The sequence below is a fragment of the Streptomyces sp. NPDC111516 genome, from assembly GCF_055635345.1.
Map to the genome: position 1 here is coordinate 515,803 of NZ_JBVKBV010000001.1, position 54,625 is coordinate 570,427.

Sequence of the window (54,625 nt, forward strand, 5' to 3'; positions counted from 1 at the left end):
CGAGTGGTACGGGAAGCGGTCGGCGAGCGCCGCCTTGTACGTCGGCACCTGATCGCTCGGCAGCTCCTCCAGGGCGATGATGTCGGCGCCCGAGTCCGCGACCTGCCGGGCGGTGCGCGTGGGGTCGGGGTTGTCCGCGTTCACATTGTGGGTGGCCACGGTCAGGTCCCCGCCGCTGCCCGACTTGTCGGAGAGCATCAGCCCGCCGAAGAGATTGAGCCAGACCGCGACCGGCAGCAGCAGGGCGATCAGTGCGGTCGCCGAGCGGCGTACCAGGCCCAGGATCAGCAGCAGCGGGACGAATACGCCGATCCACGGCAGGAACGTCTCGGTGAGGCTGCCCAGGTTGCCGATGGTGTTCGGGATCTCCGCGTGGAAGACCATCACGAGGGTGAGAAGCACCGCACAGACGGCGAGGACGATTCCGCGCCGCCAGATGCCCTTGTCACGGATCCGTCTGTCGAGCAGGCCCCGGAAGCGGGATCCGGACCCGGCGCTCTGCGACTCCGCACGGTCGTTCCCGGTTTCCGGTCCGTACGCCTGCACCATCGCGCTGTCCTCACTGCCTTGCCTTGCGTGTCGCCGCGCCCTCGACCCTAGGCGATGGGCGGCGCGATTCCCGCCGTCCACGACGGCTGTACTGCCACGAGGACGACGCGTGGGGTCCGGCGAGTTCCGGCCGAGAGGGGTCTGCGGGGACTTGTGACAGAACGATCACACTCGGGCGGGTCCGGGCGGGTCAGCCGTCGGCGGTGAGCCGGGCAGGTCAGCCGTCCGCGGCGGGCCTGGGGGCGAGGCCCTCCGTCAGGGCCCGGATGATGCGGTCCGCGAGGTCCTCGGGCAGCGGCGCGTCGGGCCGGTGGATGGTGCGTACGAGCATGGGCCCCAGGAACAGGTCGTCCATCAGTTCCACGTCCAGGTCCCCGCGGAGCTCGCCCGCGTCGACCGCCCGCCGCACGGCGGCCAGCATGGCGACGCGGCGGGGGGCGATGACGGTGCAGTGATACTCGGTCCACAGCTTGGGATGGCTCTTCATCTGCGCGAAGACATTGTGGAGCAGGACGGAGGAGCGCTGGGCGAGGCCGCGTCGGCGCAACGACTCCAGCAGCAGCCGCAGGTCGTCGAGCCCGGCGGTGCCGGAGACGGTGGGTTCCGGGGGTTCGATGTCGCGCAGGACGTCGACGAAGAGCTCCTCCTTGCCGCTCCACCGCCGATAGATGGTCGCCTTGCCGACCCCGGCGGTCCGGGCTATCCGCTCGATGGACAGACCGGCGAGGGGCTCACCGGCCTCCAGCAGTTCGACGACGGCGTCCAGGATCGCCCGCTCGGCCGCCGCACTGCGCGGCCGGCCCCTCCGCGGTTCCGCATCCTGCTGGACCGGGCGCCTCCGGTTCTGCGACTGTGCCTCTACCTGCGCCTCTGCCTGCACGTGAATCCACCTCTCGCCGCACCGCCCGCCATTCGATTCTCGCCGACGGCGGCGATGCCTCTCCGGGCCGACCCCGGGTTCCGGGGATCTCGTCCGGAACCCGGGGCGGCGCGTCTCAGCTCGCCGGGGCCGTCACCGGTCCGCCCTGGCACGCACCGGCCGTTCGCCCTTGCCGGACCCCTCGGCCCCCTGTCCGGCAGGCGCCTTCCCCGGCAGGAACAGCCAGACCACGAGCATGCCCACCAGAGCGATGGCCGCCGAACCGATGGCAGTGACATGCATCGCCTTCAGGAACGCGTCGTTCGCGGCGGCGACCAGCGGGGCGCCCTCGGGACCCAGCTTGTCCGCGATGCCGAGCGTCGCCTCGATCGACTCTCCCGCCGCCTCCCTGGCACCGGCCGGAAGGGCGCCGAGGTGCCCGTCGATGCTGCCACGGTAGACGGTGGACAGAACCGAGCCGAGCACCGCGATCCCGAGCGCCCCGCCGACCTGCCGGAACGTGTTGTTGACCGCCGATCCGGAACCGGCCTTCTCCCTGGGCAGCGCCTGCATCACGGAGACCGTGACCGGCGTCATCACATGGGCCATGCCCGTGCCCTGGACGAAGAAGAGCACGCACAGCACCCAGACCGGCGTGGTGGCGTCGAACAACGCGAACGCGGCCAGGCCGACCGCGACCAGCAGCATCCCGACGGTGCAGACCGCACGGGCGCCGAACCGGTCGACGACCAGCCGGGCACGCGGCGCGAAGATCATCTGGGCGGCGGCCAGCGGCAGGATCAGCAGACCGGACTGCAGCGCGCTCCAGCCGCGCACGCTCTGCATGTAGAAGGCGGAGAAGAAGGTCACGCCCATCAGCGCGAAGAAGACCAGCGCTATGGCGGCGACGGCCGCGGAGAACGACGGCTCCTTGAAGTACAAGATGTCGAGGGCCGGGTGGCTGCTGCGCTTCTCGTACCGGACGAACCCGGCCAGGACGACCAGGCCGCCGATGATCGAGGCCAGCACGGCCGGGTCGGCGAAGTCGGCGAGCTGGCCACCGCGGATGATGCCGTACACCAGCAGGACCAGACCGACGATGGACAGCAGGACACCGAGCGGGTCGATCCGGCCGGGGTTCGGATCCTTGGAGTCCGGCACCAGCGCCACCATCGCGATCAGCGCGACGATCACCACGGGCACATTGACCAGGAAGATCGAGCCCCACCAGAAGTGTTCGAGCAGCAGTCCACCGGTGATCGGGCCGATCGCGATGGCGAGGCCGACACTGCCGGCCCAAATCCCGATGGCCTTGGGCTGCTCGTCGCGTTCGAAGACGTTCATCAGGACAGCGAGCGTGGCCGGCATGACGAACGCGGCACCGAAGCCCATCACGGCACGCCAGGTGATCAGTTCCCCGGGCGAGTCTGACATGGCCGCCAGGGCGGAGCCGACGCCGAAGAGCAGGATGCCGAAGAGCAGCACCTTCTTCCGGCCTACGCGGTCGCCGAGCAGGCCCGCGGTGAAGAGGAGACCCGCGAAGACGAGGGTGTAGGCGTTGATCGCCCATTCCAGCTCGCTCTGGGTGGCACCCAGGCCGGTGGGTGCGGGGCCGGCGATGGTCTTGACCGCGACGTTCAGGATCGAGTTGTCCAGTACCACGATGAGCAGGCTGAACATCAGAACGACGAGGATCGCCCAACGGCGGCGGTGGACCGCCTCAGGCACCTGGGGCAGGGCGGCGCGACCGCCCGACGGTATTGGCATGTCAGGAGACTATATGATTTCGATACGGTACCGTCTCGTATTGTAAAGTCTTTACGGGCGCCGCCGGCCTGCGTGCGCGGGCCCACTTCCCGCGGACGGACGCGGGATGCCACCATGGAACCGGTCCGGGGACGCCGACAGGGCGCCTCGAGATGACGAAGGAGCCGTTGGCAATGTCGCTGCAGGCTGCGCAGAACAAGTCCGCCGCATCCCCCACGGGTGCCCCCACCGACAGCAGCAAGGCGCTGTACGGGGGCAAGAGCACCCGCCGTATCTCCATCCATGACATCGCCGCCGCCACCGAGCGCGGTGAGAAGTGGCCGATGCTCACCGCCTATGACGCGATGACCGCGTCCGTCTTCGACGAGGCCGGCATCCCGGTGATGCTCGTCGGCGACTCCATGGGCAACTGCCACCTCGGTTACGAAACCACCGTGCCCGTCACGATGGACGAGATCGCCATCCTCTCCGCCGCTGTCGTACGGGGCACCAAGCGCGCCCTGATCGTCGGCGACCTGCCCTTCGGGGCGTACCAGGAGGGGCCCGTCCAGGCCCTGCGCAACGCGACCCGACTGGTCAAGGAGTCCGGTGTCGGTGCGGTCAAGCTGGAGGGCGGTGAGCGCAGCCACGAGCAGATCCGGCTGCTGGTCGAAGCCGGTATTCCGGTCATGGCCCACATCGGTCTGACCCCGCAGTCCGTCAACGCGATGGGCTACCGGGTGCAGGGTCGCGGCGAGGAGGCCGCCCAGCAGCTGCTGCGCGACGCCAAGGCCGTGCAGGACGCGGGCGCGTTCGCCGTCGTCCTGGAACTCGTACCGGCCGAGCTGGCGGCCGAGGTCACCCGCACCCTGCACATCCCGACCGTCGGCATCGGCGCCGGTCCCGACACGGACGCCCAGGTGCTGGTCTACACCGACATGGTCGGGCTGACCGGCGGCAAGGTGCCGCGCTTCACCAAGCAGTACGCGAACCTGCGCCAGGTACTGGGTGACGCGGCGAAGGAGTTCGCGGAGGAGGTCGTGGGCGGCAGCTTCCCGGCCCCCGAGCACACCTTCCACTGATCCCCTCGGGGCCTGATCAACGGAACAGGCCCCGGGCACGGGCCACTGCCCGCACCACCGACAGCCCGCCGACATCCCCCATCGGCGGGCCGTCGGCCTGTTGTCGGCCTGTTGTCGGCCTGTTGTCGGCGGCCTGTCGGTGGCGCCTGGTCCCATGGTGGGCATGACACGAATCGACAAGAACCCCAGGAGCGGCCCGAACGCCGTCGAGGTCCGGGGGCTGGTCAAGCACTACGGCTCGACCAAGGCGCTGGACGGCGTGGACCTCGATGTGCGCGAGGGCACCGTCCTCGGTGTGCTCGGCCCCAACGGCGCCGGCAAGACCACGCTCGTACGCTGCCTGTCCACCCTGATCCTCCCCGACGCCGGACACGCCACCGTGGCGGGCTACGACGTGGTGAAGCAGCCCCGGCAGCTGCGCCGCACCATCGGTCTGACCGGGCAGTACGCCTCGGTCGACGAGAAGCTCTCCGGCTGGGAGAACCTCTACATGATCGGGCGGCTGCTCGACCTGCCGCGCAGGACCGCCCGGGCCCGGGCCGACGAGCTCCTGGAGCGGTTCTCGCTCACCGACGCCGCCAAGCGCGCCGCGATGGACTACTCCGGCGGCATGCGGCGCCGCCTCGACCTCGCCGCGTCGATGATCGGCAGCCCGGCCGTCCTCTACCTGGACGAGCCGACGACGGGGCTCGACCCCCGGACCCGCAACGAGGTCTGGGACGAGGTGCAGCGGATGGTCGCGGAGGGGGTGACCGTGCTGCTCACCACTCAGTACATGGAAGAAGCCGAGCAGCTCGCCAACGAGCTGACCGTCATCGACAAGGGCAGGATCATCGCCCGCGGCGGGGTGAACGAGCTGAAGGCCAAGGTCGGCGGCCGCACCCTGCAGATCCGGCCGTCGGACCCGGTGCAGCTGCCCGCGATGGCGCAGGCGATCCGAGAGGCCGGTCTGGACGGGGTCGCGGGCGCGCAGGCCGTCCCGGACGAGGGCCTGCTGTACGTGCCGATCCTCAGCGACGAACAGCTGACCGCCGTCATCGGGCTGCTCGGCACCCGGGGCTTCTCGCTGGCGCACGTGGCCACCGCGCTGCCCAGCCTGGACGAGGTGTTCCTGGCCATCACCGGCGAGAAGAGCACTTCCGCCACCGACACGATCCCCGCGGAGGTCGCGGCATGAGCACGACGATCCAGAAGCCCGCGACGACCGGTGCCGCCGCTGCCGCGCTGCCGGGGGCGCCCGCCGGCGAGGGCCGGATCGGGCTGCGCGGCAATCTGCGGCACATCGGAGCGCTGATGCGGCGCAATCTGCTCCAGATCAAGAAGGATCCGGAGTCGATGTTCGATGTGCTCCTGATGCCGATCATCTTCACCCTGCTGTTCGTGTACGTCTTCGGCGGGTCCATCGGGGCGAGCCTGGGCGGCGACCGGCAGACGTACATCAACTACGTGGTCCCCGGTCTGATGGCGATGATGGGCATGAACATCGCCACCGCGGTCGGCACCGGTGTCAACGACGACTTCCGCAAGGGGGTCATGGACCGGTTCCGGACGATGCCGATCGCCCGCTCCTCGGTCCTCATCGCGAAGATCGTGGTCGAACTGGGCCGGATGATGGTCGCCACGGCGATCCTGCTGGGCATGGGCTTCCTGCTCGGCATGGAGCTGAAGACCTCGGTGTTCGGCCTGCTCGCGGCGGTCGGTCTGTCGGCGGCGTTCGGCGCCGCCATCATGTGGATCTTCATCCTGCTGGGGCTGTCCCTGAAGACGGCCCAGGCAGTTCAGGCATTGGGGATGCTGGTGCTCATCCCGCTGCAGTTCGGCTCTTCGATCTTCGCCCCGACCGCGACGATGCCCGGCTGGCTCCAGGCGTTCACCGACTACAACCCGCTGTCCAATCTGGCGGACGCGGCCCGCGGGCTGATGATCGGCGGACCGGTCGCCCACTCCGTGTGGCTGACGCTCGGCTGGGCGGTGGCGATCACCGCGGTGACGGCGCCGCTCGCGGTCGCCCGGTTCCGCAAGCGGAGCTGACGCGCACCGGTGACGGTTGAGCTCCTCTCAGTCCCGCTACGCCTCGGCGAGGGCGGTGGCCTCCTCCAGCGAGAGGCCCCCGCCCTCGGCGTACGCGGTCTCGTAGGCGGCCCTCCCGAGGACGGCGACGGCCAGTTTCTCCGCCTCGGCCCAGTCGTGCCGCTCCATCGACGACGGTACGTGGCCCCGGGGCAGCAGCCCGCGGCCGGCGCCCAGCAGCCGGGCGGCGAGTGCGGCCCGGCGCTCGCCGCCGACACCGGCCAACGAACGTGCGAGGCCGACGAGATGGATGACTGACATGTGGGGCGCCACCATCTGGGACAGCCGGTCGTGGGACCGGATCAGCGCCTTCAGTCCCTTGGGCAGGGCGTCGGTGTACCGGCCGTCCTGGTTGTCCAGCCAGGCCAGTCCGCCGAGCATGAAGCCCTCGAAGATCGCCAGCGTCTCGGAGCGGAACTCCTCGTGCAACGCGTCCAGTTGCTCCCGAGCCTCGCCGGTGCGTCCGGTCCGCCCCAGCCACATGGCGAGGTAGAGGCGGGCGGCGGGCATCGCCTCGTGACTCGCCCCGCGTCCCTCCGCGAGCACCTCCCGCAGGATCGCCTCGCCCTCGTCGCCGCGGCCGAGTTCGGTGAGCACGGACGCGTACCGGGATCGCAGGACCGACACCTGGGACTCGGCGCCGAGCCTCCGCGCGTAGCCGATGGCGGCCCGGAAGTCCTCGGCCGCGCGCGCGTACTCGCCCCGTTTCTCGTTCGCCTCGCCCCGGGAGGAGAGCGCCTCGGCGGCGCCCCAGTCGTCGCCGAGCCGGACGAAGATCTCCAGGCTCTCGTCCGCGTCACGGCGCGCGTCTCCCGCCCATTCGGACCGGTTGGCCAGCACATTTGCGCGCATCTGGAGCGCGCCGGCCAGTTCCCACGCGTAGCCGAACTCCCGGCTGGCGCGGACCGTTTCGTCCAGCAGCTCGCGCAGGTCGTCGACCCCGCCGGTCAGCATGACCGCGAAGAACCAGAGAGAGGCCGGGGTGCGGCAGGTCTGCGGCTGTCCCGGCCGGTAGGTGTCCGCGATGATGCGCAGCCGGGCCATGCCCCTTTCGTTGGCCCACACGTTCTGGGAGTGGTCCATGCTGACCAGTTGGACCAGGGCCACCTGGCGCCGCGCCTCCTGGAGCAGTTCGGGCGACATGGGCGGCGGCGCGTCGATGCAGCGTTCGTGGAGGGACGGCGCGGGCTCGGCGGGCGGCGCGAAGGGGTCGGGACCCAGCGCGGCGGTCGCGTCGGCCCACTGCAGGGCGTCGGTGCGCAGATCGCGCATCTGCCAGTACCAGCACAGCGACAGCACCATGCAGAGCGCCTCCTGCTCGTCGCGGGCAGCGACGGCACGGCGCAGGGCGGTGCGGATGTTCTCGTACTCGCGCTGGAGCAGGTCGATGGCGGACCGCTGTCCGGCGCCGCGGAGTTCTGGGTCCGTGGTACGGACCAGCTCCCGGAAGTACACCAGGTGGCGGCGCTCCACGGTGTCCCGCTCCCCGGCCCCGTCAAGGCCCTGTCCTGCCGATCTTCGCGGGCCCGGAACGCCTGGCGCGGCACCTCGCCGCGTTGTCGGAGTCGCCCGAGTACGTCCAGTACGAGGACGATCCTCCGCCTTGCGATGCACCGCACCAGACGCCCCGGGCTGATCCACGAAGATCGACAGGACAGGACCTAGCCGTTCGGCGGCGTATTCACCGACGGTCTCCAGCAGCCGGTAGCGCATCTCGCCGTCGTCGGCGGGAGCGGCGACGACGAGGGACTTGTCGACGAGTGAGCCGAGCAGCCCGGCGACCTCGCGCGCGTCCTGCGGCCCGTCGGCGCAGACGGCCTCGGCGGCGGCCAGGGTGCAGCCGCCCGCGAAGACCGAGAGGCGGCGCAGGACGGCGCGTTCTTCGGCGTCGAGAAGGTCCCAGGACCAGTCGACGACGGCGCGCAGCGTCTGCTGTCGGGGCAGTACGGTACGGGCCCCGCTGGTCAGCAGGCGGAACCGGTCGTCGAGCCGGTCGGCGATCTGGCGCGGGGTGAGCATCCGCAGCCGGGCGGCGGCGAGTTCGATGGCGAGCGGCAGTCCGTCGAGGCGGCGGCAGATCTCGGTGGTGGCGGCCGCGGTCTCCTCGTCGGCGTCGATCCGGAAGCCGGGCCGCGCGGCGGCGCCGCGGTCGGCGAGCAGCCGGAGCGCCATCGGGTCGGGCAGCGGGTCGACGGGGCGGAGGAACTCGCCCGGCACCCCGAGGGGTTCACGGCTGGTCGCGAGCACGGTGAGTTCCGGACAGTGGGCGAGCAGATGGTCCGCGAGGGCGGCGGCGGCCCCGACGAGGTGTTCGCAGTTGTCCAGGAGCAGCAGCATGCGGCGCCGGGAGCAGTGCTCGGTGAGGCGTACGAGGGGGTCGCCCGCGTTCCCTTCGGCGACCCGGAGCTCCTCGGCGCCCGCTCCGCGCAGCACGGTCTCGCGGGCGCCGACGGCGGTCAGAACGGCCTCCGGTACGGCCTCGGGGTCGTCGACGGGGGCGAGTTCGGCCAGCCAGACGCCGTCCGGCCAGGCGGGGGCGACGGATTCGGCGGCCTCCTGGGAGAGCCGGGTCTTGCCCGCGCCGCCGGGGCCCAGGAGGGTGACCAGCCGGGCGTGCGCGAGGTCCTCGCGCAGGGCGTCGATGTCCCCCTCGCGCCCGACGAAGCTGGTGAGCCTGGCCCGGAGGTTTCCCTGCGGCAGGGCGGTGCGGGGCCGGTGCGGGTGGGCGGTTGTGGCGGGTGCTGTCGTGGCGGCCCGGGTGGCCGGCTCGGTCTCCGTGGCCACGACCACCGCGGCCACCCCAGCCGCCGCACCTGCCGGTTCCTGGCTGAGCAACTCGGCGTGCAGGGAGCGCAGTTCGGGTCCGGGGTCGGTGCCGAGCCGATCGGCGAGCACGGTGCGCACCTCGTCGTAAGCGGCCAGCGCCTGCGCCGTACGCCCGGCGTCGCGCAGCGCCCGCAGCCGCAGCGCCTGGAGCGGTTCGTCGATCGGGTGCTCGGCGCAGAGGGCGGCCAGTTCGGGCAGGGCCTCGTCCGCGCGGCCGAGCGCGAGGGCCGCGGCGAGCCTGCCGCGGCGGGCGTCCAGGCGCCGGGTCGCCCAGCGGGCCGCGAGGGCGCCGCGGTCTGGGAGATCGGCCAGGGCCGGTCCGCGCCACAGCGCGAGCGCGCCGTCGAACACGGCCACGGCCTTCCCCGCGTCGCCCTCCTCCAGCGCCCGCGCCCCCTCCCCCGCGAGCCGCTCGAAGCGGTACAGGTCGACCGCGTCCGGCTCGGCGGCGAGCTTGTAGCCGCTCTCCGCCGAGGCGACCGCCGCATGACCGAGGGCCCGCCGCAGCCGTCCGACGAGCGCCTGCAGGGCGCCCACCGCGTCGGCCGGCGGGTCGCCGTCCCACACCTCGTCGACGAGCACGGCGGCCGGGACGGTGCGGCCGGGGCGCAGGGCGAGGACGGTGAGCAGGGCGCGCAGCCGCGCCCCGCCGAGCGTGACGGCCGTGCCGTCGTCGCGGAGTACCTGGGTGGTGCCGAGGATGCAGTAGCGCACGCGCCTATTCTCCCTACCGCGCATCACAGGTCCAGACGCAGCAGATTGCGCAACTCTCGACCACCAGCCCAGAGCGCCAACTCAAGGAATGTGTGACCTATTGCGCGCGCCGCGAATGGCGCGTCGTCGGCACGGCCGAAGATTACGAATCCGCCTCACGCTCCACACCGTGGCAGCGGCCCCAGCTCTCGTCATGGCTGGACGACCGGGCGCCCGAGTTCGACGTCATCGTCGTTTGGCGGCTGGACCGCCTCGTACGCAAAGTCAGTGACCTTCATGACCTGATCGACTGGGCACGGGACCACGGCGGCAAGGCAATTGCCTCTGTCACCGAGCCCTTCGATCTCACCGACTCGTCCGGAGAGGCCATGGCCTCCTTGATCGCATCATTCGCACAGATGGAATCTCTCGCAGCTTCTGATCGAGTCACGTCGATGCGCCAGCATCTGCTCGCCACTCCGCGCTGGGGCGGCGGCTCACCGCCTTATGGCTATAGGACCTACGGGAAGGAGGGAGGGCGCTACCTGGAGATCAATCCCGCTACGGCTCCAGTTGTGCGGGAGGCCGCTCGCCGGGTCGTCGCCGGAGAGCCGATCAATGCCATCTGCAGGGACTTCGAGAACCGGAACGTGCCGTCCCCGGCTGACTCTTACGGCAGGCGGAAGATCGATCGGGACTTTGTATGGCACCCGGTCACCCTGAAAAAGATCCTGACCTCCCCTGCTCTTCGCGGCCTCAAGACCCGGAACGAGCCAGTACCAGGAAGGAAGTACCAGAAGAAGGTGCTGGTCCATGACGAACGGGGGCAGGTTGTTCGCATGGCCGACCCCATCCTGACCGAGGAAGACTGGCACAGGTTACAGAGCGCGCTGGTCGCTGCCTCCGTCTCCGCGAGCAAGCCGACGTCTCCGAGGACACCCTTCCTCGGCGTAATCAAGTGCGGCAGCTGCGGCAAGAACCTTCAGCTTCACGTCACAAAGAAGAAGCGCCGAGACGGTTCCGAACGCGTCACGAGCAAGATCCGCTGCCTGTCACGCGTGGGCTCCCCTGCATGCAGGGGATATGTATTCGCACCGAACGATGAAATCATCGGTCCGGTTACCCGAATGATCCTCTCGGAGATCGGCCACGAGCCGGTCACCAGGCGGATCTACGTCCAGGGCGATGGGTCGGCCGAGCGGCTGGCGGCAGTTGAGGCTGCAATCAACTACCACGTGGCACAACTACTGCCGGGCGGCATCTACAGTTCAGAGACCCTCCGGACGAAAGGGGAGCAGGCGCTCACCGGGCTACGACAAGAGTTCGAGCGACTGCACCTTTCGGAAGAAGACGGACAGGATCGCTGGGAGTATGCCGAAATCGGAATGACCTTCGCCGAACGATGGCGGGACAAGGACACAACTACCCTCGCGAATGACCTTGTTCAGGCAGGTATCACCGTCGAGTGTCACCCTCAGGACAGAGGTGGACATTTCCTGCGTCTGCCCAAGGACCTGAAGCAGCGCTTCGCCCGATCGCAGGGCCGACCGTAACCCCGGCCGCTTCAGCCTCAGGCCGTGGACGCTCAACAGCCGCCGCTACCCTCGGTCCATGAACACTGGTACCGCCGCAGCAGGGCGTCGCGTCAGCCCGGTCTTCCTCGGAATCGTCGCGGTGATGGCCGTTTCGGGCTGGGCTGTCTGGATCGGCTTTGCGTCAATCCCGGGCATCGCAGTCTTTCTCTTCGTCACCACGGCGTGGATCGTCTCACTCTGTCTCCACGAGTACGCTCACGCCCGCGCCGCGCTACACAGCGGCGACATCACCGTCACCGCCAAGGGCTATTTGACGCTCAATCCGTTCGCTTATACGCATGCGCTGCTGAGCATCGTGCTGCCGGTGCTGTTCGTGATCATGGGCGGTATCGGTCTGCCCGGTGGTGCGGTCTTCATCGAGCGGAGCCGGATCAGCGGGCGCTGGAAGCACAGCCTGATCTCTGCGGCGGGCCCGCTGATGAATGTGCTGTTCGCGTTCGTCTGCACGGCGCCGTTCTGGCTGCACGCGCTGGACGGCGTCCCGGCCGTCTTCCAGTACGCGCTGGGTTTCCTGGCACTGCTCCAGGTCACCGCGGCGATCCTCAACTTCGTCCCGGTGCCGGGGCTGGACGGCTACGGCGTGATCGAGCCCTGGCTCTCGTACCGGATCCGCCGGCAGGTCGAGCCGTTCGCGCCGTTCGGGCTGATCGCGGTCTTCGGCATCCTGTGGATTCCCGAGGTCAACCACGTGTTCTTCGACGCGATCCATTCCCTGTTGCGGGCACTGGGCGTCAGCGACTTCACCACGTACTGCGGTTTCGACACCTACCGCTTCTGGCGGTCGGCCGACCCGGTCTGCACGGCCGGCCGCTGATCCACCGCTCAGCCGGCGGTCTGTGCGCGCTGCCGGCGCAGGTAGAACCACGCCATGTTGGACGAGAGCCCGGCCAGCAGCACCCAGACGATCCCGAGCAAGCTGCCCTGGACGAACGAGATCACGGCCGCGACGACGGCCAGGACGCAGACGGCGATGGCGTAGAGAGCGAGGCGGGGCATGAGGAGCGGCTCCTGTCCGGGGTGATGCATGGTCCCGTCCAGTGTCCCTCATGCCCCTTTCCGCTCGCCGCAGGGTGCGCCGGAACACGCTCGGGCGCCGGAGAGCCGCTCCGAGGTCACCCGACAGGGCCTCAGACGTCGGTGGTACGCAGACCGGCGTGCGCCTTGTAGCGGCGGTTGACGGAGATCAGGTTGGCGACCAGGGACTCGACCTGGTGGGCATTGCGCAGCCGCCCGGCGAAGATGCCGCGCATGCCGGGAATCCGGCCCGCCAGTGCCTGTACGAGGTCGGTGTCGGCGCGGGCCTCGCCGAGCACCAGCACATCGGTGTCGATCTCCTCGATGGCCTCGTCCTGCAGCAGCACCGCCGAGAGGTGGTGGAAGGCCGCGGTGACCCGGGACTCCGGCAGCAGGGCGGCGGCCTGCTCGGCGGCGCTGCCCTCCTCGGGCTTCAGGGCGTAGGCGCCCTTCTTGTCGAAGCCGAGCGGGTTGACGCAGTCGATGACGAGCTTGCCCGCCAGTTCGTCGCGCAGCGACTCCAGGGTCTTGGCGTGGCCGTCCCACGGCACGGCGACGATCACGACGTCGCTGCGCCGCGCGCACTCCGCGTTGTCGGCGCCCTCGATGCCGTGGCCCAGCTCGTCGGCTGCGGTCTGTGCGCGGTCGGCGGCACGGGAGCCGATGATCACCTTCTGCCCGGCGCGGGCGAGCCGGTAGGCGAGCCCGCGGCCCTGCGGCCCGGTGCCGCCGAGCACGCCGACGGTCAGCCCGGAGACGTCGGGGAGGTCCCACGGGTCCTTGGCCGGGGGCTTGGCTGCGCTGCCACTGTCATTCGTAGTCATGGCTGTGACATTACTGCCCGCCACGGACGGGGAGCCGGCCCAGTCCCCATGCGGTCTCCGTCGCTCCGCGGCGGCCCCGTTCGGCTGGTTCGGAGCCGTTCTCCGGTGCCGGGCCGTGCTCCTGCGGCATGATGCCGGGCCATGGATGCCGTACGCGTCGCCCTGCTGCGTGAAGTACTCGCCGGGACCGGGTGGCCCGACGCGGCCCGGCGGTTCGCCGGGGCGCTCAGGTCGTCCGTCGTCCCGCACGGTGGCGGGCTGCTGCTGGTGGGGACGGCCGCGTACGAGCCGTGGCATCTGGCGGCCCATCTGGTCGACGAGTCCACCTGGTCCGGGCTGCCGGAGCTGACGCCCACCCTGGTACGCCACCGGGTCGAGCCGGGCGATCCGGCGCATCTGGCCGTCGGTCTGGGCCGGATCGAGGCGGCCGGGCGGGGCGAGACGCTGCTGCTGGTGGCCCCGGAGCGGCCCGGCGCCGGGCTGCTGGAGCGGGTGCACGACGCCCGCCGGGCCGGAGCGACGGTCCTCTCGCTGGACGGCGGCGATCCGGAGGTGCTGGGGCTCGCCCACGAAACGCTCGCGGTGACCGGCACCGACGACGTCGACCTGGACACCGTGCAGCATCTGGTGAGCGCGGCGGCCGGCGAGAACAGCGCCCCGTCGCCACGCGGGAACCGCCGTTTCCGGGACCGGCTGTCCCGGCTCGCCGACCAGCTGACGGCCCCGCCACCGGCCCGCTGGTGAGCGTCCCGGGTGCCACGACGGGAGCCGCCGCGCTCCCCGGCCACCGGATTCTCCGGGGCTCCCCGCCACCAGGAAACTCTGTTGCACGGAGCACCTACGGCGCCGGACCATGACCCCTCGTGACCTCAGCTCCCTCCTCGGCGGCGGGCCGGCTCTCCGCTCTGCTTCCCGACCTCTCGCCCCTGCGTTCGTCGGCCGACTTCCGGCTGCTGTGGATCCAGGGGCTGGTGACGTACTTCGGCAGCTTCATGGCGTTGATCGCGCTGCCGCTCCAGATCAAGGAGCTGACGGGTTCGCCGTTGGCCGTCGGCGCGATGGGCGCGGTCGAGCTGGTGCCGCTGGTGGTCTTCGGTCTGTACGGCGGGGCCCTCGCGGACTCCGCGGACCGCCGCAAGGTGATCCTGGGCACCGAGGCGGGGCTGGGGCTGCTGGCCCTCGTACTCCTGGTGAACGCCGCGCTGCCCGACCCGATGCTCTGGCCGCTCTATCTGGTGGCGGGCGGGGTCTCCGCGCTCGCCGGGCTCCAGCGGCCCGCGCTGGACTCCCTGATGGCCCGCATCGTGCCGCACGACCAGCTGACCGCCGCCGCCGCGCTGAACTCGCTGCGCTGGCAGTTCGGCGCGATCACCGGCCCGGCGGTGGCCGGAGTCGTGGTGGCCTACGCCGGGCACGCCACGGCGTACACGGTCACGGTGGTCACGTTCACCGTGTCCGTGCTGCTGTGCCTGCGGCTGACACCCGCGCCGCCCGCCCGGGACAGCCCAAAGCCTTCGCTGAGCGGCATCGTCGAGGGGGCGAGGTACGCCTGGAGCCGGCCGGTGCTGCTGGGGACGTACGCGGTCGACCTGGCGGCGATGTTCTTCGCCTTCCCGAACACGATCTTCCCGTTCCTCGCGGACGAGCTGGATGCCCGGTGGTCGCTGGGGCTGATGTACGCGGCGGGGTCGGTCGGCTCGCTGGTCCTCGGCCTGACCAGCGGCTGGACGTCACGGGTACGGCGGCACGGGCTGTTCGTGGTGTTCGGGGCGGCGGCCTGGGGGCTGGCGATCGCGGCTGCCGGATGGTTCGGCAATGTGTGGCTGGTGCTGGCCTGCCTGGCGGTGGCGGGCGCGGGCGACATGATCAGCGGTCTCGGCCGCTCCACGATCTGGAACCAGACCATCCCGGAGGAGCTGCGAGGCCGGCTCGCGGGCATCGAGGTGCTCTCGTACAGCGTCGGCCCGCAGCTGGGTCAGGTGCGGGCCGGCGCGATGGCGGGCTGGACGGGGACCCGCTCCGCGATCTGGAGCGGGGGTGTGGCGTGCGTGGCCTCGGTCGCGCTGCTCACCGCGGCGCTGCCGAAGCTGCTGACGTACGACTCCGGGACGGACGAGGACGCGGTACGCAGGCGCGCACAGCGCACCGCGGAGAAGGCTGCGGAAGCCAGCCCCTCCGGCGCCTGAGGAGCCGGGCGCCCAACTTGTGAGCTCCTCTTACGCCTCCGGGTCCGGCGGCGTGTCCCGGTCCTGCCATTTGGGGTCCGTCTCCCACTCGAGATTCCGCTCCTGCGCCGTCTCCATCGCGTGCCGTGCCTCCTCGGGGGAGGCATACGGTCCGAAGCGGTCCTTGGCCGGGCACTCGGGGCCCTCCTCGACCTTCTGGTGCTGCAGGCAGTAGTACCACTCGCCCGGCTTGCCGACCGTGCGCTTCTTGAACAGGGCCATCTCCGGCTCCTTCCCTCGGGGCCATGCTGCCCCACACGCGCTGGTTAGACTCGCTGACATGTCTGGCCAGTCGCTGCTCGCACCCGGGGAGATCACTCCCATCCGTTCCGTGCCCGGAAACATCCGGCGCCCCGAATACGTGGGCAAGCCGGCCCCCACCCCGTACACCGGTCCGGAGATCCAGGACGCCGATACCGTCGAGCGCATGCGCATCGCGGGACGAATCGCCGCGCAGGCGATGGCGGAGGCCGCCAAGCACATCGCCCCGGGCGTCACGACGGACGAACTCGACCGGGTCGCCCACGAGTTCATGTGCGATCACGGCGCCTACCCGTCGACGCTCGGCTACCGGGGATTCCCCAAGTCGCTCTGCTCCTCGCTCAACGAAGTGATCTGCCACGGCATCCCGGACTCCACGGTGCTGCGCGACGGCGACATCGTGAACCTCGACGTCACGGCGTACATCAACGGTGTGCACGGCGACAACAACGCCACATATCTCTGCGGCGACGTGGACGAGGAGTCCCGGCTGCTCGTGGAGCGCACCGAGGAGTCGCTGAACCGGGCCATCAAGGCGGTCCGGCCCGGGCGGCAGGTCAATGTGATCGGGCGGGTCATCGAGTCGTATGCGAAGCGCTTCGGGTACGGGGTGGTGCGGGACTTCACCGGGCACGGGATCAGTTCCTCGTTCCACTCCGGACTGATCATTCCGCACTACGACAGCCCGCACGCGACCACCGTGATGCAGCCCGGCATGACGTTCACCATCGAGCCGATGCTGACGCTGGGCACCCATGAGTACGACATGTGGGACGACGGCTGGACCGTGGTGACGAAGGACCGCAAGCGCACCGCCCAGTTCGAGCACACGCTGGTGGTGACGGAGACGGGCGCCGAGATCCTGACGCTCCCGTGACCACTGACCACACGGAGCCTTCAGTCGCGGAGTGACCGGGGTACATCGGTCGGCCCGGCCGATCGCGCCGTTTTTGTCCTCACGCGCCGGACGGGCTCGAGTTTCCGCCGGACGGGCTTGATCGAACAGCCGGCAGGACGCGCCCCCCGATCTCCACCGTGCCGTCCGGTGCCGGGGCGGTGAGGATCTGGGAGCCGCGTCCCTGCCTGATGTTGAGGGCGCGGCCCAGCTCCGCGCTGAGCAGCAGCGCCGCCGCCCCCGTCGCCTCGTCCTCCACGATTTTGTCGTCGCGCCTCGGGAACGCCCGCGCCCTGACCCGCCCCGCCGCCTCGTCCTCCCAGGCCCATACGTACAGCCAGCCCTCGCCCGGCGGCGGCCCGGTCAGCGCCTCGACCTCGGCGACTGATGCGTACCGCTCCAGCCTGCGCGGCGGCGCCCACTCGGGGCGGGCGGTGATCCAGGTGAACTCCCCGTCCTGACGCGCGAAGACCTCCCCGACCGGCAGCTCCAGGATCTCCAGGTCGAGCAGCCAGGCGGTGCCGACGAGCGGGTGTCCGGCGAAGGGGAGGCGGAGTCCCGGCGCGTGGATGTCGACGTGTCCGCGTTCGGGGTCGTCGACGAACACGGTCTCACTGAAGCCGAGTCGACAGGCCAGGGCCTGCCGGGATGCCTCGTCGGGGTACGTACGCCCGTCGCGCACGACCCCGAGGGCATTGCCGTGCCGGCCGTCGGGGCCGCAGAACACCCGCAGTACGTCGATGCCTACGGGTACGTCCAAGTCGCTGTCGCTCACCTGGGCATTCAAGCACCGCCCGGGCGACGGCCCCGCGACCGGGCCGTCACCCGGGCGGTGTTGCCCGGCACGAGGGGCTTGACCTCTGCTTGACCTTTCCATGAGTCCTTCATGAGGCATTCATGATCGCCCCGTCCCCGCGCCGCCGGGATGAGAGGTGAATCACTGCACGAGTGGGTCCAGGTCAGGCAAGCCTCGGTTAAGTTAGGCCTGCCTCACCTTCCTTTGTCCGACCGTCATTCCAGTTCTCCTGCTTCTCCTTCATCTTCTGTGGAGCCCGTATGCGAGCCGTTCGTTTCTCCGTCGTCACCGCTGCCGCCGCGGTGGCAGCCCTGACCGCCGTCACGGGCTGCGCAGAGAAGAGCGACGGCAAGGGCGAAGGGGCCCTGCAGATCGTCGCGAAGGACGACTCCTGCGAGGTCTCGAAGAAGAAGCTGCCTGCCGGTCATGTCGAAATGGCCGTGCAGAACAAGGGCTCGAAGGTCACCGAGGTCTACGTCCTGTTCCCGGACGACCGCATCGTCGCCGAGCGCGAGAACATCGGGCCCGGCACCAAGGCCACCATCACGGCCGAGATCAAGGCCGGTTCGTACGAGATCGCCTGCAAGCCCGGCATGAAGGGCCACGGCATCCGGCAGAAGATCGAGGTCACCGGCGGCAACGCGGCCACGCGCAGCCCCGAGATGGACAAGGCCGTCGCCGAGTACCGCACCTACGTCCAGGCCCAGGCCGACGAGACGCTGCCGAAGGCCAAGAAGTTCACGGACGCCGTGGCAGCCGGGGACATCGAGGCCGCCAAGAAGTTCTACGCGGACTCCCGGCTCGGCTGGGAGCGCACCGAGCCGGTCGCCGAGTCCTTCGGTGACATCGACCCGAAGGTCGACATCCGCGAGGACGGGCTGGAGGACGGTCAGAAGTGGACCGGCTGGCACCGCCTCGAGAAGGCGCTGTGGCACGACAAGAAGCTCGGCGCCGAGGAGAAGGCCCTCGCGCCGGTCCTCTACAAGGACCTGCTCGACTGGCAGAAGCGGGTCGGCACGGCGGACATCACCCCGACGTCGATGGCCAACGGTGCCAAGGAACTTCTCGACGAGGTCGCGACCGGCAAGGTCACCGGCGAGGAGGAGCGCTACAGCCACACCGACCTGATCGACTTCAAGGGCAACGTCGAGGGCGCGGAGAAGTCCTACGAGCTGCTGAAGCCGGTCGCCTCGAAGAACGACCCGGCGCTGACGGCGTCCCTGGACAAGCAGTTCGCGGCGCTGAACACGCTGCTGGACAAGTACCGCAAGGACAAGACCTCGTACGAGTTCACCTCGTACGAGAAGGTCGGCAAGGCCGACCGCAAGGAACTGTCGGACGCGGTCAACGCGCTGGCCGAGCCGCTGTCCCGGCTCGCCGCCGCGGTGACGAAGTAACGGGCGGGGAGGGACCGGTCATGTCCGATCAGAAGCAGGGCACCACCGAAACCGCGGCGGCCTCCGGCGGCCCCGCCCCGTCTCGCCGGGCTCTGCTCGGCTGGGGCGGCGCCGGGCTGGCGCTCGGCGCCGTCGCGGCCGGAGGCGCGGTCGCCGCGGTGCGTCCGGGGAGCGACCCGGTGCCGGCCGCGGACAGCGGGGCGGCCGTGCCGTTCCACGGTGCGCACCAGGCCGGTATCGCCACCGCCGTACCGGACAGGCTGCACTTCGCCGCGTTCGACGTGACGACGAAGGACCGCGCCGAACTGGTCGCGCTGCTCAAGGAATGGACCCGGGCGGCCGAGCGGATGACGGCCGGTCACACGGTCGGCGAGGGCGCGTACGGCGGTCTCGCCGAGGCCCCGCCGGACGACACGGGCGAGGCGCTGGGGCTCAAGCCGTCCCGGCTCACGCTCACCGTCGGCTTCGGCCCCTCGCTCTTCGCCAAGGGCCGCTTCGGCCTGGAGGACAAGCGTCCCGAGGCGCTCGTCGATCTGCCGAAGTTCCCCGGCGACAACCTCGACGCGGCCCGCAGCGGCGGCGACCTCTGCGTCCAGGCCTGCGCGGACGACCCGCAGGTCGCGGTGCACGCCATCCGCAACCTGGCCAGGATCGGCATGGGCCGCACCGCGATCCGCTGGTCCCAGCTGGGCTTCGGCAAGACGTCCTCGACGACGCCCGACGCCCAGACCCCGCGCAACATGTTCGGCTTCAAGGACGGCACCCGGAACATCTCCGGCACCGACACCGCCGCCCTGGACAAGCACGTGTGGGTGGGTGAGAAGGACAACGCGGGCTGGATGGCCGGGGGTTCGTACCTGGTGGCCCGGCGCATCCGGATGCACATCGAGACCTGGGACCGTACCGCGCTCCAGGAGCAGGAGGACGTCTTCGGCCGCGACAAGGGCGAGGGAGCTGCGGTCGGCAAGTCCAAGGAGCACGACGAGCCGTTCCTGAAGGCGATGCTGCCGACCGCGCATGTGCGGCTCGCCCACCCGGACAGCAACGGCGGCGCGACGATCCTGCGCCGCGGCTACTCCTTCACCGACGGCACGGACGGCCTCGGCCGGCTCGACGCCGGGCTCTTCTTCCTCGCCTACCAGCGCGATTCGCGCAAGGCCTTCATCCCGCTGCAGCGGCGCCTCGCTGCGCACGACGCACTCAACGAGTACATCCAGCACGTGGGTTCGGCGCACTTCGCCGTCCCGCCGGGCGTCCGCGACAAGGACGACTGGTGGGGCCGGGCGCTGTTCTCGTAACGGGCCGAAGCAGAAAAGGAGAACCGAAACGTGTTCAGCAACTTCCTCATCGGCCTGCGCGAGGGCCTCGAGGCCAGCCTGGTCGTCTGCATCCTCATCGCCTATCTGGTGAAGACCGGCAACAAGAACAAGCTGGTGCCGATCTGGATCGGTGTCGGTATCGCGGTCGTCGTCAGCCTGGCGTTCGGTGCCGGCCTCGAATTCGGTTCGCAGGAGATGACGTTCAAGGCCCAGGAGTTGCTCGGCGGCACGCTGTCGATCATCTCGGTCGGTCTGGTCACCTGGATGGTCTTCTGGATGCGGCGCACCGCGCGGCATCTGAAGACGGAACTGCACGGCAAGCTCGACGCGGCACTCTCGATGGGCACCGGTGCACTCGTCGCCACGGCGCTCCTCGCGGTGGGCCGTGAAGGTCTGGAGACCTCGCTGTTCGTGTGGCGTGCGGTGCACGCTGCGGACGACGGCTGGCACCCGATGATCGGTGCGTTCCTCGGGATCGCGGCCGCGATCGTCCTGGGCTGGCTGTTCTACCGGGGTGCGCTGAAGATCAACCTGTCGAAGTTCTTCACCTGGACCGGCGGAATGCTGGTGATCGTCGCCGCGGGTGTGCTCGCGTACGGCGTCCACGACCTGCAGGAGGCCGAGTTCCTGGGCGGCATCCACAACCTGGCGTTCGACATCAGCGCCACGATTCCGCCGGACAGCTGGTACGGCACGCTGCTGAAGGGCACCTTCAACTTCCAGCCCGACCCGACCGTTCTCCAGATCACGGTGTGGGCGCTGTACCTGATCCCCACCCTCGCGCTGTTCCTCGCCCCGGTAGGGTTCGGACGGTCAGAGGGCCGGGCAGTGGGCAGCGCGGGTTAAGGAGCGGGGCCGGGGTGCGTGCATCGCAAGGCGGACGATTGAGGCAGATGGGGCCTCCCCTGCTCGAGCGAAGCCGAGAGCTTGGGGAAGGAGCGTTGGTGATTGACGACAACGCCGCGAGGTGCGTGCCCCGGCCCCGCGACGCCGCGAAGTCCGCTGCCCGACCCTCTCCAGGGGGACGACGGATCAGAAGGCGCGGAAAGCAGCGGATGAGAAGTCTGAGGCCGATTCGGCTGGCGACGGGGCTCGCGACGGCGACGGTGCTGTCCATGACGGCGAGCGGGTGCGTGACGGTGCACGGCGAGCTGGAAGTGGTGCCGGCGGCAACCAGGTCTGAGGCCGCACAGGCCCTGAAGGACTTCACCACCGCGTACAACGCGGCGGACAAGGCCTACGACCCGGCTCTGGACGCGGACCGGGTCACCGGCCCGCTGGGCGCGATCAACCAGGCCGGGCTGAAGGCACGGCAGAAGAACGATCCGGACGGCAACGCGAATCACCGGCCGCTGGAGCTGACCGACGCCCGGTACGTCATCCCGAAGAAGGCCGGCTGGCCGCGCTGGTTCCTCGCGGACACCGACTCCAACCGCGACAAGGACGGCGGAAAGCTGGACACCCGCTGGCTGCTCGTCTTCGTCAAGTCCGGGCCCGGCGCGGGGTGGAAGACCGCCTATCTGTCGGTCGTCGCACCGTCCGGGCTGCCCGCCATCGCGAAGGACGGCGACGGCCACGCCGAGCCGGTGGCCGCGGACGACGCGGAACTGACCGTGGCACCGGAGGACTTGGGCACCCAGTACACGGACTACCTGCAGAAGGGCGCCCCGGACGTCTTCGCTCCCAGCAGCGCCACGTCGGGCTGGCGGGAGGCGCGCCGCACGACCCGGCGGGCGGGCTTCTCGTACCAGTACATCGATCGGCCGCTGGACAGCGGTACGTTCGCGCCGCTCGGCCTGGCAACGGAGGACGGCGGGGCGCTGGTCTTCTTCAGCAGCAAGCACTTCGAACGGCAGACGGCGGCGGCGGGGCTGCGCCCGCCGCTCAACCCGGATGTGGAGGCGCTGATGACCGGTGAGATGAAGTCCACCCTCACCAAGGAGCGGATCTCCAGCCAACTGGTGTACGTCCCGAAGAAGGGCGCGAAGGACGGCAAGGTGGTCGTGCTGAACCGGCTGCCGGGCCTGACGGCGGCCAAGGGCTCGTGACCGGGGCGGCCGGACTCACCGGGCTGCCCCGTCACCCGTCACCCGTCACCCGTCACCCGTCACCGGCTCAACGGCCACGTCACCGAGTCGTGCTCCAGATCACTCTGGTCCGCCGCGTCCGCGTACTGCGCGCACGCGTCGGTGAGCGTCTCCAGCAGGGTCAGCGGATCGGGCAACGGGTTCTCCGGCCCCCGCTCCCACCGCACGTCCAGCTCACCGGGAAGCCTGGCCGGCGGCAGGAGTACGTAGCTGCCGCGGCAGTGCCACCGCAGTCCCGGATGCTCGTCCATGGTCTCGGGGTGGCAGTCCAGCTCGCACGGCCACCATTCGTCCTCGTCCTCGGGCGTACCGCGGGTGGCGGTGAAGAAGAGCATCCGGTCGTCACCGGACCGGGCGACGGGGCCGACGTCGATGCCGGCGGCGAGGAGCCGCTCCAGTGCCTGGCCGCCCGCGGACAGCGGCACGTCGAGAACGTCGTGGATCATGCCGGTCGCGGTGATGAAGTTGGCCTGCGGCTGGCTGCGGGCCCAGCGCTCGATCTGGGCGCGGTCGGTGGTGGACTGCGTCTGCCAGGCGAAGGAGACGGGGTGCCGGGCGGGAGTGGGACAGCCGATGCGTTCGCACGAACATCGGTAGCCGACCGGATGGGCGGCGGGCGCGATCGGCATTCCGGCTTCGGCGACAGCCAGGAGCAGCGCCTCCCGGGCGGTGTCGTCGACCTCGCTCTGCTGCGGTTTGGGTCGGCGGCGAAGCCATTGGGAAAATTTGCTCTCTGAGCCGCGATAACGGCCGAAATCGGCGCCCATCTATCCCCTTACCTCTACGTTGCCCCTGCCCATGGTCCCACCATCCTGCGCCTCGGGTGGCCGGAGTCCCGAAGCGGGGTACGCGAGACAGCGCCGTGCGCTGGGCGCTATGCCACTTCTTGTCATGGAATGACGGGTGCGTCTCTGGGCTGCGCGCGGATCGGTGCCCCGAAGGCGGGGCCGGTCGGCTCGTCGGCGGTGGCCCGGACAGCGACCTCGAGGTCCGGCCGGGCGCCGCGTCGTGGATCGCGCGGCGCGAGCGCTCGCTGCGACGGCCGGGGCGGCGGGTGGCCGCCGCTCTGCCATGCCGGTCGATCCAGCAGTGACACGCGTCGACCCGCAACGGCTCAGCACCGTGCGGAACCACCCGATCGGATCACTGCGCAACCGGCCCCGGAGAGCGGACCATGGGCTCACGCACACACCCGTGCGAAGTCCCCCGCAGGCCACCCCTGCCCGCATTCGTGAGGAGCCTTCATTGCCTCGTGAAGCCACACCCCGCCGTTACCTGATGTGCGCTCCTGCCCACTTCAGGGTGACGTACTCCATCAACCCCTGGATGGACCCCGGCAAACCCGTGGATCTCCCCCTGGCCCAGGCCCAGTGGGAGGACCTGCGCGACCGCTACCGCGCCCTGGGGCACACCGTGGAGCTGCTCACGCCCCGGCCCGAACTGCCCGACATGGTCTTCGCCGCGAACGGCGCCACCGTCATCGACGGCCGGGTGCTGGGTGCCCGGTTCGCGTACCGGGAGCGGTACGCGGAGGCCGGGGCCCATCGCGAGTGGTTCCGGGCCAATGGCTTCGCCGAGATCCATGAGCCGGACCACATCAACGAGGGCGAGGGCGACTTCGCGGTCACCGCGTCGTACCTCCTGGCCGGGCGGGGCTTCCGGTCCAGCCCGCTCTCGCACGACGAGGCGCAGGAGTTCTTCGGGCGCCCGGTGATCGGGCTCGATCTGATCGACCCGCGCTACTACCACCTGGACACGGCCCTGTCGGTGCTCGACGAGGCGGGCGACGAGATCATGTACTACCCGGGGGCATTCTCGCCGGGCAGCCGGTCGGTGCTGGCGCGGCTCTTCCCCGACGCGCTGATCGCCGAGGAGACGGACGCCGCGGCGCTCGGTCTGAACGCGGTGAGCGACGGGCTCCATGTGCTGCTGCCGCAGACCGCCACGGGGCTGTTCGGTCCGTTGCGGGCGCGCGGCTTCGAGCCCGTGCCGATGGATCTGGGTGAGCTGCTGAAGGGCGGCGGCAGCGTGAAGTGCTGCACACAGGAGCTGCGCGGGTAGCCGGGGCCCGGCCGGCGGCCGGGCCGTCCTCAGTCCCCGGGCGGGCTCGACGGGTGGGGCGGCGGCCACTCGTCGCCCCACGCGATGTCCCGGGCGGCCCGGTACAGCTCGCCGTGGCGCTTGGTGACCGTGGAGCGCCGCAGGGCCTCGTCACGGGTGCACAGGTCGAGCAGCACCTGCCCCTTGCGGATCTGCGGCTTGCGGGTGACGCGCGCCCGGACGGGCTCCGTGTCGAAGCGGGTCGCCACGACGTAGCTGAACTTCTCGTCCTCGTACGGCAACGAGCCGCCCTTGACCTGCCGGTGCAGCGAGGAGCGGCTGACCCGGGCCGAGAAGTGGCACCAGTCCGCGCCCGGCTCGATGGGGCAGGCGTCGCTGTGCGGGCAGGGCGCGGCGACCTTCAGCCCGGCGGCGATCAGCCGGTCGCGGGCCTCGATGATCCGGTCGTAGCCGTCGGGGGTGCCGGGCTCGACGACCACGACCGCCTGTGCGGCGGCCGCCGCGGTGTCGACGAGCGCGGCGCGGACGTCCGCCGTCAGTTCCTTGAGCACGTAGGAGACGGTGATCAGGTCCGTGGGCGCGAGTTCGAGGCCCGCGCCGATCCGGGCCCGGCGCCACTCGGCGGCGCGCAGGGCGGGGATGCCGGAGATCCCGGCCAGTTCGCGGCCCAGGGCGAGGGCGGGCTCGGCCCAGTCCAGGACGGTCGTCCGTGGCCCCTCCCAGGCCCCGGCCACGGCCCAGCTCGCCGCTCCGGTGCCGCCGCCGATGTCGGTGTGCGTGGCGGGCACCCAGTCCGGGGCGGCGTCCTGGAGCGCGGCGAGGGCGGACCGTACCGCTTCGAAGGTCGCGGGCATCCGGTACGCGGCGTAGGCGGCGACGTCGGAACGGTCGCGGAGCACCGGGGCGTCCGTGGGGGTGGTCCCCCGGTAGTTGGCGATGAGCCGGTCGACGGCCTGGGCGGCCTGCTTGGGCGGCAGCCCGTCGAGCAGTCCGGCCAGCGCCGTGCGCAGGGCTTCCGCGATGGGGAGGGTGGCGTTCACCGGCAAATTGTAGGCGCAGGCTGCCCGCCCGCATCCGGCCCGGCACCGGCGGCGAACAGCACGGCAGGTGAACTGCCGCGACCCTTGCGCCAGTTGCTACGCTGACCGCCGCGAGGTCGGGATCGCCCATCGAGGGAAGCCATGAGACAGAAGATCGTGCGCCTGGTTCTGGTCGGCGGAGTGCTCGTGCTGGCCATGCTGCTTCTGCTGGCCACCTGCGCGGGTGGTGAGAAGAGCTCCGGCGAGCCGAAGAAGCAGGCGGAGAAGGCCTCGGTCCCGGTGACCCGGCTCACCGTCCCCTCCGTGTTCGCCACGAAGCGCGGCTGGGAGCTCATCGGCACCTCGCCCGACTACGCGCTGTCCCGGACGACGGGCGGTCTCGCCTATCTCGTGCGGGCCTCGGAGAACAGGTACCAGCTGCGGACCATCGACTCGGAGACCGGGGCGGCCGGCTGGCACGGGGAGAGCTGGCGGCCCCCGTCTGCGCAGCACTTCCCGAGACTCCTCCTGGTCACCGTGGACGACCACGAGTACTACGTGACGTGGTCGTACGGGAAGGTCGGCGAGAACGCGCTGACCCCCGCGGACACCATCGTCTCGCTGGACTTCTACGACGTGCAGGACGGCTCCCGGCGGCGCGTCGAGGTGCCGTGGAACTCCGTGCCCACGGTCTCCGCCACCGGCCCCGGCATCGTCATCAGTGACGGCCGGACGAACAGCGCGGTCGTCGACCCGGTGACCGGCCGGGTTTCGCAGCTCACCGCCGCAGCGCTCAAGTACCCGAAGGGCTGCACGACCTGCAAGCAGCTCACCGAGGTCCGCGGTCTGACGCAGAAGGGCCTGCTGGTCAGCGGGTCCAAGGAGTTCTGGGTGCAGGGCGGCTGGTTCAGCCGCGATGTCGCGCCCAAGGGCACCGACCGGGTCAGCGGGATCCCGACGTCGGTGCTCCCGGGCCTGATACTGGCGAAGTGGCAGCTCGCCAAGGACGCGAAGCGCGCCGCCACCCATGACCTGTGGACGGTGCACGATCTGGAGACGGGCAAACCGCTCGCCTCGGTGGAGTGCAGCAAGCCCGCGATAAAGCCCGGCCAGTACCCGCAGCTCGTCGCCGCGCCCTCGGGCAACTTCCTGGTGGCCGGGCCGCTCGCCTTCGACCTGCTGACGAAGCGGGGCTTCTGCTTCGAGGGGGCGGACGGCACGAAGCCGCTGACGCTGGCATCGGTGAACGACGAGGGCATCGCGTACGGTGCGGCGAACGCTCGCAACGCGGCGGACGTGCTGGCCGGCGGCGGCACCCCCGTCGCGGTGGCGGTCAGGAGCGGCACGACGGGCGCCCTGCCGTCGAACCAGCGGATTCCGGGCGCGGTGACGTCGGACGGTGTCGGCCTGTTCCGCTGGACGGACGAGAAGGACCGCCCGCATCTGATCGGCTACCCGAGCGCGCGCTGAGGGCGCACGGACCGGACCCGGGTGCGCTGCCCGGTCCGTGCGGCCCCGCGGAAACACGCTCGCGCCGACCCGGTGCGGACCTGTGTGGTCCACACTACGAACACGCGCCGGGAGAGGGCCCGGTGCCGGCGCTCGCCGCCCTCGTCTCCCGCTGCTTCTGGCCGGACCTGGTCAGCGGCAGGACGTGGGGCTGAACCGGCCCAGGGTCCCGGCGTCCCCCCGTCGCAGAACCCGGTTCACGACATTCGCTGCCAGGGCCTGCACAGCCCCAGGAAGCAGGCCATCGCGCCCACCGCGCACACCAGTTGGACGACGGCCATCGGCACGGCGGTCCCCTCGCCCGCGATCCCGACGAGCGGCGAGGCGACGGCGCCGATGAGGAACGACGACGTGCCGAGCAGCGCGGACGCGGACCCGGCGGCGTGCTTCGTACGCATCAGGGCCTGCGCGTTCGTGTTCGGCATCGCGAGCCCCATCGCCGACATCAGTACGAAGAGCCCGGCGGCGACCGGGACCAGGCCCACGTCCCCGAAGACCCCGGTCGTCATCAGCAGCAGCGCGGCCGCGGCCAGCACGATGACCGAGAGGCCGAAGGCGAGCGCCTTGTCCAGGCTGATCCGGCCGACCAGCACCTTGCCGTTGATCTGGCCCACGATGATCAGGCCGACCGAGTTGATGCCGAAGAGCAGGCTGAAGGTCTGCGGCGAGGCCCCGTAGATCTCCTGCACGACGAACGGCGAGGCGCTCACGTAAGCGAAGAGGGCGGCGAAGGCGAGGCTGCCCGCGATCATGTAGCCGGTGAAGACCCGGTCGGCGAGCAGCCCGCGCATGGTGCGCAGCGCGTCGCCGATGCCGCCGGTGTGCCGGTCCTGCGGCGGCAGGGTCTCGTGCAGCCACCTCCAGACGACAAGGGTGAGCATCACGCCGACGACGGTGAGGACGGCGAAGATCCCCCGCCAGTCGGTGAACCGCAGCACCTGTCCGCCGATCAGCGGCGCGACGATCGGTGCGACGCCGGAGATCAGCATCAGCGTGGAGAAGAACCTGGCCATCTCCACGCCGTCGTACATGTCGCGCACCACGGCACGGGCGATGACGATCCCCGCCGCACCGGCCAGGCCCTGCAGGAGGCGGAAGCCGATGAGGAGTTCCGTGGTGGGGGCGAAGACGCAGATCGCGGTGGCGAGAACGTAGATGATCATGCCGAGGAGCAGCGGCCTGCGCCTCCCCCACCGGTCGCTCATCGGTCCGACGACGACCTGGCCGAGCGCCATGCCGGTGAGACAGGCGGTGAGGGTGAGCTGGACGGTCGCGGCGGGGGCGTGCAGGGACTCGGTGACCGCGGGAAGCGCCGGGAGGTACATGTCCATGGAGAGCGGCGGCAGTGCGGTGAGGCCGCCGAGGACCAGGGTGACGAGGAGTCCGGTGCGCCGGGCCGCTTCGGTGGCGGCGGGCGCAGCGGGCGCGGTCCCGCCCGCCGTCCCGGTGGTCGGTATGTGTGTACGTTCCTGCTGGGCCCGGCTCGCGCCGCTCTCCGGCATTCTCATCTCCATGTCGTTGAATCCGCATCTATGCTCTCAGCTCTGCCGGACTGGTCGAGACCTCTTTGGGGAGCAGGCATGACAGGCATGAGCAGGGCAGTGCGTTGGGGCGTGCTGGCGACGGGCGGTATCGCGGCGACGTTCACCGAGGATCTGCGGGCGATGCCGGACGCGGAGGTGGTGGCCGTCGCCTCCCGCACGGACGCCTCGGCGAAGGCGTTCGCGCAGCGGTTCGGGATACCCCGGGCGTACGGCAGCTGGGCGGAGCTCGCCGCCGACGACGAGGTCGATGTGGTGTACGTGGCGACGCCGCACTCGGCGCACCGGGAGGCGGCCGCGCTCTGTCTGGAGGCCGGAAAGCACGTGCTGTGCGAGAAGGCGTTCACGCTCAACGCGCGGGAGGCGGACGAGCTGGTGAAGCTCGCCCGGGACCGCGGCCTCTTCCTGATGGAGGCCATGTGGACGTACTGCAACCCGGTCATCCGGCGCATGACGGAGCTGGTGCGGGACGGCGCCATCGGCGATATCCGTACCGTGCAGGCCGACTTCGGGTTCGCGGGCGACTTCGGTCCCGAGCACCGGCTGCGCGACCCGGCGCTGGGCGGCGGCGCGCTGCTGGACCTCGGAGTCTATCCGGTGTCGTTCGCGCAGTTGCTGCTGGGCGAGCCGGACCGGGTGCAGGCCGACGCGCTGCTCTCCCCGGAAGGCGTCGACCTGAACACGGCCATGCTGCTGAGCTGGTCGGAGCTGGGCGCCTCGGCGCTGCTGAACTGTTCGCTCGTCGGGGACACGCCGGTGACCGCGACGGTCACCGGGACGAAGGGGCGGATCGACTTCCCGCACGGCTTCTTCTACCCGGAGCGGTTCGTGCTGCACCGGCCGGGGCGCGACCCGGAGGAGTTCACCGCGGGGGCGGCGGGCGAGGGGCTGCGCGGGATGCAGTTCGAGCAGGCCGAGGTGGCGCGGGCGCTGCGGGCGGGTGAGACGGAGTCTCCGCTGGTGCCGCTGGACGGTTCCCTCGCCGTGATGCGGACGCTCGACGCGGTACGTGAGCGCATCGGCGTCCGCTACCCGGCCGACGATCTCGGCTGACCGGCGCCCGTCCGTGGGGCGGGGCCTCAGAAGAGCTCACGCGGGCGTGAGGCCCTGGTGCCCCACCTCTGTGACGAACGATCCGGCCGTCGTGAGGGGCGCGCCGGGCGTGGTGACGCCGGACACCGTGCGGTAGTCGGCGCGCGCCCGCTGCGCGCCCAGCGTGATGACGGCGTATCCGCGACGGCCGTTGAAGAACTTCATGTGCGGGTTGGCCTGCATCTGGTTGTTCCAGCTCGCCGGCTTGTCCGAGCCGTTCCTGCCGCTGGTGATGGAGGTGGCGACGATCTCCGTGCCGACGGTGCGGGAGGCCGGGTCGTCGAAGTCCTGCTTCAGGTCGAGGCCGTAGCCGACGTGCACGTCGCCGGTCAGCACCATCAGGTTGTCGATTCCGGCGGCCTCGGCTCCCTTGAGGACCCGTTCCCGGGAGGCGGGGTAGCCGTCCCAGGCGTCCATCGACAGCAGATAGGCGTCGGTGGGGACGTTGCGCCGCTGGGCGAAGGCGACCTGCTGCGGTACGACGTTCCAGGTGGCGTGCGAGGCGCGCCAGCCGTCGAGCAGCCAGCGCTCCTGGGTGGCTCCGGTGAGGGTGCGCGAGGGGTCCTCGGACTCCGGTCCGGGCTTCTGCCAGCCGTCGCCGTACGCCTGGTCGCTGCGGTACTGACGGGTGTCGAGGATGTCGAACTGCGCTAGGCGGCCGAAGTGCAGGCGCCGGTAGAGCTTCATGTCCGGGCCGGTAGGCCGCTGCGGGGTGCGCAGCGGCTGGTTCTCCCAGTACGCCCGGTACGCGGCGGCGCGCCGCAGCAGGAATTCCGCCGGCGGTACGCCGTTCTCGGGGGTCTTGCCCGCGTAGTTGTTATCGGTCTCGTGGTCGTCCCAGGTGACGACGAAGGGGTGCGCGGCGTGGGCGGCGCGCAGATCGGGGTCGGACTTGTAGAGGCCGTAGCGCAGCCGGTAGTCCTCCAGCGTGACCGTCTCCCGGTTGAAGTGGGCGGGGAGCGTGCGGCTGGTGTCGTTACGGGCTCCGCCGGTCGCGTCGACGGCGTACTCGTAGAGGTAGTCACCGAGGTGGAAGACGACGTCGACGTCCTCCTGGGCGAGGTGCTTGTACGCGGTGAAGTAGCCGTCGTGGTAGGCCTGGCAGGAGACGGCGGCCAGGCTCAGCGCACTGTTGCGGGCACCTCTGGCCGGCGCGGTGCGGGTCCGGCCGGTGGGGCTGGTCCAGTTCCCCGTACGGAAGCGGTAGTAGAAGACGCGGTCCGCTTCAAGGCCCTTGATCTCGACGTGGACGCTGTGGTCGAACTCCGGGTGGGCGGTGGCCGATCCACGCCGGACGATGCGGGAGAAGCGCTTGTCGCGGGCGAGTTCCCAGCGCACCTGGACCCGGGCCCGGGGCAGTCCGCTGCCGCTCTCGTACGGGCGGGGCGCGAGTCTCGTCCACAGCAGGACCGAGTCGGGCAGCGGGTCGCCGGAGGCGACGCCGAGGGTGAACGGGCTCTCGCGGATCTTCCGGGCGTCCAGCTCGGCGGCGCTCGCGGCGCCCGCGGCCGGCAGGTTGACCGAGAAGGCGAGCGCGGCGGCGGCGCCGGTGACGGTGAGGAAGCGGCGGCGTCCGAGGTGCCTGGCGGCGTCGCGCAGCTCCTGCTGGTGCGATGAGTGCGTCATCTGTCCCTCCCCTGGCTGGTGGTGTACTCGGACAATGCACCGGGCCGGCGCATCGAGCGGCTGTCGTGTTCGCGTCGCTCGGGCGTTGCGCGGATGAGGAGTACAGCGGGAATGGATGCCCACGGCAAAGTGCGCATAAGCGGCGGAGACCATGATCACCAAGGTTGACCCTCCGTGGGGTGAACCCGCCGCCGCGTACGCCGCCTTGACCCCGTGTGGCCCCACGCGCCCTGTCGGGCGGGAGGGCGTACGCTGCGGCCCCATGAGCAACAAACTGTTGAATTCCGACTCGAAGACGGCAGTCGTGACGGGCGCGGGCTCCGGGATCGGCCGTGCGGTGGCGCTCGCCCTGACCGGCGCGGGCTGGTCGGTGGCGCTCGCGGGCCGACGGCCGGAACCCCTCGCCGACACCGCCGCGCTGGCCGGGGAGGGCGCCCGGGTGCTCACCGTCCCCGCCGATGTCTCGAGCCCCGGGGACGTGGACGCGCTCTTCTCCTCGGTACGGGAGTGCTTCGGCCGCCTGGATCTGCTCTTCAACAGTGCGCCCAAAACATCCCCCGATGGCCGACGTTACGGGACTGGTGACGCGGCGTCCGGGGCGGGCGGCGCTGCGCGCGATGCTTGCCAGGGGTCCGGCTCCCACACGGGATGCACCTGGACCTCACACCCGGCGCTTCCCTCGCCGTGCCGAACGAGCGCGACACGCCGCAGCAACTTCCGCAGCATGCCGTTTCTCTCGGCGACGTCCATGGCCGACCATGCGTCAACGACGCTCAGCACGAGCGGGATGTGTTCGGCGCGGTCCGGCAGCGTTTCCACCTCTGCGGGCAGCTCGGCGAGGATCTGCTCTGCCCGCTGCCGCTTGGCACGGATCTCGGCCACTGCGTCGTCGTACTCGCCGGGCCCGTAGTCGTCGGGGTTGGCAGCGTGGTCGGCGCGGAGCCTGGCAAGCGCCTTGCGCTCCTTGTCGACTTCGGCCTGTGCGCGGACGCGGGCGCGGGCGGTGTCGGCCTGCTCGCGGGCGGCGCGGTCGCGTGCATCCTCGACCGACGACGGCGGCGCAGCATCGATGCCCGCGGCGGCTTCCCGAGCAAGCCAGTTGAATACCTCGCGCTCGACAATGTCCCGGCGGACGTAGATGCCGTCACAGGCCAGTGGGCCAGACTTGGCTCGGATGGTGCACCGGTAGGACTGCCGTTTATTGGGGCCCCGCGTGCTGGTGATGGCTGTGCCCTTGCGGCATTGGGCGCACCTAACCAGGCCGGTGAGTTCGTAGAGGGCCACGCGAGATCGTGGCATGGTCGCACGGACGTGCTCGCGGCGCCGTAGGTACGCCTCCCATAGGCCCCAGTCGACCAACTCGTCGTGAGCGCCCTGAATGTGAACGCGGCGCCTGCATGTGCCGCTCACTTTGCCGCACCTGCATTCGGGGTCGTGCACGATGAGTAGGCCGGCGGGAAAGCCTGAGTCCATGTAGCGGGTGAGGGTGTCGGTGGACCATAGCGTGCCCTGTGTGGTGCGGTGGCCGGCGCGGTTGAGTCGGACGCTGAGGGTGCCGAATCCGTCGCCCTCGATGTACTGCCGGTACAGGTCGGCGATCACCGGCCCGTACTCGGGGTCGGTCTCGTAACGCTCTTTCTGGAGGCGGTAGCCATCGGGACTGGCGGGGTCGGGCACGATGCGGCGGTGCCAGATGTACCCGGACCGCTTGCGGCCCTGCGCTGGCAACCCCAGTTTGTACTTGCGGTGCTCGTGAGTCTCGCGCCACTGCTCCCCGGCGCGGTCCGACTCGAAAGCGCCGAATTCGAGGATCATGCCACGCTGAAAGCGCCCGACGGCGGTGGTTGCGTCGATGCGCTCGGTTGCGGATTCGAGCTGCCCGCCTGCCTTCTCCAGTCGGGCGAGCCACAGGGCGTTGCCCGTACGGTCGCGCCCGAATCGGGAGTATCGCCAGACAGCGACGCCCCGTGCCTCCCCTTCTTCGACGCGCTCAACGCACCGAGTGATCTTGCGCTTAAAGTGTCGGCCGGATTCGTCGAGGTCTTCGACCCATCGGACGATGCGGGCGCCAACGTCGCGGGCCCATCGGAGGATCGATTCCCGCTGTAGCTCGGGGCTGATCTTCTCTTCTTTCCACGTGCTGACGCGGACGTATCCGATGTATGGGGTCAGGCCGTCGTACGGGGTGAGGGAGTCGCCGTGGTGGGGCGGTGGCGCGGTGTCAGCCGGTGGCCGTGGTCTGGGTAGCACGGGGGGCCTTTCTGTGGGTATGGAACAGCCCCGGCGCGGTGCTGCTGCCGGGGCCTGCGTGGTGTGGGGGGTAGTCAGAGCGGGGTTGCTCTGTTGAGCGGGACCACCGGAGAAAGAATCAACTCGGTGTCTTGGGCCTGATGTTCACGGTAGAGGAGGTATCCGCGGTCGCGGGCCCATATGTAGAAGGCACGGCATGCGGCGGGTCCGGTGGCGAGTGTGGCGAGGAATCCGAAGATGGTGAGGGTGAGGCCGGTGTCGCTGACTGCGCCGGTCTCGCCGGTTGCCCTGGTGGTAAGTATGACCGTGACCCCGATGAGCTGAGTGAGTATGGCGGCGAGGGTGGCGAGGATGGCGGCGAGCTTTGGCACTGTGCTGGGCCTCTCTGAGGTGCTAGGGCTCCCGTCGTGAGGTGAGAGCCCGGATGAGCGCTAGTACGGCGGCGCGGTCCTCTTCGGTATGAACGCCGAGTGCGGCGAGGGCGTCGCGTTGGCTGATCTGTGCGGGTGTGGTGCCGGTGGGCAGTTCGTCGGCGGGGAGGTGGCCGGCGCGGACGAGTACGGCCCCGGTTGTGATGCCGAGGGCGCGCGCGATTTTGCCGCACGTCTTGATGTCGGGCACGGCGGTGTCGCGTAGGACGCGGGAAACAATGGCGGGTCCGAGGCCAGCCTTTTCAGCGAAGGAGCGGCGCCCGCCGCCGCGTTCGCGTAGGTCGTAGCCGCGTGCGATGAGTTCTCGGGAGAGCCAGGCGCCGAAGGTCTCTTCTTCGGTGGGTCTTTGCGTGCCTTTGGTCATGACCGCACTGTATCGCGGGCGAGACATGTATCTCAGGCGGAACTGTGGTTGTGAACATCCCTTTACCCTCCCGTGCGCCCGCCGAGGGGGCGTCATGGGGCCGACAGTATCCGGTAATTGTTCGAATACGCAACGTACTCCCCCGGGCGTGCACTCGGTAGGTGTCGCACTGGGATTCGAACATTGCGTTCACGGGGTGACCGGCAAGGGCCGCGCCGCTTCACATCATCTCCACAGGACCACCTAATTCCGCGCCCGATCGGTACGTGCTATGTTCCTACCGAGGTCGATACGGACCGACCACGGAAGTGAGCACTTGCATGCAGTACGACCGCACCCTCCTCCGCCGCGCCGCTCAGGGCACTGGGGACCACACCGCCGCCGACGTCGCACGCCGTCTCGGAGTCGGCCGAATGGCCGCGTGGCGCCTCTGGAACGGCCACGGAACCCCGTCTGCCGCCACCGCCGCCGCCGTCGAACGCGCCTACGGCGTCCCCGCCACCGCGCTTATCAAGCCCCTCCCCGAGAGCGAGGCCGCGGCATGAACGACGTCATCCCCCGCGCACAGGCATTCGCTGCCGCGCGTGCCGTCCTCGACGCCGCGCTCAACCGGATCGCCCGCGACCGCGCCGCCGGCCGCCTCTCCCCCGAACACGAACTGACCATCCGCCGCGCCGAGCGCGAACAGCAGCGAGCGCACCGCGCCGCCGCCTGACCCACAAAAAGGGCCGCCCGGATGCGACCCGGACGACCCACACGACCCGTGAGGAGACACGAATCGTGAACACCCCGCAGAGTACCCGCCGCCCGCTCCGTGGCGCTCTCGCCATCTACGGCGCCCGCTCCGCCCGCCAGCACCTCGCCCGCACCGCTGCGATCGGCCGCCAGCTCGACCTGATCGCCCCCGGCACAGCCGAGGTACGCATCGTGCCCGTCTGCGTCGACGACCGACCCCACACGCGGGCAGTGCTGCTCAACGACCTCGCCCAGCCGGTTACCACCGGCCACGACGCCCGCGCCGCCGCCGCTCGGCTGCTGCGCCACATGTTCCCCCGCGCGGACTGGTCGACCCCGCAGCGGTACGACGTCCACACCGGACACCTCACCCCTGACGCGCCGACCGTCCCGGCCGCTCCCGGCATCGACACCGCCGAGGCCGCCCGATGATGCGCCCCGGACTCACCGCCGACGGCCTCGCCGTCCGTGTGCCGGTCAGCGAAACGCTGCTCGCCCCGCTCCTCGATGACCTCGCCGTCGCGTACGCCGAGGACCCCGAGACCGTCGGCCGCCTGCTCGCCGCACACGCCAAATCGGTGCTCGCCCTCGACCACGCAGCCGCGTCTGACGACGTGCCCGACTACGAACGGTCGATGCGCGCCGCAATGGCGGACGGATCCCGCGAAGCGCTGCTCGCCGAACTGCCCGCCGAGCACGCCGACCCGCTGCTGTCCCCGGACGCCGCTATCACCCTCGCCGGACGGTTGACCCGCCTCGCCGGACACATCCGCCACACCCGAAAGGCCACCCCGTGACCATCGCCCCCGCCGAACGGCCGCAGACCCCCGCCACGTACACCGCCGCCCGCACCGCCCACGGCGGCGCCCTGTCCCTCTCGCACATGTCGCCCCGCGAGGCGTGGACGTTCTGTGAGTCCCTGGCCGCTACCCCGCTGCTTCCCGACGCCTACCGCAAGCAGCCCGCTTCGGTGTTGTGGGCGATGGAGTACGGGCGCGCGCTCGGTCTCGACGTCGTCACCACCATCACGACGATTCACGTGATCAAGGGCAAGCCGTGCCAGTCCGCGGACCTGATGTTGGGCCGCGCTCGGTCGGCCGGCCACCGCGTCCGGATCAAGTCGGAACGCACGCAGTGCGTCGTGTCGATCCAGCGACACGACGACCCCGACGACGAGACCGTGATCGAGTGGACCCTCGACGACGCGGTAACCGCCGGTCTGTGCGAGATGCGGAACGGCCGGACGTACGCCCGTGACCAGAAGGGTCAGCCGACGCCGTGGGAGAAGTTCCCGCGCGCCATGCTGCGGGCCCGCGCCATCGCCGAATGCGTGCGGTCGGCGTGCCCCGAGGTACTGCACGGCGCGATCTACACGCCCGAGGAGTTGGGCGAGGTCGTCGACCAGGACGGCAACCCCGTTGTCGTTGTCGAGCGGGTCGACGCCCCGGTTCAGCAGGCCGCCACGGTGGTGCAGTCGACGCCGAACCCGCCCCCGGCACCGGCCCGCGACTACCTCGCCGAGGCCATGAACGAGACGAACTGGGAAGCCGTCGGCGGAATCATGGACGACGCCCGCGACGCAGGCGCCCCCGCGCGCTTCCTGGCCATGCTGGAAGACATCCGGACCGCGCACAGCGCGCAGGACGTCGCCGCCGTACGGGAGTTGCACCGCCGGTTGCAGGAGGCCGGGGCCGAGGCCGCGCACCTCGCCCGTATCGCAACGATCGGCGCGACGAAGCCCGGGGCGAAGGCCCCGGAGCAGGCGCCAGCCGAGGCGCCCTACCCGTTCGGCGAGGCTCCGGCCGACGACGGTTACCGAGCCGCGCCCGACCTCGCTGAACACGCCGCTGCCAAGGCCGAGCAGGCATTGCGCATCGCCGCGTCGAAGGCCAACCTCCCCACCCTCGACGCCGACTTTCAGATGGTCTACGGCCTGCCCATCGAGCAGGCCAACGCCCAGCAACTCGACACGTTCCGCGAGCGCATCGAGGCCGCCGGAGGTGCCCAGTGACCAGCATCGAGGAGAGGCCGCAAGCACCCGACCCGACGTACCTCGCCGCCCTACTCCGCCACCGCCAGGCCATGAAAGCCCAGCTCGACCGCGCCGAGGAACTTTTCGCCGACGTCGACGCCGACGCGACCGCGCTGCTCGCCCAGCAGTACAAGGCCACCAAGAGCACGAAGACGGACATCACGCTTCCCGACGACGTGACGAAGTTCGGGACCGTGACCCGCGTAGGGGGCGAGGCCGAAGCGCAGGTGACCGACCGCGCCGCGTTCCACGCCTGGGTGCGGGACACCTACCCGGACCACTGGAGTTTCAAGGTCATCCCGGCCCGCACAGAGACCGTCGTTGATGGGGCGTTTGCCGATCAGGTGTTGTCCGCCGTGACCGCGGCGAACACCGTCGAGTACGCCGACCCGGCCACGGGTGTGGTGCACGAGGTGCCGGGGGTGTCGATCCGGCCGACGCGCCGCGCGTACTTCCGGTGGTTGTTCACGCGGTCGAGCAAGCGGCAGCCGCTCGACGGCCGTGAGTTGGCCGCGCAGGCGATCCAGGCCGGACAGATCAGCACCGACACGCCGCCCGCGCTCCCCGCGGCCGAGCCGCCGGCCGACGCCGAGCCCGCCAACCAGTAACCCGCCGTACGGGCCGCCCCACCACCGGGGCGGCCCCCGCGAAAGGCATCCCATGCGCATCACACTTATGACCGCCGAACAGCGCAACACCCTCGCCACCGAACTCGGTATGCAGCACCCCGCCGCGCCCGAACTGGTCGCCGCGACCGTCGCCTGTGCGACCGGCGTACTCCGCAGCGACGTCCGCGCCATCGCCGCCCGCCTGATCGAGGTCGAGCAGCTGCTCACCACCACCCGCCACACCCTCGCCACCGTCATCTACGCCGCCAACAGCGGCGACGACTACGACATGTCCGACCTGATGTGGGAGCTGGAAAAGGCCGGAGTCGGCATACAGGCCGAGCTGGACCAAGCCGACGCCGCCGCGACCGCCGAGGCCCAAGCGGAGGCACTGCGATGAAGCGGATCATCCCGGCCGACACCCTCGACACCGCCCGCAGCCTGATCACCGGCCGCCAGCACACCGACCGCGCCATAGCCCGCATCACCGGCATGCACTTCACCACCGTCGCCCGGTACCGCCGCCTGCTCAGCCTCCCCCGCATCCCGCAGCCCGACAAGACCGCCGGGACCGTCGAGGAGCAGTGGCGCCGCCGCGTACGCCCTGCCGCCGACGGCCACATGGAGTGGACCGGTGCCCTGAACACGGCCGGGATACCGACGTTCAGCTACCGCGGCGCCCCGATCAGCGCCCGCGCGATCGCGTTCCGCATCCGTACCGGCCGGACCCCGGTCGGCTACGTCAAATCCGTGTGCGACCACCCCGGATGCGTCGCCCCCCGGTGCGTCGAGGACAAGCCCGGCCGCGACCGCCTCGCCCAGCTGCTCGCCGCCGTCGGTGGCCCCTGGTGACCGCCGCCGCCCGCCTCGACCGGGCCCGCCGCCACCTCGACACCCCGCCGGCCGCTCCGGTGGCCGGACAGCTGGCAGTCGAGGTTCCCGAGGACCGGCCGCCCCGTGTGTGCGAGCACGGCAACCCGCGGTGTGGAGCCGTCCCGGTCCACCCGTACCCGTGCGGGCCCAGGTGCGAGCAGCACCAGCCGAGCATCACCCGCCCCTACTACACCCAGGAGCAGCCGTGAGGGCGTTCTACCGCGGCTACAGCAGCCGCTCCGGCCACCGCGCCACCCAGGTGCGCCGCCTCCACATCATGCGCGAGGACGGCAGATTTCCCGGCCGGTCCGGCGAGTGCGGCACCGCTGGTTGGCCCGTCACCGACTCCCCTGCCGTCATCCTCGACCCTCTGCCCGCCACCCCGCCCGAGGGGCTGGAGTGGTGCCCCGCATGCGTCGGCCGCGCCGCCGAACGCCGCGGCCTGCTCGCCCAGTTCGCCGCCACTCTCGCCACCCCGCAGTAGCCCCCGCACGCCCCGGGGCGAGGACGAGCCGCCGCGCCCCTCGCCCCGGGCGCCACACCCCACCCGCACCACGAAAGAAGCCGTTCACGTGGCCCGCATCCGCACCATCAAGCCCGAGTTCTTCACCTCACTCACCATCGCCGACCTCACCCCCGAACAGCGGCTGACCTTCATCGGCCTGTGGACCCACGTGGATGACGAGGGCCGATGCGTCGACGACGCCCGGCTCATCAAGGCAGCTGTCTGGCCGCTCGACGACCGCACCGCCGCCGACGTCGAGGGCGACTTGAAGGCACTCACTGAGTCCTCACTGATCGCTCGTTACACGCTCACGCGGAAGTCGTACATCGCCGTCACGGGGTGGCAGGAACACCAGCGCATCAACCGGCCGACAAAAAGCAAGTACCCCGCCCCCGACCAGGGCGAATCTGCCCCCGCGCCCGCCCCCACCTGCGGTAATGAGGACTCATCGAGCACTCACACACAACTCAGTGAGGACTCATCGCAGGAAAGGAACAGGGAACAGGGAAAGGAACAGGGAACAGGGAACACGTCGGAGACCGCTCCGCGGACCCCCGACCCGACGCCGGACCGTGAAGACGTCGAACGCCTCTGCGCCCACCTCGCCGACCGCATCGAGCAGAACGGCAGCAAGCGCCCCACAATCACGAAGTCGTGGCGGACCGCGGCCCGGCTGCTGCTCGACAAGGACGGCCGCACTGAGGAGCAGGTACACGGCTGTATCGACTGGTGCCAGGACTCCGACTTTTGGCGCTCGAACGTGATGAGCATGCCGAAGCTCCGCGAGAAGTACGACACGTTGAGGCTCCAGGCGACCCGCCCCGGCCCCGGTAGCAACGTCGTCCCCATCGGTACCGCCGTCGGCCGCCCCTCGACCACCGACCAGCGCGTAGCCGAGGGCATGACCCTCGCCGCGCGTCTCCGCGCCCAGGAGGCCGCACAGTGACCCCCGCAGACGCTGCCGAACTGCTCACCCTCGCCGCCGCATTCGACCGCCGCACCGTCGGAGAAGCCGACGCCCGCGCATGGGCCGCCGCCCTCAACGCCATGCCGCTCGACGACGACACCCGCGCCGCCGTAGCCCGCCACTACGCCGAAACGTCCGACTGGCTCACCCCGGCCCACGTCCGCCAGCAGCGCCACAAGATCCGGGCCGAGCGAGTTGCCGCGACCACCGTCGTCTACGACGGCCGGCCTGGTGAGACTGGCGCCGAGTCCATCGCCCGCCGCCGAGCCCTGCTCAACGCCATCGCCGACGGCCGCATTGCCCCGCAGTCCGCCTCACAGGCCGTCGGTTTCTCCGAGGACCGCCCGGCACTTCCCAGCGGAGTCACCCGCGAGGAGCGCGAAGCGTTCGCCGCCGAACGCCTTGCCGCGCTCGGCGACTACGTGCCGCGCACCGTAACCGACGACCTTGCCGAGTACCGGCCCGTACGCGCCGAGCGTGAATCGCTCGCCCAGCACGGCCAGCCTGACCCGCTCGACGTCCGGTGCCCCTACGACCCGTGCCGCGCCGAGGCCGGCCAGCCGTGCCGCATGGGCAAGAACGGCGCCAAGCGCCGCGCTACCCCCCACCCGACCCGCCTTGAACTCGCCGACGCCCGCCACGCCATACGCCAGGAGCAGCCCGCATGAACCGCCAGAAGCACCCCGGCCGCACGTACAAGCGCAAGGCGAACACCGGCGACCGCACCCGCGGCAGCAACCGCACGTGGCGCATCACCGCGTCATGGGACGCCCGACCCGACCGCCCCGCCGTCCGCACCACATCGGACCGCAAAGCCCGCGACCGCATGGCCGCCGAGTTCGCCGAGCAGGGCGGATACGTCATCGTCGAGGAAGCCCACGGGTTCGAGTGGCGCACCGTCCGCGAGATTGACGGCCCCGCCCAACTCGACGCCCGCGACCGCGCCGAGCGGCAGCAGCGCGAAGCCGAGGAGCGCGACGAACGGCACCGCGCCGACTACGAGCGGCAGTTGCTCCAGAACGTCACCGCCCACGCCTACGCCGCCGCCGACGCGTTCGACGACATGGCCCGCATCATGCGCCGCCCACCCATCGCCCGCGCCGCCACCGGCCAAACCACCGCCCGCCACATCACCGGCAGCCAGCGATGATCCCCGACGCCGTCGCCGCAGTCATCGCCGCGACCATCCGAGACCACCCCGGCAGCAGCCCCGAAGCAGTCGCCAGAAGCGCCGTAGCCGCCCTCGACCGCGAGGGATGGCACATCACCGCCCCCGACGTCATCGCAGCCGTTCTACGGGCCGCATAGCCCCTCACGCAGGGGGCACCCCACCAACTCACCCCGGGCGCCCCCTCCATGGTAGATTCCGACCGCGATCGATACACACCGACCGCACACGAACCGAGAGCCACGCTCAGACCAAAGGAGCCGCCCCACATGGCAGGCGAAACCGTCATCACGATCACGGGCAACCTGGTCGACGACCCCGAACTCAAGTTCACCCCCGCCGGCCACGCCGTCGCCAAATTCCGCGTCGCCTCCACCCCCCGCACGTTCGACAAGTCGACGAACGAATGGAAGGACGGAGAGGGACTATTCCTCACCGTCTCCGCGTGGCGATCCCTTGGCGAGAACTGCGCCGAATCGCTCCAGCGCGGCATGCGCGTCATCGTCCGCGGCCAGCTCAAACAGCGCTCGTACGAGGACCGCGAAGGCGTCAAGCGCACCGTTTACGAGATCGACGCCGAGGAAGTCGGCCCGTCGCTCAAGAACGCGACCGCCGCCGTCACCAAGACCAACGGCAACAACCGCGGCCAGCAGCAGCCCAGCAACGGCGGCTACGCACAGCAGCAGCCCGCCAACAACCCATGGGACCAGCAGCAGCCCCAACAGCCCCCGCAGCACGGCCAGGGATGGGGACAGCAGCAGAACACCCCCGAACCCCCCTTCTGACCTACCCCGTGTCCGCCGTCCGGTCGCGGTCGGCGCCGCGCGCGCGAGCAACCCGCGCACCCCTCGCACTCCACATCCGAGAGGAACCCATGAACGCCCAGCACACCCCGCTCTGCGGCTCCGTCCGTGACGTACTTCCGTGCGTCCTAGCCGAGGACCACGGCGGCCCCGTCCACGAGGACGCGAACGGCTACAGGTGGCCGACCGCCACCGCGCTGCACCAGGCCGCCGAGGAGCTGCGTCCGGCCGGCCTCGATGCGCTGCTCGGCTACGTCGCCGCCAACCTCCCCGCCGACACCGACGCGCACACCGCGTTCGTACAGACCGGCATGACGCCGATGGGAGGCCGCGCCGAACTCCGCATCGAGGGACAACAGCCGCTCATCGGCCGGTACTGCGGCGCCGGAATGCGCAAGGACCAGAGCAGCGGACTACTGATTATCGAACCGATGCTCACGTTCGAGCACGCCGAGTCGGACGGCCCCGAGCCCGCCACCGAGCAGCCCGCGCCGCTCACGTCCGCCAAGCTCGCCCGCACCGCCCAGCAGGCCGCCGCCGAGCAGCGCGACAACATCACCTTCAACCGCGGCGACACGCTCGCCGCCGTCCGTGACGCGCTACTCGATGTCGACGCCCACACCCCCGAGACCGCGCTCGCCGCCGCCCGCGTGCTGCTCGCCGCCCACACCCGCGTACTCGTCGCCGAGGCCCGCAAGTACGCCACCGAGCAGGGCAAGGAGATGCGGGAGGCCCGCGACCGTACCCGCGTCTCCCAGTGCGCGGGCATGCGCCGCATCGCCGCATGGCTCGACGTCCGCGCCGACACCCTCGACGAGGCTGGCCGATGAGCACCGTGACCACGTGGCCCCGCCTGTACGGCCGCCGCAACGCCGCCCGCGCCGAAGCCGACCGCCTCGCCCAGCAGGGCCACCACGTCCACTACGTCGCCGAGGGCGAAACCCGATGCCACACCGGCCACTGCACCCGCGAGGAGGCGCAGCGATGACCAGCCTCGCCGCCGCGTTCCGTGCCCGACGTGACCGGCGCATCCTCGCCAGCCTTCCCCCGGTCACCGTCCCCAACGAGCAGCAGGACCCCGACTTTTGCTGGACGTGCATGCGTAAGTGCGGCTCCCAGCCTCACCCGCCCTCGCAGTAATCACCCCCGGGGCGCCGCCACCACGCGGCGCCCCCACCACCCCGGGAGCCAACCCCATGGCCCGCAACATCGGAGCCGACCGCAACGGCGACGTCTACCGCGCCGTCATCACCAGCACCCCGCCCGGCAAGCCGTCGTCGACGTGGCACGAAGGGCCCTACGCCAAGCCGGGCCAGGCCCGAGGCCGCGTCACGTTCTGGACCGGCTACCTCACCGACTCCGAGACCGGCAAGAGCTACGCCACCGGCCACATCGAGAAGGCCACGACCACATGGGAGCGCGTCTGATGGCCCGCCGCACCATGGCCGAGCGGAAACGCCGCGCCGCCGACCGCGACACCCGCCGCGAGAGCCTGCTCGTACTGCTCTCCCGCATCCAGCGAGGCATACCGACCACCCCCGCCGAGGCCGCGCTACTCCGCGCCCACGTTGAAGTCGAGATCACCGAGTCCAACGAGTTGCGCACCACCGTCGCCGGGCAGCAGACCGCCATCCAGCGCCAGGCCGCCCAGCTCAACGCCGCCCACGACGCCATCCGCGAAGCCGAGCAGGCCGCCGCCGACTACCGCGAGCAGCTGCACATGTACCGGGCCGTTGAGGAGCAGCGCCAGGCCGAGCACCGGCAGGCCATTACCCGACTGCTCACCATCCGGTCATACAGCCGCGTTCGCGAGTTCCTCGACGAGCAGACCGCCCACCTCACCACCCCGGAGCCGCAGCCGTGACCGTCACTCTCGCCATCCTGGCCGCGCTCTCCGCCGGATACGGGCTCGGACGCTACCGCCCCGCCCAGCGCATATCGGAGTGGTCCTACTGGCAGGCCCGCGCGCCGCGCCACTCTCCCCGCTGGTGGGCGGTCTGGGTGATCTGCTCCGCCGAAAACATTGGCTGGCTCATCGCCCACCCCGTACAGGGCTGGGACGCGTGGAAGCACCGCAACGACCCGCCACCGCCGAAGTCACCGCCCGTCCGTATCCGCACCACCGACACCACCCCGGAGCCGCAGCCGTGACCACGCCGACCGACACCGCCCGCCACGCCCTCAACGACGCGGCCGACGCCATCGCCCGCCTGCGCAGCGCGCTCGCCCACGCCCACAACAACGCCGTAGGCGCTGTCACCGAAGCCGGGCACCGCGCCGCCAACGCCGAGGCCGACCGCGACCGCGAGGCCGCCGCCCGCGAGCAGGCACAGCAGGACGCCGCCGAGCTGTCCCGGTTGCACCAGAAGGCATGCCGAGCCCTCGACCTCATGCACCACGACCGCGACGCCCACCGCGACCGCACCGAGAAGGCCGAGAAGCAGCTCGCCGCGATGGAGGCCGACCGCAACAAATGGCGGAAGTACGGCACCAAGGAAGCGCAGCGCCTCGCCCAGCTCAGGCGCGACGCCGCCGCCGTCGAGCAGGTCGCCACCCGCGCCCGCAAAGCCGAGCACCGAGCCACCCAGCTGGAAGCCGGCCGGAACATGTGGAAGTCCAAGGCAGAAGCCATCGAGCGCGACCGCGACCGCGCCGAAGCCACGTTGCAGCGCGTACGCGACGTCGACACCCTCGCCGACGCCCTCGCCGCCGTCGCCGAGCACGACGGACTCACCCCCGACGCCGCCCGCACGTCCGCGAACATCGCAGCCGCAGCCGAAACGCCGGCCGCCGTTCAAGCCGAGCGCGACCGCGACCACGCCATCCGACTGGCCGCCGCCGAGCAGGGCCGCACCGAAGCCGTCCGCCGCGCCGAACGGGCCGAGCAGACCCTCGCCGCCATCCGGCACGCCCGCACCCCCGGTGACGCATGGGCGCAGCTCGGCATGCACTACCACCTCACCCCAGAGCAGGCCGGGACCGAGGCACGGAAGTGGCGCACCGTCGCCGGGTTCGCCGCCAAGAAGCGCGCCGAGCAGGCCGAGGCCGCCATCGCCCGCGTGCGAAACCTCGCCGACGTATGGGACGACGCACCCGACCCGCTCGCCCGCGCCATGGCCCGCGACCTCCGCAGCAGCCTTACCGGCCGCGCCGCCGTCGAACGCGCCGAGCAGGCCGAGCCCGTCACGCTCGCCACGCCGTGCGCCAACTCCGACTGCGAGCACCCGCGCAACTGGCACACCCACACCCACGGATGCATCAGCTGTGGGGGCGCGTGCCCCTGCCGAGGTTTCGAGCCACCCACCGCCCGCCCGTGACCGCCACGGCGCCCCGCACCACCGCGGGGCGCCCGCTCGACCAGGAGCAGCCGCCTATGACGACCCTCACCACCCCCATCGCCGCCCAGGCCGCCGACGACCTACGCGCCGTACGCGAGCAGTGGGGCGACCTCCTCGCCGCGATCGGCCGGCCGCCCCGCGCCGAGTGGCCGCCCCGCGAATGCCGCGACTGGGAGCAGACCGCCACCGAGGAGCAGCCGACCGGGCCCACCGTCGGCCGCATGCCGCTCGTGCTCCGCGAGCACCCCGCACCGGCCAACCTCGATGCCCTTGACGCCGCGACCAGTGTTGAGCGGGCCCTGTTTGAGTCGTGCGATGCCGTGGCCGCCGCCGTACAACGCCCCGTGCGACGCCACCTCGTCGGCCGCCCCGCATCCGACGCCACGTACGTACGGTGGGCCGAGGTCGCCACCGACCGCGACGACCCGGCACGGTGGCACTATGCCGCGCCCACGTCGCCCGGTTCCCGCGCGTACGGCCTGCATTGGGCTGCTGTGTGGCTCGAAGGGCGCGCCCTTGGCGAGCAGTCCGGCGACCTCTTCCGCCCCCTGCCGCCACTCGCCGCCGACGACCTCGCCGCCGTCGCCCGCCGCGCCCACGCCCGAGTCGAGCGCGCACTCGGCCGCGACGGACGCCCCACCACCCTTGACCGGCCGTGCCCGTACTGCCGAGGCCAGCTCACCGCGCATACCCGCAGCGGCGACCCGATGGCCGCGACGGTGGTGTGCGCGACCGGCTCGGCGTGCGTCGCGCCCGTGCTGCTCGATCGCGGCCGGCGGACGTGGGCCGGGGCCGATCTGGTCACGCTGTACGTGGCGCTGGAGTCGGCGCAGCACTGAACGGTCGTAGGGGCGTCGGGAGTTGACCGGCGCCCCTTTCTCGTACCCACTTGCGGAACCTAGTACCGTCCCACTACGGTACCTAGTACTGCGAGGCTCCACACCTCGCCCCACACCACGGGAGCAACCCCCATGGAAACCCACGCAGTTCGAGGCGCCGCACACCAGGCCACCGGCCACTACCGCCGCCCCGGCACCCGCGATCTCTACTGTGGACGCCCCGCCGGAGGCCGCAACAGCATCTTCGCGAGCGTCCGCGGGTGGAAGCTGTGCCGATCCTGCGTCAAGGCCGAAGCCCGCGACCGCGCCGAAGCCGCCGCCGTTGCCGAGCAGCACCTCGCCGAAGCGCCGACCGGACCGGCACCCGCGCCCGCACGCCCCCGCCGCACCGAACAGCCCGCGCCTACCTACGTATACGGGGCGCAGCAACTCGTCATCATCGGCCAGCCCCGCCCCGCACAGGGCGCACTCTTTGCCACACGCTGAAAGGACCCCATGAACGACACCCGCCCCACCACGTACGCCCGATTCCGAAGCAGCGTTAAGCAACAGCTGCGCGAGGCAGTGATTGAAGTGCTCGACAGGCACGAGGCGCGGCAGGCCGCCGACCAGAACGCCGTCACATCGAGCACGCTCGCCGACCTCGCCGCCGACTACGACGCCGCCACCACTGATCAAATCCGCGCCCAGATCGCCGTTGGCGTCGCTGAGGGGATCACCCTCGCCGAGGCTGGCACGATCCGACGCGCTGCCAAGGCCATCGAGCTTGGCACCCCCGGACTTATCGTCCGCGCCACCGCCGACGGCATGACCCCCAACGAGATCGCACGCGAACTCGGCGCCACCCCGAGCTACGTCCGCCGCATTCTCCGCGAGAACCCTGGCCTGGTTGCCGACGCCGCCAAGGCGCGCCAGACCGCCACCGACTGACCCACCACATACCGCGGGCCCGCCGCGACTCCACATCGCGAACGGGCCCTCACCACGAACGGGAGCACCCCCGCCATGGCTACGAAGAAGCCTACCCAGACCAAGACCCCGGCCGTTCCCCCGGTCGGCAAACCCCTTACCGTGCGCGTCCAGGACGAGGGCATGCGCGACGACCTCGCCGTAATCATGCGCACCGGCTGCACCGCATCCGATGCCGTACGACAAGCCCTGTACATCGTCGCGAACGCGTACTACGCAGCATGGGACACCGGGCACTACCCGCCCGGCACGACGCCGCAGATCATCGCCCATCAACTCGCCCCATACGACACCACACAGGCCCCTGACCAGGCCGTATGACGCCCACGCGGCACCCGTACGACACGCTGCGCCCCGCTGTACGACACGGCGGGGCGCAGCCGTACGACCGGACGGCCCGAGCGTCGTGCGCGGGGACCGCTGCAACCATTCGCCCACCCCGCCTGTCTCACAGAGAACACCCATCTACGTACGGAGTGCCATCGTGAGACCCGCCGCCGTCCTGCTCACCGCCACCGCGCTGCTCGCCCTCACCGCATGCTCAGTCGAGAGCCACCCGAAGCCCGACGCCACGGCGGCGCCCGAGAAGACTGTCGACCACGCCGCCATCGAGAAGGCCGCCGGGATTCCGCCGGCCCCGACCGGTGACGACCGTGACGCGTACCTAGATGCGATCGCGGCCGTTGACCCGCAGATCATCGTGGACGAGGAGAAGGCCATCGACGCGGGGCGGAACCAGTGCTCCTCGCTCGCGAAGCCGAACGACAAGGTGGATTGGCTCGCGGCGCAGCGTTTCGGCAACGATGCCCGGCCGTTGACGGACGCGCAGGGCAAGCAGCTGAATGAGGCGCTGCGCAAGACGCTCTGCCCGAAGTGACGTTGCCAGCCGTTATCGATCCGTGATCTAATCGGGGCGGCTCCGGCGTGCCCGGAAGCAGGCCGCCCACCGAACGCCCCGTCGCCGACCGCGCCGGGGCGTTTCGCATGCCCAGACGCCGACCGCCGAGGAGGCCCCCATGCTGGACCCTGCCGACATCGAGCACCGATTCGCGTTCCACGCAGCGACCACCAACGAGAAGCGCGACGCTCACACGTCCGTTCGACAGGCGTGCCGACGCCTCGCCGACCACATCAACGAGCAGTGCCCCGACGGCCGCGAGAAGGCACTCGCACTGACCGCCATCGAAGAGGCGATGTTCTGGGGCAACGCCGCCCTGGCCCGCGCCAAGTAGGCGCACCACAGACCACCGCGGCGAGGAGGTGACGCGTGACCAAGCCCCGACCCATCACTGAGACAGACCGGCGAGCCGTCCGCCGCCACCACGCCGCGGGCATGACCCGTAACGCCATCGCCCGGAAGATCAAGCGCAGCCCCTCGACCGTTTCGAATCTGGCCGCCGAAATGGGTCTCACCTTCGACCGCGGGCCCGAAGTCGTCGCAGCCACCGAGGCCCGCCGCATCGACCTCGCCGCACGCCGCGTCACCCTCGCCGAAACCCTGCACGAGGACGCCGAGCGCCTACGGGCGCAACTCTGGGAGCCTTGCACCATCGGCGAGTTCGCGGGCAAGGAAGGCGACTGGCACGAAGCCCACCTCGCCCAGCCGCGGTTCGGCGATCAGCGCGCCATCCTCGGGGCCGCCGGAATCGCCATCGACCGCAGCCTGAAACTTCAGCCCGCACAGGGCGGCGAGAACGCCGACCAGGTAACCAGCATGCTCGGCCAGCTCGGCGCAGCGCTCACGACCGCATTCAGCGACCAGGGCGACCAGGACGACGGAGGCGACGACGGGGGGGTGAGTCGTGCTCCCCCCTGATCTCCCCCTCTCCCGCAAGCAGTTGCGGTCGATCGGCCGCGCAACCGCCCGCATCAACCTGTGGCATGGGTCGGTCCGATCGGGCAAGACGATCGCGAGCCTGCTCGCATTCGTGATCGCCGTCGCGTGCGCCGGGCCGTCGGGCCTGATCATCATCTGTGGCCGATCACTCCAGACGATCGAGCGGAACGTTTTCGAACCGCTCATGGATCCTGCCCTGTTCGGTCCGCTCGCACGGCACATCCACCACACCCGCGGCGCGAGCACGGCAACCATTCTCGGCCGGACCGTGCACCTTGTCGGCGCATCGGATACGAGGGCAGAGGGCCGCCTACGTGGCCTCACCGCGCAACTCGCATACGTCGACGAGGCCACCCTTGTGCCCGAGGGTTTCTGGACGCAGCTACTCGCCCGACTGTCCGTACCGGGCGCCCGCCTGTTCGCGACGACGAACCCGGACAGCCCCCGCCACTGGTTGAAAGTCGGCTACCTCGACCGCGCCGCCGAACTGAACCTGCGGGCCTGGCACTTCCGCCTGGCCGACAATCCGAGCCTGTCACCGGACTACGTGGCCAGCCTCACCGCCGAATACGTCGGCCTGTGGCGCAAACGCATGATCGACGGGGCGTGGTGCGTCGCTGAGGGCGCCATCTACGACATGTGGGACGAGTCCCGCCACGTCGTTGCCGAGCTACCCGAGATGCGCCGCTACTGGTGCGGCATCGACTACGGCACCTCGAACCCCTTCGCCGCAATCTTGCTCGGCCACGGCGTCGACGACCGGCTGTACGTCGTATCCGAGTGGCGTCATGACGGGCGCAGCACGCACCGGCAGATGACCGATGCGCAGTATTCCGCCGCCGTACGGGCGTGGCTGCGCGAGCTCGGCGTCTCGCCGGAGTGGACGTTCATCGACCCGTCCGCCGCATCGTTCTCAACGCAGATGTGGCAGGACGATTATCCGGGCCTCGCCAAAGCGACGAACGACGTCGCCGACGGCATCCGATCCGTGGCCGCTGCTCTCGCGGCCGGCCGACTCCTCGTACACGAATCGTGCGAGGGGCTGCTCGCCGAACTACCGGGCTACAGCTGGGATCCGAAGGCGACCAAGCGCGGCGAAGACAAGCCGCTGAAGGTCGACGACCACAGCGCCGACGCATTGCGCTACGTCGTGCACTCCACCGCGCACGAATGGCGCCACCTACTCACCATGCCGACCACCGAGGAGGCGACCGCAGCATGAGCATGCCCGAGCCCGGGTCACCGTGGCCGCCGCCGCAGATGGCCACCCACTACCGCGAGATTCAGCAGGATGACGCGTGGTACGCAGGTGACCGGCGCCGCCTCGCCCGGTACTACACGCACGCGCCCGAGCGGGAGCAGCGCCGAACCTTGTGGGGGCGCCGGTCGCTCGACCACATGCCGCGCCGCGATCAGCGGTTGCACGTGCCCCTGCCCGGCGATATCGCGTCAACGTCGGCCGATCTGCTGTTCGCGGACATGCCGACCGTCACCGTCACCAACACGGCGACACAGGACCGGCTTACCGAACTGATCGAGCAGGGCCGTGCGCATTCCGCACTGCTGTCTGCCGCCGAGCAGGCCGCGGCACTCTCCGGTGTGTACCTGCGGGTGACGTGGGACCGCACCGTGGCCGAACGGCCGCTACTCACCGTTGTGCAGCCTGACGCCGCCATTCCCGAGTGGTCATACGGCATGCTGCGCGCCGTCACCTTCTGGCGTGAGCTGGACGGCAGCACCGAGCAGACCGTCTACCGGCACCTCGAACGTCACGAGCCCGGATACATCAGGCACGCCCTGTACGAGGGCACCGGGCAGGACATTGGCCGGCCGGTCCCGCTCACCGAGCGCCCCGAAACCGCCGACATCGTTGATTCGCTCGACATCGACGGGGACGGGCAGACGATCAGTACCGGGATCACGGAGTTGACCGCGGCATACGTGCCGAACCAGCACCCGAACCGGCTGCACCGCGGGTCGCCGCTCGGACGCTCGGACTTTGCGGCTCCGCTGTACGACATGTTCGCGTCGCTCGACGAGGTATGGACGTCGTGGATGCGTGATATCCGCCTCGCCCGCGGCCGGCTGATCGTGCCCGCCGGGTACCTCCGCGACGAGGGACCGGGCCGCGGCGCCAGTTTCGACGAGGACCGCGAGGTCTACAGCGAACTCAACATGCCGCCGAACGGCGATGCACAGATCACCCTGTCTCAGTTCCTGATTCGCGTGACCGAGCACCAGCAGACCGCCGAGGCACTGACGCGGCAGGCCGCCGAGTCGGCCGGGTACTCCGCGCAGTCCTTTGGACTGCACGGCGAGGGGCAGGCCATCACCGCGACGGAATCCGACTCCCGCAACCAGCGGAGCATGGTCACCCGGAAAAAGAAAGTGGGGTACTGGCGGTACCCGCTCGCGGACATGCTGCATGTGGTGCTGCTGCTCGATCAGAAGCTCTTTGGGGCGAAGATCGAGCCGGAGCGGCCCCGCGTCGACTTTGGCGACGGAGTAGCGGAGTCTGAGCAGACCACCGCGACCACGCTCGACCTACTCAACCGCGCCGGGGCCGTATCGACGGCAACGAAGGTCAAGATCCTGAACCCGACGTGGGACGACACCGCCATAAAGAACGAGGTCGCCGCGATCCTCGCCGAGACCGGCGCCGCAGCACCCGACCCCGGCAGCACCTACCCCATGTAGGAGGTGACCCGCGTGCCGATCCATCCGGGCATGGTCGAAGACCTTGCCACCGGTACGCGGGACCTGTACGCCGACGCCGAGAACCGGCTACTGCGCATCATCGCCCGCCAGTTGGCGGACGGGTACGACTCCCCGCAGTGGGCAGAGCGCAAACTGTCCGCGGTGCAGGCGCTCAGGCGCGCCTCACAGGGTGTCGTCGACCAGCTCGACCAGGCCGTCACCACCGAGGTATTCGAGGTGACCGCCGAGGCGTACAACGTCGGCCACCGCGCCGGAGTCGCCGAACTCGGCGCACTCTCCGACGACGCCCGCCGACTGGTCGACGACATCACCCCCCAGGCACAGGCCGTCGACCGCCTCGCACAAGAGACCGTCGACCGGGTCACCGCCACCCACCGCAGCATCCTGCGCGCCGTGGTCGACCGGTTCCGGGCGATCGTCGGACAAGTCGCAGCCATGCCGATCCTCGGCACCGGGACGCGTCGACAGGCAGTCCAGCAGGCCATGCAACAGTTTGCCGACGAGGGCATCACCAGCTTTCGCGACCGCGCCGGCCGCCGCTGGAAACTCACGTCCTACGCCGAGATGGCTGTACGTACCGGGGTCGCCCGTGCGGCAACCGAGGCGCACATGCGGACGCTGGAGACCGCCGGCATTGAACTGGTCATCGTCAGCAACGCCCCCCGCGAATGCCCGCTCTGCCGCCCGTGGGAGTCGCAGATCCTCACGATCAGCGGCCCGGACGGGGCCCGTACGGTCGAGGTCGAGCACGCCACCGACGACGACCGCATGGTGCCCGTACGGGTCGCCGGGTCACTCGATGAAGCACGGCGGGCAGGGCTGCAACACCCCAACTGCCGCCACTCCGTGGCCGCGTACACGCCGGGAATCACGCGCCCGCCCGCTCACGGAGGCAGCGACCCCGAAGGGTACGAAGCCGGGCAGCGACAGCGCGCCATCGAGCGGCATATCCGGCGATGGAAAAACCACGAGGCCGCGGCGACGACACCGGAGGCGCAGCGCGCCGCCCGGGCGAAGGTGCGGCAGTGGCAGGGCGCCATGCGCGACCACTTCGCCGCACACCCCGACCTACGCCGTCTCCGCCACCGCGAGCAGCCCGGAGCGTCCAACCTCCCGACGCCGAGCACCGCGCCGCCCGCACCGTACGTACAGGCCGCCCGCGTCCGCTCCGGCGACACCACGACCATGCGCGAGATGACCGACGAGGAGATGGGCGCAGCAATGCGAGCCACGTCTCTTGACGACCGCGACCGGGCCCGGATCGCTGCGGAGCTGGATCGCCGGTATCCGCCCGATCCTCTGCCGGCCCCGGCCGCCACGGGCGACGCGGTCGAGGATCTGCTCGCCGACCGGGCCGCGCTCGATGCGGCCACGGACCCGATGCCCGCCCCGGAAGAGTGGGGCGCCCTCGCAAACGATGCTGCATTCGCTGACGAGTTGGCCGCCGCGATCAAGGCCGCCGAGAAGAAAAGCGGCGAGGCCGAGCCGGTCGAGCGGATGACCAGGGCCAAGGCGCGCGAGATGTACGCCGAGTACGTCTATCGGCAGTACCTCGACGCCGAGGACGCATGCCGCGGCTACCTACTCAACAAGAAGGCGCAGACCGACGGCATCGACCCCATGTCGCTGTTCTCCGGTCCGGCCCGAATCGCGCACGCCCGCGCCTCGGACGAGTTGCGCGAATGGTGGGCGCAGCACGGCCGGTTGACGCAAGCTGAGTTTATTGAGAAGGCGACCGGCCAGCGGCAGCGCTGGGCCGAAGGCGCCCGTAAGAACGAGTCGGACCACCAAAACAAGAGGTGACGCAGTGGGGACGCGCGAGGACATCACACGGGCAGTCGGTGAGGGAGCCGAGGCCGGGCGCCGCGGTGACCCTCCGACCGTATGCCCGTACCCGCGCACGTCGCTGCTCCGTGGCGCATGGGTCCGCGGGTACGCCCGCGCCCGCCCGCTCACCACCGAGGACCGCGCCGAGTAGGCGCACCACCAACCAGCACCACCCATGGGGCCCGCCAGGAGCGGGCCCCATTTGCATGCCCACACGGCCCGCCAGGAGCGGGCCCAACACCGCACCAGGAGTGCACCCATGGAGACCCACGCTTTCCGTCACCCGCTCGCCACCCACGCAGCCGGTACCGTGCTCGGCTACCGCCAGGACGGCCGTCCGATCTTCGCCATCGCCGGAGGCGACGGCACCGGAGAGGGCGGCGGGACCGGAGGTGACGGCACCCAGAGCGGGACCGGAGGCGACACCGGGCAGCAGAGCGGTTCTGGTGGCCAGCCGCAGAGCGAGAGCGGGCAGGCCCCGACCGGTCAGCAGCAGGGCCAGCAGGGTACCGCCGAGCAGGACGAATCCACGCTCCCCGCGTGGGCACAGGCCGCGCTCAAGTCGGCCCGCGCCGAGGCCGGGAAGTCCCGCACCACCGCTAAGGCGAACGCCGCCGAGCAGGCCAAGCAGCAGCTTGCGCAGGAGATCGGCAAGGCGCTCGGCCTGGTGCCGGGCGACACCCCGCCGGACCCTGCTCAGCTGACGCAGCAGCTCACTGAGTCGCAGCAGCAGCACCGACAGACCACGGTCGAGCTAGCGGTGTACCGCACCGCGCGGGGCGCGGGCGCAGATCCTGACGCCCTCCTCGACTCCCGCCAGTTCGCGGCATCGCTCGCCGACATCGACCCCACCGACACCGACGCCATCACCGCCGCCATCAAGGCAGCCGTATCGGCGAACCCGAAGCTTGGCACCGCGCCGGCCGGACCGCCCCGCGGCGGCGCCGACTTCACCACCGCTCAGGGCGGAGGCGTCACCCCCGCCGCGTTCGCGGCCATGGGCTACGCGCAGCGCGCCGCCCTGTTCCAGACCGACCCCGACACTTACCGGCGCCTGTCCGGTACACAGTAAGGAGGGCCCACCGTGGCCACGACCACCGCCGACAAGCTCATCGTCCCCGAAGTCTGGGCCGACATGTCGCAGGCCAAGTTCACCGGCGCCGTGCGCGTACTGAACTCCGGCGCTGTCATGACGGACGACACCCTTGTGGGGCAGCCGGGCGACACGATCTCTTTCCCGAAGTGGGACACCCTTGGCGAGCTGGACGACCTCAC

At 70.7% G+C, this 54,625-nt stretch carries 64 protein-coding genes and 1 pseudogene (2 of these 65 running past the window's edge); 50 read left to right on the top strand and 15 right to left on the bottom strand.

Annotated features, from left to right (window positions below):
* From ACZ7L9_RS02340 to ACZ7L9_RS02350, 3 genes are all read right to left on the bottom strand, one after another.
* Positions 1-549, bottom strand: the 5' portion of a protein-coding gene (locus tag ACZ7L9_RS02340; RefSeq protein WP_471411763.1) for an endonuclease/exonuclease/phosphatase family protein. It extends 483 nt beyond the left edge of the window; the window shows 549 of its 1,032 coding nt (coding positions 1-549); it begins with the start codon at positions 547-549; its stop codon lies off the left edge, out of view.
* A gap of 217 nt (positions 550-766) precedes the next feature.
* On the bottom strand, positions 767-1,429 hold the full coding sequence (locus ACZ7L9_RS02345; protein WP_471411765.1) for a TetR/AcrR family transcriptional regulator: 663 nt from the start codon (positions 1,427-1,429) through the stop codon (positions 767-769).
* Positions 1,430-1,561: 132 nt separating this feature from the next.
* Complete coding sequence (locus ACZ7L9_RS02350) at positions 1,562-3,175, bottom strand: DHA2 family efflux MFS transporter permease subunit (RefSeq protein WP_471411767.1); 1,614 nt, start codon at positions 3,173-3,175, stop codon at positions 1,562-1,564.
* Positions 3,176-3,348: 173 nt separating this feature from the next.
* Here ACZ7L9_RS02350 and panB point away from each other — a divergent pair, with 173 nt between their 5' ends.
* The 3 genes from panB to ACZ7L9_RS02365 all read left to right on the top strand — a co-directional run bounded on the left by panB (position 3,349) and on the right by ACZ7L9_RS02365 (position 6,267).
* Entirely contained in the window at positions 3,349-4,236 is an 888-nt protein-coding gene (gene panB / locus ACZ7L9_RS02355) for a 3-methyl-2-oxobutanoate hydroxymethyltransferase (protein ID WP_471411768.1), read from the top strand.
* A gap of 154 nt (positions 4,237-4,390) precedes the next feature.
* On the top strand, positions 4,391-5,413 hold the full coding sequence (locus ACZ7L9_RS02360; protein ID WP_471411770.1) for an ATP-binding cassette domain-containing protein: 1,023 nt from the start codon (positions 4,391-4,393) through the stop codon (positions 5,411-5,413).
* Positions 5,410-6,267, top strand: a complete 858-nt coding sequence (locus tag ACZ7L9_RS02365) for an ABC transporter permease (protein WP_471411772.1) — start codon at positions 5,410-5,412, stop codon at positions 6,265-6,267. The genes ACZ7L9_RS02360 and ACZ7L9_RS02365 overlap by 4 nt, the downstream gene beginning before the upstream one ends.
* A gap of 36 nt (positions 6,268-6,303) precedes the next feature.
* On the opposite strand, the gene ACZ7L9_RS02370 is transcribed toward ACZ7L9_RS02365, so the two are convergent.
* The gene (locus tag ACZ7L9_RS02370) at positions 6,304-9,846 is read right to left on the bottom strand and encodes an AfsR/SARP family transcriptional regulator (RefSeq protein ID WP_471411774.1); all 3,543 of its coding nucleotides are present in this window, start codon (positions 9,844-9,846) and stop codon (positions 6,304-6,306) included.
* A gap of 44 nt (positions 9,847-9,890) precedes the next feature.
* Between ACZ7L9_RS02370 and ACZ7L9_RS02375 the strand changes: the two genes are divergently transcribed.
* Both ACZ7L9_RS02375 and ACZ7L9_RS02380 read left to right on the top strand, forming a co-directional pair.
* Positions 9,891-11,378: a recombinase family protein gene (locus tag ACZ7L9_RS02375; RefSeq protein ID WP_471412745.1), complete on the top strand. Its 1,488-nt coding sequence runs from the start codon at positions 9,891-9,893 to the stop codon at positions 11,376-11,378.
* 58 nt (positions 11,379-11,436) lie between these two features.
* A complete protein-coding gene (locus ACZ7L9_RS02380) occupies positions 11,437-12,234 on the top strand; it encodes a site-2 protease family protein (protein WP_471411776.1) in 798 nt (265 codons plus the stop codon).
* An 8-nt stretch (positions 12,235-12,242) separates the two neighbouring features.
* Here ACZ7L9_RS02380 and ACZ7L9_RS02385 read toward each other — a convergent pair whose 3' ends face one another.
* Both ACZ7L9_RS02385 and npdG read right to left on the bottom strand, forming a co-directional pair.
* Positions 12,243-12,416: a hypothetical protein gene (locus tag ACZ7L9_RS02385; RefSeq protein WP_266745817.1), complete on the bottom strand. Its 174-nt coding sequence runs from the start codon at positions 12,414-12,416 to the stop codon at positions 12,243-12,245.
* A 131-nt stretch (positions 12,417-12,547) separates the two neighbouring features.
* Complete coding sequence (gene npdG, locus ACZ7L9_RS02390) at positions 12,548-13,258, bottom strand: NADPH-dependent F420 reductase (RefSeq protein WP_471411779.1); 711 nt, start codon at positions 13,256-13,258, stop codon at positions 12,548-12,550.
* A 141-nt stretch (positions 13,259-13,399) separates the two neighbouring features.
* On the opposite strand from npdG, the gene ACZ7L9_RS02395 reads away from it, so the two are divergent.
* A complete protein-coding gene (locus tag ACZ7L9_RS02395; RefSeq protein WP_471411781.1) occupies positions 13,400-14,002 on the top strand; it encodes a hypothetical protein in 603 nt (200 codons plus the stop codon).
* Between the two features lie 119 nt (positions 14,003-14,121).
* Entirely contained in the window at positions 14,122-15,444 is a 1,323-nt protein-coding gene (locus tag ACZ7L9_RS02400) for an MFS transporter (RefSeq protein WP_471411783.1), read from the top strand.
* A 30-nt stretch (positions 15,445-15,474) separates the two neighbouring features.
* Here the strand turns inward: ACZ7L9_RS02400 and ACZ7L9_RS02405 are convergent, their stop codons facing one another.
* Complete coding sequence (locus ACZ7L9_RS02405) at positions 15,475-15,705, bottom strand: hypothetical protein (RefSeq protein ID WP_471411785.1); 231 nt, start codon at positions 15,703-15,705, stop codon at positions 15,475-15,477.
* Between the two features lie 58 nt (positions 15,706-15,763).
* Here ACZ7L9_RS02405 and map point away from each other — a divergent pair, with 58 nt between their 5' ends.
* Positions 15,764-16,621 (top strand): type I methionyl aminopeptidase, encoded by an 858-nt coding sequence (map, locus tag ACZ7L9_RS02410; protein WP_471411787.1) that lies wholly within the window; start codon positions 15,764-15,766, stop codon positions 16,619-16,621.
* Positions 16,622-16,700: 79 nt separating this feature from the next.
* Here map and ACZ7L9_RS02415 read toward each other — a convergent pair whose 3' ends face one another.
* Positions 16,701-17,414, bottom strand: coding sequence for a PhzF family phenazine biosynthesis protein (locus ACZ7L9_RS02415; protein WP_471411789.1), 714 nt, complete (start codon positions 17,412-17,414; stop codon positions 16,701-16,703).
* Positions 17,415-17,695: 281 nt separating this feature from the next.
* On the opposite strand from ACZ7L9_RS02415, the gene efeO reads away from it, so the two are divergent.
* The 4 genes from efeO (at position 17,696) to ACZ7L9_RS02435 (ending at position 22,199) form a co-directional block, all read left to right on the top strand.
* Positions 17,696-18,832: an iron uptake system protein EfeO gene (gene efeO / locus ACZ7L9_RS02420; protein WP_471411791.1), complete on the top strand. Its 1,137-nt coding sequence runs from the start codon at positions 17,696-17,698 to the stop codon at positions 18,830-18,832.
* A 20-nt stretch (positions 18,833-18,852) separates the two neighbouring features.
* The gene (gene efeB, locus ACZ7L9_RS02425) at positions 18,853-20,130 is read left to right on the top strand and encodes an iron uptake transporter deferrochelatase/peroxidase subunit (protein WP_471411793.1); all 1,278 of its coding nucleotides are present in this window, start codon (positions 18,853-18,855) and stop codon (positions 20,128-20,130) included.
* 30 nt (positions 20,131-20,160) lie between these two features.
* A complete protein-coding gene (gene efeU / locus ACZ7L9_RS02430; RefSeq protein WP_471411796.1) occupies positions 20,161-20,997 on the top strand; it encodes an iron uptake transporter permease EfeU in 837 nt (278 codons plus the stop codon).
* Between the two features lie 209 nt (positions 20,998-21,206).
* Entirely contained in the window at positions 21,207-22,199 is a 993-nt protein-coding gene (locus ACZ7L9_RS02435; protein ID WP_471411798.1) for an SCO2278 family lipoprotein, read from the top strand.
* Between the two features lie 59 nt (positions 22,200-22,258).
* Here the strand turns inward: ACZ7L9_RS02435 and ACZ7L9_RS02440 are convergent, their stop codons facing one another.
* Positions 22,259-23,005: a bifunctional DNA primase/polymerase gene (locus ACZ7L9_RS02440; protein ID WP_471411800.1), complete on the bottom strand. Its 747-nt coding sequence runs from the start codon at positions 23,003-23,005 to the stop codon at positions 22,259-22,261.
* Positions 23,006-23,483: 478 nt separating this feature from the next.
* Between ACZ7L9_RS02440 and ddaH the strand changes: the two genes are divergently transcribed.
* Positions 23,484-24,299 (top strand): dimethylargininase, encoded by an 816-nt coding sequence (ddaH, locus tag ACZ7L9_RS02445; protein WP_471411802.1) that lies wholly within the window; start codon positions 23,484-23,486, stop codon positions 24,297-24,299.
* Between the two features lie 29 nt (positions 24,300-24,328).
* Here the strand turns inward: ddaH and ACZ7L9_RS02450 are convergent, their stop codons facing one another.
* Positions 24,329-25,339, bottom strand: coding sequence for a small ribosomal subunit Rsm22 family protein (locus ACZ7L9_RS02450; protein ID WP_471411803.1), 1,011 nt, complete (start codon positions 25,337-25,339; stop codon positions 24,329-24,331).
* A 141-nt stretch (positions 25,340-25,480) separates the two neighbouring features.
* Between ACZ7L9_RS02450 and ACZ7L9_RS02455 the strand changes: the two genes are divergently transcribed.
* Positions 25,481-26,788, top strand: coding sequence for a hypothetical protein (locus ACZ7L9_RS02455; RefSeq protein WP_471411804.1), 1,308 nt, complete (start codon positions 25,481-25,483; stop codon positions 26,786-26,788).
* A gap of 236 nt (positions 26,789-27,024) precedes the next feature.
* Here ACZ7L9_RS02455 and ACZ7L9_RS02460 read toward each other — a convergent pair whose 3' ends face one another.
* Positions 27,025-28,329: a multidrug effflux MFS transporter gene (locus ACZ7L9_RS02460; protein WP_471411806.1), complete on the bottom strand. Its 1,305-nt coding sequence runs from the start codon at positions 28,327-28,329 to the stop codon at positions 27,025-27,027.
* 87 nt (positions 28,330-28,416) lie between these two features.
* Here ACZ7L9_RS02460 and ACZ7L9_RS02465 point away from each other — a divergent pair, with 87 nt between their 5' ends.
* Entirely contained in the window at positions 28,417-29,421 is a 1,005-nt protein-coding gene (locus tag ACZ7L9_RS02465) for a Gfo/Idh/MocA family protein (protein ID WP_471411808.1), read from the top strand.
* Positions 29,422-29,457: 36 nt separating this feature from the next.
* On the opposite strand, the gene ACZ7L9_RS02470 is transcribed toward ACZ7L9_RS02465, so the two are convergent.
* On the bottom strand, positions 29,458-31,086 hold the full coding sequence (locus tag ACZ7L9_RS02470) for an alkaline phosphatase D family protein (protein WP_471411811.1): 1,629 nt from the start codon (positions 31,084-31,086) through the stop codon (positions 29,458-29,460).
* 262 nt (positions 31,087-31,348) lie between these two features.
* On the opposite strand from ACZ7L9_RS02470, the pseudogene ACZ7L9_RS02475 reads away from it, so the two are divergent.
* Positions 31,349-31,651, top strand: a pseudogene (locus ACZ7L9_RS02475) (SDR family oxidoreductase); the annotation flags it as partial.
* Between the two features lie 5 nt (positions 31,652-31,656).
* Here the strand turns inward: ACZ7L9_RS02475 and ACZ7L9_RS02480 are convergent.
* From ACZ7L9_RS02480 to ACZ7L9_RS02490, 3 genes are all read right to left on the bottom strand, one after another.
* Positions 31,657-33,336: a recombinase family protein gene (locus tag ACZ7L9_RS02480; protein WP_471411813.1), complete on the bottom strand. Its 1,680-nt coding sequence runs from the start codon at positions 33,334-33,336 to the stop codon at positions 31,657-31,659.
* 74 nt (positions 33,337-33,410) lie between these two features.
* Complete coding sequence (locus tag ACZ7L9_RS02485; protein ID WP_471411815.1) at positions 33,411-33,707, bottom strand: hypothetical protein; 297 nt, start codon at positions 33,705-33,707, stop codon at positions 33,411-33,413.
* 22 nt (positions 33,708-33,729) lie between these two features.
* Complete coding sequence (locus ACZ7L9_RS02490) at positions 33,730-34,131, bottom strand: helix-turn-helix domain-containing protein (RefSeq protein ID WP_471411818.1); 402 nt, start codon at positions 34,129-34,131, stop codon at positions 33,730-33,732.
* Positions 34,132-34,451: 320 nt separating this feature from the next.
* Here ACZ7L9_RS02490 and ACZ7L9_RS02495 point away from each other — a divergent pair, with 320 nt between their 5' ends.
* From ACZ7L9_RS02495 to ACZ7L9_RS02660, 34 genes are all read left to right on the top strand, one after another.
* A complete protein-coding gene (locus ACZ7L9_RS02495; RefSeq protein ID WP_471411820.1) occupies positions 34,452-34,676 on the top strand; it encodes a helix-turn-helix domain-containing protein in 225 nt (74 codons plus the stop codon).
* Complete coding sequence (locus ACZ7L9_RS02500) at positions 34,673-34,846, top strand: hypothetical protein (protein WP_471411823.1); 174 nt, start codon at positions 34,673-34,675, stop codon at positions 34,844-34,846. The genes ACZ7L9_RS02495 and ACZ7L9_RS02500 overlap by 4 nt, the downstream gene beginning before the upstream one ends.
* 65 nt (positions 34,847-34,911) lie before the next feature.
* On the top strand, positions 34,912-35,298 hold the full coding sequence (locus ACZ7L9_RS02505; RefSeq protein ID WP_471411826.1) for a hypothetical protein: 387 nt from the start codon (positions 34,912-34,914) through the stop codon (positions 35,296-35,298).
* Positions 35,295-35,663: a hypothetical protein gene (locus ACZ7L9_RS02510; protein ID WP_471411828.1), complete on the top strand. Its 369-nt coding sequence runs from the start codon at positions 35,295-35,297 to the stop codon at positions 35,661-35,663. Before ACZ7L9_RS02505 ends, ACZ7L9_RS02510 begins: the two co-directional genes overlap by 4 nt.
* Positions 35,660-36,877: a recombinase RecT gene (locus ACZ7L9_RS02515; protein WP_471411830.1), complete on the top strand. Its 1,218-nt coding sequence runs from the start codon at positions 35,660-35,662 to the stop codon at positions 36,875-36,877. The genes ACZ7L9_RS02510 and ACZ7L9_RS02515 overlap by 4 nt, the downstream gene beginning before the upstream one ends.
* Complete coding sequence (locus ACZ7L9_RS02520) at positions 36,874-37,506, top strand: hypothetical protein (protein ID WP_471411833.1); 633 nt, start codon at positions 36,874-36,876, stop codon at positions 37,504-37,506. Before ACZ7L9_RS02515 ends, ACZ7L9_RS02520 begins: the two co-directional genes overlap by 4 nt.
* Before the next feature lie 52 nt (positions 37,507-37,558).
* Positions 37,559-37,906, top strand: a complete 348-nt coding sequence (locus ACZ7L9_RS02525) for a hypothetical protein (RefSeq protein WP_471411835.1) — start codon at positions 37,559-37,561, stop codon at positions 37,904-37,906.
* Entirely contained in the window at positions 37,903-38,358 is a 456-nt protein-coding gene (locus ACZ7L9_RS02530) for a hypothetical protein (protein WP_471411836.1), read from the top strand. Before ACZ7L9_RS02525 ends, ACZ7L9_RS02530 begins: the two co-directional genes overlap by 4 nt.
* Positions 38,355-38,588 carry an aromatic ring-opening dioxygenase LigA gene (locus ACZ7L9_RS02535; RefSeq protein ID WP_471411839.1) on the top strand — a complete coding sequence of 78 codons (234 nt, stop codon included), beginning with the start codon at positions 38,355-38,357 and terminating at the stop codon, positions 38,586-38,588. Before ACZ7L9_RS02530 ends, ACZ7L9_RS02535 begins: the two co-directional genes overlap by 4 nt.
* Entirely contained in the window at positions 38,585-38,863 is a 279-nt protein-coding gene (locus ACZ7L9_RS02540) for a hypothetical protein (protein WP_471411840.1), read from the top strand. Before ACZ7L9_RS02535 ends, ACZ7L9_RS02540 begins: the two co-directional genes overlap by 4 nt.
* An 88-nt stretch (positions 38,864-38,951) precedes the next feature.
* Positions 38,952-39,830, top strand: coding sequence for a hypothetical protein (locus ACZ7L9_RS02545; RefSeq protein WP_471411842.1), 879 nt, complete (start codon positions 38,952-38,954; stop codon positions 39,828-39,830).
* The gene (locus tag ACZ7L9_RS02550; RefSeq protein WP_471411844.1) at positions 39,827-40,519 is read left to right on the top strand and encodes a zinc finger domain-containing protein; all 693 of its coding nucleotides are present in this window, start codon (positions 39,827-39,829) and stop codon (positions 40,517-40,519) included. Before ACZ7L9_RS02545 ends, ACZ7L9_RS02550 begins: the two co-directional genes overlap by 4 nt.
* Positions 40,516-41,001 (top strand): hypothetical protein, encoded by a 486-nt coding sequence (locus ACZ7L9_RS02555; protein ID WP_471411847.1) that lies wholly within the window; start codon positions 40,516-40,518, stop codon positions 40,999-41,001. Before ACZ7L9_RS02550 ends, ACZ7L9_RS02555 begins: the two co-directional genes overlap by 4 nt.
* Positions 40,998-41,159: a hypothetical protein gene (locus ACZ7L9_RS02560; RefSeq protein ID WP_471411849.1), complete on the top strand. Its 162-nt coding sequence runs from the start codon at positions 40,998-41,000 to the stop codon at positions 41,157-41,159. Before ACZ7L9_RS02555 ends, ACZ7L9_RS02560 begins: the two co-directional genes overlap by 4 nt.
* A 129-nt stretch (positions 41,160-41,288) precedes the next feature.
* On the top strand, positions 41,289-41,804 hold the full coding sequence (locus tag ACZ7L9_RS02565; protein WP_471411851.1) for a single-stranded DNA-binding protein: 516 nt from the start codon (positions 41,289-41,291) through the stop codon (positions 41,802-41,804).
* Between the two features lie 89 nt (positions 41,805-41,893).
* Complete coding sequence (locus ACZ7L9_RS02570; protein WP_471411853.1) at positions 41,894-42,652, top strand: hypothetical protein; 759 nt, start codon at positions 41,894-41,896, stop codon at positions 42,650-42,652.
* Positions 42,649-42,810, top strand: a complete 162-nt coding sequence (locus tag ACZ7L9_RS02575) for a hypothetical protein (RefSeq protein WP_471411855.1) — start codon at positions 42,649-42,651, stop codon at positions 42,808-42,810. The genes ACZ7L9_RS02570 and ACZ7L9_RS02575 overlap by 4 nt, the downstream gene beginning before the upstream one ends.
* Positions 42,811-43,018: 208 nt before the next feature.
* The gene (locus ACZ7L9_RS02580; protein WP_471411857.1) at positions 43,019-43,249 is read left to right on the top strand and encodes a hypothetical protein; all 231 of its coding nucleotides are present in this window, start codon (positions 43,019-43,021) and stop codon (positions 43,247-43,249) included.
* On the top strand, positions 43,234-43,686 hold the full coding sequence (locus tag ACZ7L9_RS02585; protein ID WP_471411859.1) for a hypothetical protein: 453 nt from the start codon (positions 43,234-43,236) through the stop codon (positions 43,684-43,686). The genes ACZ7L9_RS02580 and ACZ7L9_RS02585 overlap by 16 nt, the downstream gene beginning before the upstream one ends.
* A complete protein-coding gene (locus ACZ7L9_RS02590) occupies positions 43,683-43,973 on the top strand; it encodes a hypothetical protein (protein ID WP_471411861.1) in 291 nt (96 codons plus the stop codon). The genes ACZ7L9_RS02585 and ACZ7L9_RS02590 overlap by 4 nt, the downstream gene beginning before the upstream one ends.
* Positions 43,970-45,139: a hypothetical protein gene (locus tag ACZ7L9_RS02595; RefSeq protein WP_471411863.1), complete on the top strand. Its 1,170-nt coding sequence runs from the start codon at positions 43,970-43,972 to the stop codon at positions 45,137-45,139. The genes ACZ7L9_RS02590 and ACZ7L9_RS02595 overlap by 4 nt, the downstream gene beginning before the upstream one ends.
* Positions 45,136-45,999 carry a hypothetical protein gene (locus tag ACZ7L9_RS02600; protein WP_471411865.1) on the top strand — a complete coding sequence of 288 codons (864 nt, stop codon included), beginning with the start codon at positions 45,136-45,138 and terminating at the stop codon, positions 45,997-45,999. Before ACZ7L9_RS02595 ends, ACZ7L9_RS02600 begins: the two co-directional genes overlap by 4 nt.
* Before the next feature lie 132 nt (positions 46,000-46,131).
* Entirely contained in the window at positions 46,132-46,485 is a 354-nt protein-coding gene (locus tag ACZ7L9_RS02605; protein WP_471411867.1) for a hypothetical protein, read from the top strand.
* A 9-nt stretch (positions 46,486-46,494) separates the two neighbouring features.
* Positions 46,495-46,929, top strand: coding sequence for a helix-turn-helix domain-containing protein (locus tag ACZ7L9_RS02610; protein WP_471411869.1), 435 nt, complete (start codon positions 46,495-46,497; stop codon positions 46,927-46,929).
* Between the two features lie 75 nt (positions 46,930-47,004).
* Positions 47,005-47,289, top strand: a complete 285-nt coding sequence (locus tag ACZ7L9_RS02615; RefSeq protein ID WP_471411871.1) for a hypothetical protein — start codon at positions 47,005-47,007, stop codon at positions 47,287-47,289.
* Positions 47,290-47,452: 163 nt separating this feature from the next.
* A complete protein-coding gene (locus ACZ7L9_RS02620) occupies positions 47,453-47,845 on the top strand; it encodes a hypothetical protein (protein ID WP_471411873.1) in 393 nt (130 codons plus the stop codon).
* Between the two features lie 139 nt (positions 47,846-47,984).
* On the top strand, positions 47,985-48,200 hold the full coding sequence (locus tag ACZ7L9_RS02625) for an Acb2/Tad1 domain-containing protein (protein WP_471411875.1): 216 nt from the start codon (positions 47,985-47,987) through the stop codon (positions 48,198-48,200).
* Between the two features lie 35 nt (positions 48,201-48,235).
* Complete coding sequence (locus ACZ7L9_RS02630) at positions 48,236-48,784, top strand: helix-turn-helix domain-containing protein (protein WP_471411877.1); 549 nt, start codon at positions 48,236-48,238, stop codon at positions 48,782-48,784.
* Between the two features lie 22 nt (positions 48,785-48,806).
* The gene (locus tag ACZ7L9_RS02635) at positions 48,807-50,027 is read left to right on the top strand and encodes a PBSX family phage terminase large subunit (protein ID WP_471411879.1); all 1,221 of its coding nucleotides are present in this window, start codon (positions 48,807-48,809) and stop codon (positions 50,025-50,027) included.
* The gene (locus ACZ7L9_RS02640; RefSeq protein ID WP_471411881.1) at positions 50,024-51,502 is read left to right on the top strand and encodes a phage portal protein; all 1,479 of its coding nucleotides are present in this window, start codon (positions 50,024-50,026) and stop codon (positions 51,500-51,502) included. The genes ACZ7L9_RS02635 and ACZ7L9_RS02640 overlap by 4 nt, the downstream gene beginning before the upstream one ends.
* A gap of 12 nt (positions 51,503-51,514) precedes the next feature.
* Positions 51,515-53,326, top strand: a complete 1,812-nt coding sequence (locus tag ACZ7L9_RS02645; RefSeq protein ID WP_471411883.1) for a phage minor capsid protein — start codon at positions 51,515-51,517, stop codon at positions 53,324-53,326.
* A 4-nt stretch (positions 53,327-53,330) separates the two neighbouring features.
* Positions 53,331-53,501 (top strand): Rmf/CrpP fold protein, encoded by a 171-nt coding sequence (locus ACZ7L9_RS02650; RefSeq protein WP_471411885.1) that lies wholly within the window; start codon positions 53,331-53,333, stop codon positions 53,499-53,501.
* 108 nt (positions 53,502-53,609) lie between these two features.
* Positions 53,610-54,422, top strand: a complete 813-nt coding sequence (locus ACZ7L9_RS02655) for a hypothetical protein (protein WP_471411887.1) — start codon at positions 53,610-53,612, stop codon at positions 54,420-54,422.
* Between the two features lie 12 nt (positions 54,423-54,434).
* Positions 54,435-54,625: the start of a phage major capsid protein gene (locus tag ACZ7L9_RS02660; protein ID WP_471411889.1), read on the top strand. 667 nt of this gene lie beyond the right edge of the window; the window shows 191 of its 858 coding nt (coding positions 1-191); the start codon lies at positions 54,435-54,437; its stop codon lies off the right edge, out of view.

Bases quoted from the DNA above. Each gene is read 5' to 3' on its own strand.
- ACZ7L9_RS02350 (WP_471411767.1), bottom strand. From the start codon at position 3,175: ATGCCAATACCGTCGGGCGGTCGCGCCGCCCTGCCCCAGGTGCCTGAG.
- panB (WP_471411768.1), top strand. From the start codon at position 3,349: ATGTCGCTGCAGGCTGCGCAGAACAAGTCCGCCGCATCCCCCACGGGT.
- ACZ7L9_RS02360 (WP_471411770.1), top strand. From the start codon at position 4,391: ATGGTGGGCATGACACGAATCGACAAGAACCCCAGGAGCGGCCCGAAC.
- ACZ7L9_RS02365 (WP_471411772.1), top strand. From the start codon at position 5,410: ATGAGCACGACGATCCAGAAGCCCGCGACGACCGGTGCCGCCGCTGCC.
- ACZ7L9_RS02380 (WP_471411776.1), top strand. From the start codon at position 11,437: ATGAACACTGGTACCGCCGCAGCAGGGCGTCGCGTCAGCCCGGTCTTC.
- ACZ7L9_RS02385 (WP_266745817.1), bottom strand. From the start codon at position 12,416: ATGCCCCGCCTCGCTCTCTACGCCATCGCCGTCTGCGTCCTGGCCGTC.
- npdG (WP_471411779.1), bottom strand. From the start codon at position 13,258: ATGACTACGAATGACAGTGGCAGCGCAGCCAAGCCCCCGGCCAAGGAC.
- ACZ7L9_RS02395 (WP_471411781.1), top strand. From the start codon at position 13,400: ATGGATGCCGTACGCGTCGCCCTGCTGCGTGAAGTACTCGCCGGGACC.
- ACZ7L9_RS02405 (WP_471411785.1), bottom strand. From the start codon at position 15,705: ATGGCCCTGTTCAAGAAGCGCACGGTCGGCAAGCCGGGCGAGTGGTAC.
- map (WP_471411787.1), top strand. From the start codon at position 15,764: ATGTCTGGCCAGTCGCTGCTCGCACCCGGGGAGATCACTCCCATCCGT.
- efeO (WP_471411791.1), top strand. From the start codon at position 17,696: ATGCGAGCCGTTCGTTTCTCCGTCGTCACCGCTGCCGCCGCGGTGGCA.
- efeB (WP_471411793.1), top strand. From the start codon at position 18,853: ATGTCCGATCAGAAGCAGGGCACCACCGAAACCGCGGCGGCCTCCGGC.
- ACZ7L9_RS02435 (WP_471411798.1), top strand. From the start codon at position 21,207: ATGAGAAGTCTGAGGCCGATTCGGCTGGCGACGGGGCTCGCGACGGCG.
- ACZ7L9_RS02440 (WP_471411800.1), bottom strand. From the start codon at position 23,005: ATGGGCGCCGATTTCGGCCGTTATCGCGGCTCAGAGAGCAAATTTTCC.
- ACZ7L9_RS02455 (WP_471411804.1), top strand. From the start codon at position 25,481: ATGAGACAGAAGATCGTGCGCCTGGTTCTGGTCGGCGGAGTGCTCGTG.
- ACZ7L9_RS02460 (WP_471411806.1), bottom strand. From the start codon at position 28,329: ATGCCGGAGAGCGGCGCGAGCCGGGCCCAGCAGGAACGTACACACATA.
- ACZ7L9_RS02465 (WP_471411808.1), top strand. From the start codon at position 28,417: ATGAGCAGGGCAGTGCGTTGGGGCGTGCTGGCGACGGGCGGTATCGCG.
- ACZ7L9_RS02470 (WP_471411811.1), bottom strand. From the start codon at position 31,086: ATGACGCACTCATCGCACCAGCAGGAGCTGCGCGACGCCGCCAGGCAC.
- ACZ7L9_RS02490 (WP_471411818.1), bottom strand. From the start codon at position 34,131: ATGACCAAAGGCACGCAAAGACCCACCGAAGAAGAGACCTTCGGCGCC.
- ACZ7L9_RS02495 (WP_471411820.1), top strand. From the start codon at position 34,452: ATGCAGTACGACCGCACCCTCCTCCGCCGCGCCGCTCAGGGCACTGGG.
- ACZ7L9_RS02500 (WP_471411823.1), top strand. From the start codon at position 34,673: ATGAACGACGTCATCCCCCGCGCACAGGCATTCGCTGCCGCGCGTGCC.
- ACZ7L9_RS02510 (WP_471411828.1), top strand. From the start codon at position 35,295: ATGATGCGCCCCGGACTCACCGCCGACGGCCTCGCCGTCCGTGTGCCG.
- ACZ7L9_RS02525 (WP_471411835.1), top strand. From the start codon at position 37,559: ATGCGCATCACACTTATGACCGCCGAACAGCGCAACACCCTCGCCACC.
- ACZ7L9_RS02530 (WP_471411836.1), top strand. From the start codon at position 37,903: ATGAAGCGGATCATCCCGGCCGACACCCTCGACACCGCCCGCAGCCTG.
- ACZ7L9_RS02555 (WP_471411847.1), top strand. From the start codon at position 40,516: ATGAACCGCCAGAAGCACCCCGGCCGCACGTACAAGCGCAAGGCGAAC.
- ACZ7L9_RS02560 (WP_471411849.1), top strand. From the start codon at position 40,998: ATGATCCCCGACGCCGTCGCCGCAGTCATCGCCGCGACCATCCGAGAC.
- ACZ7L9_RS02565 (WP_471411851.1), top strand. From the start codon at position 41,289: ATGGCAGGCGAAACCGTCATCACGATCACGGGCAACCTGGTCGACGAC.
- ACZ7L9_RS02570 (WP_471411853.1), top strand. From the start codon at position 41,894: ATGAACGCCCAGCACACCCCGCTCTGCGGCTCCGTCCGTGACGTACTT.
- ACZ7L9_RS02575 (WP_471411855.1), top strand. From the start codon at position 42,649: ATGAGCACCGTGACCACGTGGCCCCGCCTGTACGGCCGCCGCAACGCC.
- ACZ7L9_RS02580 (WP_471411857.1), top strand. From the start codon at position 43,019: ATGGCCCGCAACATCGGAGCCGACCGCAACGGCGACGTCTACCGCGCC.
- ACZ7L9_RS02585 (WP_471411859.1), top strand. From the start codon at position 43,234: ATGGGAGCGCGTCTGATGGCCCGCCGCACCATGGCCGAGCGGAAACGC.
- ACZ7L9_RS02605 (WP_471411867.1), top strand. From the start codon at position 46,132: ATGGAAACCCACGCAGTTCGAGGCGCCGCACACCAGGCCACCGGCCAC.
- ACZ7L9_RS02610 (WP_471411869.1), top strand. From the start codon at position 46,495: ATGAACGACACCCGCCCCACCACGTACGCCCGATTCCGAAGCAGCGTT.
- ACZ7L9_RS02615 (WP_471411871.1), top strand. From the start codon at position 47,005: ATGGCTACGAAGAAGCCTACCCAGACCAAGACCCCGGCCGTTCCCCCG.
- ACZ7L9_RS02625 (WP_471411875.1), top strand. From the start codon at position 47,985: ATGCTGGACCCTGCCGACATCGAGCACCGATTCGCGTTCCACGCAGCG.
- ACZ7L9_RS02640 (WP_471411881.1), top strand. From the start codon at position 50,024: ATGAGCATGCCCGAGCCCGGGTCACCGTGGCCGCCGCCGCAGATGGCC.
- ACZ7L9_RS02655 (WP_471411887.1), top strand. From the start codon at position 53,610: ATGGAGACCCACGCTTTCCGTCACCCGCTCGCCACCCACGCAGCCGGT.